Raw genomic sequence first — 53671 nt, forward strand, 5'->3', positions numbered from 1 at the left:
CAGGACTCAGCGCAACGCGTTGCGCTGAGTCCTGAGGCTGTTGCAATGAAAATGAGAATCAAGGTTTGGTATGCCTGCAATGTGCAGCGCATAAATTCGATGCCGCAGGGCGATGCTGATGCTATAGTTACTGCGGTTAATGAGGGTCAAGAGAAAGGTTACAGGTGAAATCCAAACCTCGACCATACAGTCGATGACCCCATGCAGGTGCTTTTTGCGCATGCACGGGGTGTAAGCGTCGAGCGGCGTGCCGCCCGCGCATGCGTATACATATCCAGAAGCCCCCGGACGTCGCACATGCGGCCGCGTCCGGAGGAATAATGATGGGGAGCACCATTGAATTATCTGAGTGAGATGCTCAAATTGCCGGTCTTGGACGTCGACGGCGAAAAGCTCGGCGTGGTGAACGATTTTGGTATTGCTACCGGCGAAGTTTTTCCGCACGTGACGTCGCTCGCGTTCCGCGGACCCGGCAAGACGCCGTTTATGATCAGCTGGCGCAAATGGGTCGACCGTATCGACGAGACGGGTGTACACCTTAAGACGTCGGCCACCGAAATCCGTTTTTCGTACCTGCAGCCGACCGAACTCTTGCTTGCCCGCGACGTGCTCAACAAGCAGATTGTCGACACGCAGGGCATGAAGGTCGTGCGCGTAAACGACATCAAGTTTTCCATGTCGGGCGAAAATCAGCTGCGCCTGCTGGGCGCCGAGGTCGGTGCCCGCGGTCTGCTACGCGCCATCAGCCCCGCGCTCGAGCATATCGTCGAAGGCTTTATGAAGCACCTGGGCAAGCCGCTCAGTGAGGACATCATCGCTTGGTCCTACATGGACCTGCTCGACCGCTCGACCAAGAACATTCAACTTTCGGTGTCGCACAAGACGCTCGGCGAGCTGCACCCTGCCGACATCGCCGATATTATCGAGCAGCTCGACCCGCGCCTACGTGCGCAGGTGTTTGCGCAGCTCGATACTGCCCAGGCCGCCGAGGCCATCTCGGAGTTCGATGACGACGAGCTTATGACCGAGATGCTCGAGGGCCTGTCCGACACGGACGCATCGTCGATGCTGGCCATGATGGACCCGGACGATGCAGCCGACCTGATCGACGAGCTCGATTACGAGAAGGCCGAGAAGCTCCTGCGCCTGATGGGCGTCAAGGAGGAGAAGGCGATTCGTAACCTGCTGGGGTATGAGGACAACACCGCCGGCCGCATCATGACCTCGGAGTTTGTCTCCCTGCCCGCCACGGCAACGGTCGGTGACGCCATCGAGGCGATTCGCGAGCTCGACGAGGACTTCGAGAGCGTCTACTACGTCTATACCGAGGATCCGAGCGGCATGCTGACCGGCGTGCTTTCGCTGCGCACGCTGATCGTAGCCGACCGCGACGCCACGCTGGGTCAGCTGGCCTATCGCGACCTGGTTTATGTGTCGCCCGACGAGGACCAGGAAGACGTGACGGACGAGATGACCAAGTACGACCTGGTTGCCATCCCTGTCTGCGACGAGAACCGTCATATCCTGGGTATCGTAACCTTCGATGACGCCATGGACGTTATCGCCGAGGAGCACCAGGAGGACCTGCAGATCGCCGGTGTCGGCTCGGGCGATAGCGCGTCGGACGACTCGACGAACGTGCTCAGCTGGTTCGCGCATCGTCAGTACTGGGTTGTTGTATGGGGCATCGCGTCGTGCATCATGGCGACCGTGCTGGGAACGGCGCTCGGCTCCGCGCATCTGGTGGTGTTCCCCATGTGCGCCATGCCGCTCGTGCTGCTGGCGGCCTCGCGCATGGTGTCGTTCGTCAAGAACTACTTCCTGGAGTATGACGGTCACGACGACGAGCCCAAGCCGTATCTGGGGTTCTTCTTCCAGAGCACGGGCATGGGCCTGATTCTGTCACTCGTGACCTACCTGTGCGCCCAGCTGGTGCGCACCGCTGCGTTCCCCGATGCGCCCATGTTTGAGGAGCAACTCTTTACCGGGTGCTTTAATATCGCTGCCATCATTTGCCTGGTTGGCAACATGAGCGCCGTGATTTACCTGATGGTGCTGTTCTGGCGTGACGAGCATGACCTCAACACGTCGGGCACCGCCATGAACGTTATTGCCGTCATGATCTCGTGCGTAGCGTACTGCGCCGCTGCGGTGCTGCTCACCATGTCGGTCATTGGTTAGGTGGTCGCGTGCAAAATACCAAGCAAAAGTCGGGCACCAAGCAAAAGTTGACCATCGCGGCCATCTTTGGCGCTATGGGTCCCGGTCTGTTGGCTGCGCTTTCGGGCAATGACGCCGGCGGCATTGCAACGTATTCCAGCGCGGGCGCCAGCTATGGCTATAAGATGCTCTGGATGCTTCCCGTCATGACTGTGCTGCTCATCGTGACGCAGGAGACCGCGGCGCGTTGTGGCTGCGTCACAGGCAAGGGCTTGGCCTCGCTCATCCGCGAGCGCTTTGGCGTGCGCAGGAGCGTGTTGGCCATGGCGGCGCTGTTGATCGCCAACACGGCTGTGACCATTTCGGAGTTTGCGGGCATCGCCAGCGGCCTTGCTCTCTTTGGCGTGCCGGCGAGCATCTCGGTGCCGTTGGTGGCGCTGCTGGTGTGGATGCTTACCATGTCGGGTAGTTTCCAGCGCATCGAGAAGATTTTGCTGCTGGTGAGCTGCGTGTTCGTGACCTATGTCGTCGCTGCATTTATGGCTGGCCCCAACTGGGGTGAGGTCGCGGTCGACTTGGTCGTGCCTAACATTCAAAATGACCCCAGCTACGTGTCGCTCGTGGTCGCAACGATCGGTACCACCATCGCGCCGTGGATGATCTTCTTGGCGCAGAACAACGTGGTCGATAAGAACGCGGGCGAGGACGATATCGTGCTGCAGCGCATCGATACCGTGAGCGGCTCGCTTGCCGCCGATGTCATTGCCGGCTTTATTATCATCACGACCGGTACGGTGTTGTTCCCGGCGGGTATTCAGATAAGCGATGCTGCCGATGCTGCCCGCGCGCTGGAGCCTATTGCGGGTCAGTGGTCCACGGTACTGTTTGCCTCGGGCCTGGTCGCGGCGAGCTTCTTGGCCGCCTGCGTGCTGCCGGGCGTTACGTCGAGCGCTATCTGCGAGGCATTTGGCTGGGAGCGCGGTGCCGACCGCAGCTGGGACGAGGCCCCGGTCTATCGCGGCATCATTACGGCCATCATCGGTATCTCTGCCGTGCTGGTGCTTATGCCCGGCGTCGATCTGTTCCAGATTATGATGACCTCGCAGGTCATCAATGGCGTGCTACTGCCCGTGGTTCTGGTGTTCCAGGTGGTTATTGCCGCTGACCGTCACATTATGGGCGCTAACCGCAACGGCCGCGTGTGGAACGTGCTTACTTGGGCGACTATCGCCGTGATTACGGTGCTGACAGTCGTTATGTTTGTGCTGCAAGCGATGGGCTACAGCGCTTAGCGCCTCTTTTGGACTCCAAACAGGCCGCCGCCATGGGCTGCGGCCTGTTTTTTGTCTGCTATAGGGTGTTAGTTATATAGCAATGGACAAAAAATGCCAAATATGAGTACTGTTGCTAAGTGAATAGCGTTTACATCTGAATAGATAATGAACATAACCATTAGTATGTTCACTAAAATTGGCTCCAATACGCCTTAAACCAGTCAGGTTGGCTGTCTTAGGGGGTTGTAGGGTTCGCTCGGACGTCATTTTGGGTGGTTTTGCCTGCTACTAAAATGGTAACAGTACTCATATTTGCCCTTTTTTGCCCACAGACCTTTGAGGGTGCGGCGAAAAGGGCTTGTTTTGATTGTTTGGGGCAGGCGCGAGGCGCGGAAACGATGTCTGGAGCGACGGAGCGGCCTGGAATTCATCCGTAGAGGTCTTCATTGGCTGCGCCAGGAGTGTCCCTAGGTACCGGCACATAAGGAACGTCCCTAACTGCCGGAGGGGGCGTCTGCCGTGGCAGACGCCCCCTCCGGATGTGGGAAGTTTGCGCTGCAGGTTACTTGTCGGTGCCCAGCTTGTGTGGCTTGATAGCGAGAGCATTGACGAGCGCGTCGGTGGCGGACTTGACGGCTGCCGGTTGCGGATCGTTGACGTGATCCTCGGGGTGTACGGGCAGGTCCTTCTTGACAGCATCGTGGATCAAGTTGAGGTACTCAGTCACGCCAGTGGTCGATAGGTGCGTGCCATCGCCATCGAACAGGTCGTTGCGGTTAGCACTGTATCCGTACCAATCGATAACGCGCACGTTCTTGTAGCGCGTAGCGGCGTTGGCGATGGCCTGGTTGGTAGAGCCAACCCACGGCTGCGGGCTGCGCGTGTTCACAAACACCACAATACGCCTATCTCCTGCATCGGCCATGATGGCGTCGATCTGGTCGTCGGTTACCAAGCCGTTGGTGCCCAGGGCAAAGACCACGATCTTGCCGGCAAGGTTCTGCTGGATATAGCCCTCAAATGTCGCGCGCCCCGCATCAAACTGGCGGCCCTTTTCGGCATCGATATGGCTGTGCGGGAACACGCCGTCAAAGGTGTCTACGGCACGCAGCGACATGGAGTCGCCGATCATAAGCAGATCGTAGGAGCCATCGGGGAAGCCGTCGTTGTCCTTGTCGGTGTCGTCGGCCGCCTGCTGGTCGGTGGGCGCGGTGTTTTTGGCTTCCTTGTTCAGAACTTCGGCGCCCTCGCCGCTCAGTGCGGAGGTCTCCGGCACAAAGATCAGACCGCCCAGCGCAACGACCAACACGACGGCGCAGGCTGCGCAGGCAGGGACGTGCGCGCGTGCCCAGTTGGCGGGCGTGGCGGTGCCGTCGCGGAACTCGGATACGGTGCGCCCAAAGGTGCCCTTCCTAAACGGCGTCTCGATAAAGCGATATGAGCATTCGGCCACGGCGACCACCAACAGCACCTGCAAAATGTACTGCCACCACGGTGTATCGTTGATGTTGGCGACCGGGTTCATGAGCAACAGCAGGGGATAGTGCCACAGGTAGATGCTGTACGAGCGCTTGCCAACCCACACGAGCGGTTCGGCGGCAAGGGCGCGCGCGACCATGCCCTGGGGCTGCACGCAGGCCGCGATGACCAAGAGCGTGAGGATCGAGCACAGCAGCGTGCCTCCGCGATACTGGAAGGCGGTGTAGCCGTTGGTGAGCGCGACCATGGCGGCAAGGCCAACCAGACCCACGACGCCCAACACATCGATGGATGCGGGCGAGGACCAAAAGCGCACGAGGGCGCTCGGCTGAACCGGGGTGGTCTCGGCTGCTTCGTCGGCCTTCTCGCCAGGCTTACCCTCGGCGTTCTTGCCGTGCTTGGCGGCGCCAGCCAGTCGATTGAGCCCCAAACGACGAGCGAGACGCACCGGCGCCAGGTCGCAATCGGGGATAAAGGCCATCCAGGCACCCAGCAGCAGCGAGAACACGCGGGTGTCGGTGCCGTAGTACACGCGGCTGGGGTCGGCGGCGGGGTTGTAAAGCACCATCATGGCTAGGGCAGATACCGCGGCAAGGCCCAGAACCACGCGGCGCGTGTTGGGCTTGCTCACATGCATGGATACCATGGCAAACAGCAGTGGCGGCCAAATCAGGTAGAACTGTTCCTCGATGGCAAGCGACCAAAAGTGCGTGAGCGGCGAGGGGTCGCCCAGAGCATTGAAGTACGAGACGTTTTGGGCAATCTGCCACCAGTTGTTGAAGAACAGCAGTGACGGCAGGATGTCGGGGCGCATCTTGGTGAGCATCACGTGGTTAAAGAGAGTGCACAGCGCGCAGGTTACCACCACGACGGTCACCACGGCGGGGACCAGGCGACGGATGCGGCGAATCCAGAAGCTCTTGAGGTCGATGCGTCCGGTCTTAGCGACTTCGTTGAGCAGCAAGCGCGTGATCAGATAGCCCGAAAGCACAAAGAAGATCGTTACGCCAAGCAGGCCGCCCTGAGCCCACGTGAGGTTAAGGTGATAGAGCACCACTGTGACGACGGCGAGCGTACGCAGACCGTCAAGGGCAGGGATGTAGCGGGATTTGGGGCGAGCAGGCGTCTGCTCCGCGGCGGGAGTGTTGGCGCGGCCCGCGTTGTTGGCAGAAGCACGATGGGGGCTCGCGGTGCGTCGCGGCTCGTTGGCACGGCGTTCGTCCTTCACGCGTTCGTGCGACGCCGGCTCGTTGCCCGTGCGGCGTCGACCGCGCGGGCCCGATTGCGAGAATTGTTCCATAAAACATCATCCAATGACGAGAATAATCAGCACGTATTCATTGTAGCTGCCTGCTCCTGTGAATGCTTGCTGCTGGCGCAAGCTCAAGCGCGCGTCCACATCAAAGTGAACTAAAGTTATAGGGGGCGCGAGAGTGCACGATCGACGGCCGACGGTGGGCATAAGGCCCGCAGATGAGGAGGTTTCCATGGCAGATCGCGGCATCGTTGCGGTGTTCGGCAGCATGAACATGGACCTTTCGGTGGCGTGCGAGCGCATACCACGTGCGGGCGAGACGGTCGGCGGCAGCGGGTTTATCACTAACGCCGGCGGCAAGGGCGCCAATCAGGCCGTAGCTGCCGCGCGTATGGGCGCGTGCACGCACATGATCGGCGCGGTCGGTCGCGACGCGTTCGGCGCGTCGCTCGTGGCGGGGCTCCAAGACGCCGGCGCGGACTGTGACTTTGTAGTGCATCGCGATGACGTGGAGACGGGAACGGCGACCATCATTCGCTGCGAGGGCGACAACCGCATCATACTGTCACCGGGCGCCAACCATGCGCTTGCGGGCGCGGACGTTGCCTGCGCGTTGAGGCGTCTGGTGGCCCATGAACTCGACGGCGACGCCAGCGAGATTGCCCCGGCTGCCGGAAGCGTCTTTATCGCCCAGGGCGAATGTGACCTTGCGGCGACGGCCGAGGCGCTTGTTTGCGCTCACGAGCTGGGGTTCTATACGGTCTTTAATCCAGCGCCCGCCTGCGAGCTGCCTGCGGAGGTCTGGTCTGCGGTCGACTTGGTCTGCCCCAACGAGACCGAGTGCCAGGTGCTGACGGGTATCCTGCCCAAGGACGATGAGAGCTGCGTCGCCGCGCTCAAAGCCCTGCTTGCCAAAGGCGCCGGCGCCGCGGTCATCACGTTGGGCGGTGCCGGCTCGGTTACGCTCGGCGATGACGGTGAGCTGCTGCGCATGCCGGCGCTTTCGAGCGCGGTAGTCGATACCACGGCCGCCGGCGATACGTTTATCGGCGCGTTGGCGGCGGCTCGCCTAGAGGGCTTGCCGCTCTTTGAGTGCATGGCCGCGGGTGCTCGCGCCTCGGCAGTGACGGTGTCGCGCCTGGGCGCTCAGCAATCGATTCCCACGCGCGCCGAAGTTGAACATTGGTTTGGTTAAACGATAAAGACGGAGAAGCGGAGTAGAACAATGGCAATCAAGAAGCTGATCCTTGATCTGGATATGGGTGTTGACGATGCGATGGCGCTGGCCTATGCCATCGCGAGCCCCGAGGTGGAGCTCGTGGGCATCACCACGTGCTTTGGTAACGTGCGCGTCGAGCAATCGGCGCACAATTGCCTGGCGGTGCTCGATCTGCTGGGTCGCCCCGAGGTTCCGGTGTACCTGGGTGCCGACCGTCCTCTGCAGGCGACTGAGCCCTATACGCCGCCGGCGTCCACCGTGCTCATTCACGGCAAGAACGGCATCGGCGGCGCAAGCGTGCCCGCCTCTCCGTACGAGCCGGTGGGCGCGACGTCGGCCGATGGCAATGCGGCGGTCGATTACCTGATTGATGCCGCGCGCACCTATGGTCCCGATCTGGTCTACGTAGCGACTGGCCCGCTCTCCAACCTGGCGCTCGCCCTGGAGCGCGATGCGGCGGCGATGATGTCCATCGGCCGCGTGGTCGTGATGGGCGGCGCCCTTACCGTGCCCGGCAACGTGAGTGCGGGTGCCGAGGCCAATATGGCGAGCGACCCCGAGGCAGCCGACGCGGTGCTGCGCTCGGGCCGTAAGCTCACCATGGTGGGTCTGGACGTGACGCATCGCGTGGTGCTCACACGCCGCGACATTGCCGGCTGGACGGGCTCGGGCACTATGGCGGGCTGCGCATTTGCGAGCATGGTCGAGCACTACATTGGCTCGTACGAGATGAACGCACCCTACCTGGGTGGTTGTGCACTGCACGATCCGCTGGCCGTTGCCGTGGCGATCGACCCCACGCTCGTAGGTGCGCTCGGCTGCAACCTGCGTGTTGATCTGCTGGGCGAGTACCGCGGTCGCACCATCTGCGATGAGCGTCGCCTGTCCGATCCGGACAAGAGCGCGCTTGTGGCACTGACCGTGGATGCTCCGCGCTTCCTGTCCGAGTTCAAGACACGTATGGCCCGTGTCCTTGGCTAAGTTGTCTTTTTGGGACGGGGCTTTTTTGACTGGTATGATTGGTGCGACCATTCGAACCAGCTAAAAGAGCCCGTCCCAAATTGACTACCGAGAGGATCTGCCATGGAGCGCATCGCGAGTTTTTCCGTTGACCATCTGCTGCTTGAGCCCGGCGTGTATGTGAGCCGCATCGACCGCGATCCGGCGACCGGTGCTGCCGTCACCACGTTTGACCTGCGCCTGACCACGCCCAACAAGGAGCCGGTCATGAACACCGCCGAGTGCCACACCATTGAGCACCTGGGCGCGACGTTCCTTCGCAATCATGCCGAGTGGTCGAGCCGCATTGTCTACTTTGGCCCCATGGGCTGCCGCACGGGCTTTTACCTCGTCGTATTTGGCGAGGTGACGAGCGAGGAGATCCTGCCGCTCGTGCGTGAGCTGTTCGAGTTTGTCGCCGACTTTGAGGGCGATGTCCCCGGTGCCGCACCTGAGGAGTGCGGCAACTACCTGGACCAGAACCTTCCCATGGCTAACTGGCTCGCGCGCCGCTATCTCGACCGTGACCTGGCCGATATCGATGAGAAGCACCTGCATTATCAGCAGGCGTAAGTCCCTCGCAGGAATAGCGTTTGTACTAGAAGCGCTCCCGCTCTTTGCGGAGCGCTTTTTTATGCCGAGTGCTCAAAACAGAACAAGATTGTTCTAGAATGTTCATACTGTCACACAAACGAACAGGAGCGAACATGCATATCTACTCTGTCTCTGATCCCGAGTTCAAGTCCTATGGCAACGTTTGGGATAACGTTCCGTCCGAGCTTACGTCGCCCGTGCTCGAGGCACTTGCCTCCACGCCCATCCCCGAGGGCAGCAAGTATGTGGCCTCTGCGCCCGAGCTCGAGGGCGTCAAGGATGCCGACAAGCTTGGCTTTCTCATGTTTGGTGGCCGTCCCTTCCAGCTCGGCTGGTGCAACGGCCACAACACGCGTCTCAACTGTCTGGAGTACCACCGCGCCAGTGAATTCAACCTGGGCGCTCGCGACTTTATCCTGCTTGTGGCGCATCGCTGGGAGATCGAGGACGGCAAGCTCGACACCGCGTGCGTCAAGGCGTTCCGCGTGCCGGCGGGCAAGGTTGTCGAGGTTTTCAACACCACGCTCCACTACACGCCGTGCATGGTCGACGACGGTGGCTTCCAGGTGATGGTGGCGCTTCCCGCCGGCACCAACGGCCCGCGCCCCGAGGCCGCAGCCGACATGCCTGCCACCGGTGACAGCTACTGCTACTGGAAGGCCGACAAGTGGGTCCTCTGCCACGCCGACAGCCCCAAGGCTGCCGAGGGCGGCTACGTAGGCCTCATCGGCAAAAACCTCGACATCGCCTGCGACTAGAATCTTCTGTCTCGATCTGTAACATCTAGCGGGCTAAATCGTCTCTACTTGTTACAGATTTAGACAAACCGTAGGGGACAGACCGAACAATCTCAATCTGTAACACCAGGCCCGGTTTTGGCGACCTACTTGTTACAGATCGAGACAAACGGGCCCAAACCACCACAAAGGTGCCTGTCCCCATTGCGGTGGCTGCCTAGAGTTGGCTGCGCAGATAGTCAGCCATATATGGAACGGCGAAACGCACGTAACCGCGGCGCGCCTGTTCGATTACGCCGGCGTCGATGAGGCGCCGGCGATACTTTTGCGCATAGTCGGGTGTGACTGACATACGTTTCGCTACATCGGAAATGCGCGAAACGGCGTCTTCGTCATCAGTCATTGCGTCGAGAAACGCGACGTCTTGGTCCGATAGCGCGGCGAGCGTCGTTTCACAAACATCGTTTTCGAAATCGGCTTTTGACGCTTCGATAGCTCCGTCGACTTGCTCTGGCGTTACGTGTTCTCCTGTCTTGCAGCGATTGCCGATGTTATAGCCGATGAGCTGCAGCATATAGGGCGAGCCTTGGGTTGCGCGAGCGGCACGGAGGCGAAGATCGCCTGGAATATCAAGGTCGAGCTCTTCGAAAGCACGCTGATAATAGGCATCGACATCTCCGACTGAAAGCGGTTCGAGCGTGACCTTGCGAGCGCGGTTGAGAAATGTCAGCACGCGGTCATTGAGCGTTGCACAGACGGCTCCCGGGAGACCTGCCATAACAAGCGCGACGTTGAGTCCCTCACCGACCAGCTCTTGATAGGCGGTGACGAGCTGTCTGATCTCAGGTGAATTAGCTTGGAGCTCATCGATAAGGATGAGGATGCCGTGCCCCTGCTCGGTCAGCTTGCGCGCCAGCTGCGTGAGTTTGAACTGGAAACTCTTGGTCTCCTGCACATCGCGTGTGAACTCGAGACCGGCTGAGAAGCCGAAGACGCTCAAGCTACCGCCAGAAAGTTTGGGGAGATGACGCTTGCTGACATAAGGCTCGCCTGCTTCTTGGATTTTTTCAACAATGCGCTCAAGCATATCTTCGGAGGCTACGGTGGGTGTGGCGACAACAAAACCGAGCTTGCGTGCGCGGTCGGCAAGTTCCCACAGAAGAACCGTCTTGCCGCCGCCTCGCTGGCCGAGCATGAGCATGGCTCGGTCTCGATTGCCCGGCTCCTGCTCAAGACCGGAGATGAATGTCGAAATCACGTTCCCGCGACCCACCAGATAGGACGGGCGATTTCCAAATGAGGGGGAGAAGATGGTTTCAGTCATAAGTCTCCTTTCCTTTTTTTCCTATTTTTTCCTTTCTTTCCTATTCAGTCAAATGAATTGCTGAGCGAAGGCGGTTACGTAGGCCTCGTCGGCAAAACCTCGACATCGCCTGCGACTAGAATCTTCTGTCTCGATCTGTAACATCTAGCGGGCTAAATCGTCTCTACTTGTTACAGATTTAGACAAACCGTAGGGGACAGACCGAACAATCTCAATCTGTAACACCAGGCCCGGTTTTGGCGACCTACTTGTTACAGATCGAGACAAACCGCCCCCAACCACCACAAAGGTGCCTGTCCCCTTTGTGGTGGATTGGGCGGGCGGGTATCAAAAAGTGTCAGATGGGGGCGGCTGTCGAGCGCCCGCGTGCGAAAAGAAGTGTCGACCTGCGCCGCTGTCGTTGAGCGAGGCCCTATTTGCGGGGATACTGAAACCACGACAAGCAGCGTGCGAAAGGATTGATGTATGGCTTTCCGTAATGACTTCCTGTGGGGCGGCGCGACGGCTGCCAACCAGTGCGAGGGTGCCTACGACGTGGACGGACGCGGCCTGGCCAACGTGGACGTGGCTCCGCACGGCCCCGAGCGCTATGCGGTGGTCTCTGGCAAGCGCAAGATGCTCGACTTCGAGGACGGCTATTACTATCCCGCGCAGACCGGCATCGATTTCTATCACCACTACAAGGAGGACATCGCCCTCTTTGCCGAGATGGGCTTTAAGACCTTCCGCATGAGTCTGGCGTGGACCCGCATCTTCCCCAACGGTGACGAAACCGAGCCCAACGAGGCTGGCCTGGCCTTCTACGAGGACGTATTCCGCGAGTGTCAGGCGCACGGCATCGAGCCACTCGTTACCATCACGCACTTCGACTGCCCGATTCACCTCATCAAGGAGTACGGCGGCTGGCGCAACCGCAAGCTCATCGACTTCTACAAGAACCTCGCGACCACGATCTTTACCCGCTACAAGGGCCTGGTGAAGTACTGGCTCACCTTTAACGAGATCAATATGATCTTGCACCTGCCGTTTATGGGTGCCGGTCTGGTCTTTGAGGAGGGCGAGAACAAGGAGGCCGTCGAGTACCTGGCCGCCCACAACGAGCTCGTCGCCAGCGCTTGGGCAACCAAGATTGCCCACGAGATCGACCCCGAGGTCAAGATCGGCTGCATGCTCGCCGCAGGTAGCTACTACCCCTACAGCTGCCGTCCGGGCGATGTGCGCCAGGCGCAGCTCGACAACCAGGACAACTACTTCTTCGTCGACGTCCAGAGCCGCGGCTACTACCCGGCCTATGCCGTCAAGAAGCTCGAGCGCCTGGGCATCGATGTGGGCATGACGGACGAGGACCGCGAGATCCTGGCCACCAACACCGTCGACTTCATCAGCTTTAGCTATTACAGCACCCGTTGCTCCGCCGGTGCCGACAACCCCGATGTCGAGCGCACCCAGGGCAACGCCTTCGCCGGCGCCAAGAACCCCTACCTGCAGGAGAGCCAGTGGGGCTGGGCCATCGATCCGCTGGGCTTCCGTATTACGCTCAACGATCTGTACGACCGTTATCAGAAGCCGCTGTTTGTGGTCGAGAACGGCCTGGGCGCCAAGGATGTTGTCGAGGAGGACGGCTCCATCAACGATGACTACCGCATCGACTACCTGCGCCAGCATATCGCCGCGATGCGTGATGCGGTGACCGAGGACGGCGTTGACCTGCTGGGCTACACCACCTGGGGCCCGATCGACCTGGTGTCTGCCGGCACAGGCGAGATGTCCAAGCGCTACGGCTTTATCTATGTCGACCGCGATGATGCGGGCAACGGCACCCTCAAGCGTTCCAAGAAGAAGAGCTTCGACTGGTACAAGAAGGTTATTGCTTCTAATGGTGAGGACCTGTCCTAAGGAAGTTGAGACACTCAACTTCAGAGTCTCCTAACCAAGGCGCCCGGCGAGTAGTTAATGCTCTCCGGGTGCGTTCGCATCGGGATGCCCATCAAGGAAGCGGCGTCGCGCGCGTCCCTTCTGGTCCATGCGGATCAAAACCGCGGCATGATGCGGACGGCTGGGGTCAAATTTGGAGCATTTCGAGCTTGGTTTCGGTATTAGGACTGGTTCTCTAATAGAATAGATTTGCAGACATTTGAGTGGCGGGGGGGGGTATCCATGAGGGGCATGGGAGACACAACCGCATATTTGCGTCGGGGCATTCGGGAGATTATATGCCTGGCGCTGTTCTTCTTCACGTTTTTGGCGTGCGAGTATCTCTTTGACGTGCGCATGGCCGAGTTCGTGTCTCCGAACGAGGTCGTTATTTATGAGAGCTTTGTTATCGGCGCGAGCGTGATTGGCTTTTTTGTACGTCCCATTCTGTACTATCGCCGTCCCCATGCCATTGACGCGACGAGCGACATCACGGGCGTATTGCTGGTGGCGTCATTGCTGCTGTTGATAATGGCGGTTCAGGTTGAGGTGGTAATTGCCGGCGGTTTGGTGGCGTGCTGCGCGCTGGGCTACTGCGGATCGACTGCCCATGCAAATTTTGCGAGGCGCTTTGCGCGAACGCCCTGCTTGGCGCGCGCCGCCGCACTTTCTTACGCTATGGGCGTTCTGGTGCAGGTTCTCAACCACATGGTGATGCCTGTCGGCATTCCTCAGCAGGCTGTTCTGGTCGTCTGTGCGATCGCGCAGGTGGCGTTGCTCCACGGTGCCCGACGCGCCAAGCTGCGCGACGAGTCCGATCCCAACTTTGAACCCAGTGCTGCCGGACTTTCGGTAGATGCTTTGGAATATGGCGCCAAGTGGCAAGACGATCCCAAGGCAAAGGCGGCATTCCGTCGCGCCGTAGTTCGCCTGACCGTGGCGACGGCGTATCTTTCCAGCGTATTCGCCGCTCTCAACGCGGGCTTCACGACCCTGCATGCTGTCGGAGCCGTCGATTTGGGCGATTGGCCGCGCCTGCTGCTTGTCGTGAGCTCGTTGGTCGCTGGCGCACTATTTGACCTGCACGGCCGCTCGTATATGAATATCGGCATGACATGTGCCGCCATACTGTCCACGCTTTCGTTCTTTGTACTTATCGTCGATGGCAATGGCGGCAACGAGCTTGCTGCCACGATCATCTTTTATCTGGGCTCGGGCTTTTTCGTGGTGTTCTTTACCACAAAATATGCCGCCGTCTCGCTCTATGCGCGCTGGTCATATTTTTGGCCGTGCATGGGTCGCGTCGTCAACAACGTGTGCTCGATGTTCGTGACGGCGCCGGCAGTGGCGATTATCTCGAGTCAAAATGTGCTGGCTGCGGTCGGTGCGGCGCTCGTGATGTTTGTGGGCATTGCGATTACGCTGCTGGGGCAGTTGGGGCAACGAGCCGATGATGCCGCGATGCGGGACGGACTGCCGCTTGCCACCGACGATCTTGGTGGGGATCTTGCGCCCACATGCTCCGACCCCGAGCCCGTGGAGGCGGCGGAGCTCACGTCCGATGAACGCCTCGATGCTTTCGTCGCCACCTTTGGACTTACAGAGCGCGAGCGCGATATTCTTGAGGCCTTGGTCGTTTCGGACCAGAGCGTTCAGGACATCGCCACAACGCTTTTCCTTTCGCGCTCCACGCTCTATCGCCACATTTCCTCAATCAACAAGAAGACCGGCACCGCCTCGCGCGTGGCCCTTATCAACTTCTTCTGGTCCTGGACGCCCAAGGACTAGCTAATCCTCCAATAAGTTGCGGTGGAATAGTCCCTAAATTAAAGTCACGGGACCTTAAACAGGAACTATTTCACCGCAACTGCTGAGGGGATAGACTGCGGCAGCGGCAGAGGCAACGGCAGCGGCGTTGGCAGCTGTGGTAGTGGCAACGGCAGCTGGCGGGGTGCTTTCCGTCTACTTGCTACAGCAGCTCGCCGTGGCGGGCAATGTGGCGGCGCTTTGCCAGCTGGGTGAGCGCGATATAGGCGGTAACGATGCCAATGAGCAGCCCAAAAAAGCTCGTGGGCAGCGGCATGAGGCCGAGCGCATCGGCGATGGGGCTTGCCGGCAGACAGGTGACGAGCGCCAGGCCCAGCACGGTAAGAACGCACAATGCGGGCGCGGCGTGGTCGCGCGGGCTCGGCAGATGCGGGGAGCGCAACATGTGGACCACGAGTGTCTGCGACCACATGGACTCGACAAACCAGCCGCTCTGGAAGAGCGCAGCAAAGGTCGCCATACCCGCGACGTCGCCCGCGGCGGCAAGCTCGGACCAGCTTGCGTCCACGGCGGCGGGGCACACGACAAAGAAGAGCGTGGCGAAGGTCACGATGTCAAACAGCGAGCTCACGGGGCCCAGCTCGAGCATAAAGCCCTTGATGGACGCGGCGTCCCAGGCACGCGGGCGGGCAGTCCAGGCGTCATCGACGGTGTCCCACGGCAGTGCGATGCACACGATCTCGTAGACCAGCGACAGCAGTACCAGCTGCAGGGCGCTCATGGGCAAAAACGGCAAGAACAGGCTCGCGACGGTCACGGACAGCACATTGCCAAAGTTGGAGCTCACCGTGGTCTTGAGGTACTTGAGCAGGTTGCCGTAAGTGCGGCGGCCTTCGATGATGCCGCGCTCGAGCACGCCCAGGTCCTTCTGAAGCAAGATGATATCGGCGGATTCCTTGGCAATATCGACGGCCGAATCGACCGAGATGCCGCAATCGCTCGCACGCATGGCGGCGGCGTCGTTGATGCCGTCGCCCATAAAGCCCACGGTGTGGCCGAGCATCTCGCGCATGACACGTACCAGGCGCGCCTTCTGCAGCGGCGAGAGCTTGGCGAAGAGGTGGGTTTTCTCGGCGCGCTCGGCAAGCTCGGCGTCGTCGAGCGCATCGATCTCGGAGCCGAGCAAGACGTTGCTCGCATCGATACCAATCTGTGCGCAGACGGTGGCGGCGACGCGGTCGTTATCGCCGGTCAGTACCTTGACCGCTACGCCCTTGGCCTCGAGGGTGGCGACGGCGCCCGCGGCACTTGCTTTGGGCGGATCGAGGAAGGCCAAAAAGCCCATCAGCACCATGTCGCACTCGTCGGCGATGCCAAACTCGCCCACGCAGAGCGGATCGGTCTTCTGCGCCACGGCAATCACGCGCAGGCCCTCGGCGTTAAGTCCGGCGACCTGCTTGCGAATCTGGGCGAGGTTCTCGTCGGTGAGCGGCTGGGCGATGCCATCGATCTCGACAAAGGAGCAGATCTCGAGCATTTCCTCGGCAGCTCCTTTGGTAACCATCTGGGTTTTGCCTTGGGAGTCGGCGACAACTACGCTCAGGCGACGGCGCGAGAAATCGAAGGGAACCTCGTCGACCTTGGTATAGCGGTCGCGCAGACTCTGGCCCAGCATAGAATCGGGCACTACGGTCGAGGGCGTCACATCGGCACGGTCGATTACGGCCAGGTCGATAAGGTTTTTGAGGCCGGTCTGGAAGAAGCTGTTCAAAAACGCATGGCGCAGCACACGTGCGTCTTCGTTGCCGTCGGTGCTGAGATAGCGCTCGAGCACGATGCGGTCTTCGGTGAGGGTGCCGGTTTTGTCGCAGCACAGGACGTCCATCGCGCCAAGGTTTTGAATCGCCGGCAGCTCCTTGACGATAACCTGGCGACGGGCGAGGTCCTTGGCGCCCTGCGACAGGCTCGTGGTCACGATGACGGGAAGCATCTGCGGCGTGATGCCCACGGCCACGCTCGTGGCGAACAGCAGCGCGTCGATGACGTTGCCCTTGGTGGTGGCGTTGATGGCAAAGACGGCCGGCGCCATAACGAGCATGAGGCGTACGAGCAACATGGAGACGCTCGAGACGCCGTGATCAAACGCGCTCTTTTCGCCGCGCCCGTTGAGCATCTTGGCGATGCCGCCCAGGTAGGTGTCCGAGCCGGTGGCAACGACAAGCGCCATGGCGGTGCCGTTTTGCACGGAGGTGCCGGTAAAGACGATATTCTTGCAGGCAGAGAGTGGCAGTGCGGAGCCGTCGGCGCCCTCGACGACGGTGACGGCGGTGGTCTTCTCGACGGCCTCGCTCTCGCCGGTGAGTGCGGACTCGATCACAAACAGGTCGCGCGCGGTGATGATGCGGGCATCTGCCGGCACCATATCGCCGGCAGAGAGGCGGATTACATCGCCGGGGACGAGCTCGTCGAAGGGGATCTCGATGCGCTCGCCGTCGCGCAGGGCGGTGCAAGTGTTGGAGACCAGGTCCTTGAGGGCCTCTGCCGCATTGCCGCTGCGGGCTTCCTGGATAAACTTCATGCCGCCCGATACCAGCAGCATGATGCCGATGACGATGACCGTGGAGGGGTCGCGCTGCGGTTCGGGCACGGCGAGCACGTCGATGTAGAGCGAGACCAGCGCGAGCGCGGCGAGGATGCCGGCGAAGGGATCGATGAAGGCGTCGGCGATGCGGCGGGCGAGCGTCTTGGTCGGTGCCTCGATGGTGTTGGGGCCGGAGGTGTCCAGGCGCTCGGTTGCCTGCTCGGCGGTGAGGCCGTTTGCCGTGGCTTCGAGCAGTACGAGGGCGTCCTCGGCGCTATGGGTGGCGGCGAATATGGTGTTCTTGGACAGGCCGGTGTGAGCGGCAGGGCGCGCCGTGCGGCGGCGCTTGGAGATAGCTTCGAGTACCGTGGCGGTTTTGAGCATCAGCATAGGGTCCTCCTTGTTGAAGGGAGTTAGCGTACGTGTCGTATTTGCTTCAAAAAACCTAGATGTCGCTCACGTCAAGCTCGCGAACCACCACAAAGGGGACAGGCACCTTTGTGGTGGTTTTGACGATCGGTTCGTGGTGCTTATGCGAATACGGAATCCTCACGGCGTGCCGAGGGCGACATGCAGGTTTTTCGACTAGGACTGCCTTCCATGGCACACCTCCTTAAGGCCGGGCGCAGCGCGCTTTGGGTATCTCGTACCCGTTTCAATCCGCCCGTATTCTTGATGAGGGGTTTTGACATGTCAACCCCCATTGTTCAGAAAACCATCGTCTCCGACAAAGCTCTTACAGAATGCCGTGGCCTCAAAGCGCGCCCGCATCGACGCCCTGCCTGCGCTAAACTGGAGAGCACGTACGCGATTACGAGAGGAGCCCGCATGGAGGCTTACAAGCAAGAGTTCATCAAGTTTATGGTCGAGTCCGACGTCCTTAAGTTCGGCAGCTTTACGCTCAAGAGCGGCCGTCAGTCCCCGTTCTTTATGAACGCCGGCGCTTACGTGACGGGCTATCAGCTCAAGAAGCTGGGCGAGTATTACGCCCAGGCTATCCACGATAACTTTGGCGACGACTTTGACGTGCTGTTTGGGCCGGCCTACAAGGGCATTCCCCTGGCCGTCGTGACCGCGATTGCCTACCACGAGCTGTACGGCAAGGAGGTCAAGTACTGCTGCGACCGCAAGGAGGCCAAGGACCACGGTGCCGATAAGGGCAACCTGCTGGGTTATGAGCCCCAGGACGGCGACCGCGTGGTCATGGTCGAGGACGTCACCACCAGCGGCAAGTCCATCGACGAGACCTATCCCAAGGTTAAGGCTGCTGCCGACGTCGAAATCAAGGGCCTCATCGTGTCCCTCAACCGCATGGAGGTCGGCAAGGGCGGCGTGACCACCGCGCAGAAGGAGATCGAGGCCAAGTACGGTTTCCCCGTCGCGAGCATCGTCTCCATGGCCGAGGTCGTCGAGACCCTCTACAACCACGAGATCGACGGCAAGGTCGTCATCGATGACGAGCTCAAGGCCGCCATCGACGCCTACTACGAGCAGTACGGAGCCCGAGAGTAGTTACGGCGTTTTACCAAACGCCGTAACCGGCCGACGCTGCGCGGGCCGCATTTGGACAATCTGACGTTCAACTTCAAGGGCGCGACCGGAAGGTCAGCGCCCTTTCGTTTCACGTCACCTTGTCACAAATGCGACCCGCTCGCTGGCGTTGCCAAAACATCGGCGTTGCCGTGGTAGTCATTGGTAGTCATTGGGGACGTTCATAAATGACTAGTCAGGAATGAACGTGGATAATCTCCCAGTTTTGGCCTGTGTGCGGGCTCAAAGTGGGAGATTATCCACGCTCGCTTTAATTTGCCTGGGCTGCGATGCCTATCTAATCGGCTCGGCGTCTTCCCTGAGAATCGAAAGATACTCTTCATACCCGTACTGCCGGTATCTCTGTCTTGACTCGTCGAGAGGACGGAGGATACCCAATTCTTCAAATGATTTGACGAGCGAGCTCGCGGTACTCCTGCCGATATCGAGTTGGGCAGCGATGAATGCGGTGTCGACGATGGGGTGCTCTTCAAGAATGCCCAACAGCCTTTGCCCGTTTGCAGCAGTCCTTCCGAGATTTTCGGTAATGGTTGCTGTGGAACGGTTATGGAGGTCAACAAGGTTTTTTAAAGACCCTACCGAGTCCTTCGCACTCTCGAGAAGACTGTTGCAGAAAAACTCTATCCATTCCTCGTAAGTGCCTCTCTCCCTTACGGATGTGAGTTGCCGGTAGTACTCGCTTCGATTTTTCTTGAACTGGAACGATGGATAGAACAAGCAAGAATGAAGAACGCCATCATTGATGAGCATAAGTGTAATGAGAAGCCTGCCCAGGCGACCGTTTCCGTCTAGGAATGGATGGGCAGTTTCAAATTGGTAATGGACGAGCGCCGCCCGCACAATCGGATCCATTTCGACTTGAGGCTCATTGATAAAGCGTTCGAGGTCCTGGAGCGTGTTACTCAAATCTTCAATGTTTGGAGGGACAAACGATGCGGTTGCAATGGTGCAGCCTGAGGGGCCAATCCAGTTTTGTGAGGAGCGCAGCTCGCCTGGATTCTTCTCCGTTCCGCGCACTCCGTCCAGCAGGACCGCATGAACTTGCCTAAGAAGTCTCGTGCACAAGGGCGTCTTTTTGAGCAGTTCTACGCCGCGGTCGACAGCACGGACGTAATTCACGACGTCTGCGACATCTTTATGATGGAGTTGTGTTTGCGATGGACTAAGTAGGTCGTCAAACGTGCACTGGGTTCCCTCAATTTGCGAAGAAAGGAGTGCTTCTTTGCGCACGTACATTGTCAGATACATGTCGGCGTTGGGAACAAAGTAGAGCATGCCTTCAAGCTCTCCAAGCTTTCGTGAGCATGCGGAAAGCGTGCGATAGGTTTCCTCGGTGAGGTTTAGCTGCCTCAATGATTGCAAGGGCGTTGGAAAAAACGAATAGTAAGCCAATTTCCCCGATAGATTATTGCGGAGCGTTCCCTGGCCGTTCTCCTCGATTTGCATCGCGCCCTCCATATCTTTAGTGCCGGAAACTCGTTATTAGGCTAATCATATCAATTCTAATAACGAGTTTAAGGATTAAATAGTTATTAGGATTGATGTAAACAATCTAATGATGAGAAGTCGTTATTACTTGACCATGGAGCTCGGCTTGGTACAAGGGGGTCATCCAAAATGAACGTGGATAATCTCCCGTTTTTGGCTCGGTGACGGCCTCAAAGTCAAAGTGGGAGATTATCCACGCTCGTTAGTTAAGCGTCCGAAAATCCACACTCGCCAAACCTACCAAAAAGGGACGGGTTTATTTTGGCACGTTTCGGTCGGTATCAGGAAGTGTCAGGGACGGGGCGGCGGCAGGACTCGAGAGCGAAAAGAAGTATCGGGTTTGGTGCGCCCGCTTCTGCCCGTCCCGTGCGCGGGCGATACTCGGCTTATCGATCCGCGATGCAAAGGAGACGCTCCATTCCACGAGCGCTACCGGGAAGGGCTCGCGATTCGAGTCCCCACCTTAGCATTTGAACCATTTGGCACTATAATTACCGTAGGCATGCGCACAACGTTGCGCTTAATCAAGAGGAGAAAACGTATGGGTCTGTTTGACATGTTCAAGAAGAAGGCTGAGCCCGCGGCTGCCGCTGCTCCGGCCTCCATCTCTGCTTCTGCTGGCGCCGACGTGCTGTGCTCGCCCGTCAAGGGCAAGGTCATCAAGATGGCCGACGTGCCCGATCCCGTCTTTGGTGGCGAGGTTCTGGGCAAGGGCTGTGCCGTGTGGCCCGAGGACGATCTGGTCTACGCTCCCTGCGACGGTAAGGTGACCGTCACCATGGGTCACGCCGTGGGTCTGCAGTCCGATAGCGGCATCGAGGTTCTGGTGCACGTTGGCGTCGATACCGTCAACATGAACGGCGATGGCTTCGAGGGCTTCGTCAAGGCCGACGACGTTGTGAAGGCTGGCCAGCCCATACTCAAGATCGACCGCGCCAAGATCGCCGCTGCCGGTTACAAGGACTGCGTCGTCGTGGCCGTGTCCAACACCGCCGAGTTTGCCGATGTCGAGCTCACCGTTGAGGCAGAGTCCGCCGTCGCCGCCGGTGACGCCATCGTCAAGGTCGTCCGCAAGTAAACTGCGGCGTCCAAAGGATGTGCAAGGGTGGTCGGGTTTTCCGGCCACCTTTTTTATTGCACCGTGGGGAAGCGTTTTATTGCACGTTGGGCGGGCTTGCAAACCGTTCGGACGCTAAAACGAACCGACCGCGCCTTCGCGTTGCCGAGGGTGTTCATAAGTGGATAGTATGGGCTTACTTATTACAACGTGTGCCGCGTCCGGGAAGCGCGGTGCCGCTCATTGGGAGGAACAACATGAAAAAGAAGCTGCTGCTTGCGCCCCTCATGGCCGTCTTGGTTGCATGCGTGGTCGTGCTTTCCGGCTGTGGAGGTCCTTCGGTTGAGGAGCTCATCACCGAGGATCTTACGACGCAGTTTGACGAGGTCAAGAACGGTGGCGACGACTTCCTCTCTGGTCTGGAGGAGGCTTCGGGCGACGAGTTCGAGCAGCTGGGTATCGATCCCAAGGAGTACGCCAAGACCTATCTCGAGGGCTTTGACTACAAGATCGGCGACGTGACGGTCGACGAGGACAAGGGTGTCGCGACCGCCGAGGTCTCTATCACCTGCAAGTCTATGAACAAGATTGTCGAGGACTTCTCCACCCAGTATCAGGAGAAGGTCGCCGCGCTTGATACGGTTCCTTCCGATGACGAGCTGTACAAGATGGCCGGTCAGGTTATGGTCGATGTGACCAAGGCCACCGAGCCCAGGAAGACCACGGTTATCTTCAAGTACACCTGCAACGACGACGGCGAGTGGTCTGCCGACGACTCCGTCAACTCCGAGATGATGGATGCAATGCTGAGCTAGGGGGTTACGCGGTTCTACGAACCGCGTAACCAGTTGACGCTGCGCGCCGCCCAGGACGACAATTTGTCATTCAAAAGGCGAGGCATGACCAGAAGGTCTATGCCTCGCCTTTTTCATGCCAACTTGTTCGTCCTGGACGTCGCTCGCTGTCCATCCTCTACCTGCGTCGTTGCCATGGTGCGGCACTTGTAGTCATTGGGGACGTTCTTAAATGACCAGGCGGCAGTTGGGGACATTCCTTGTGCTAGCGTTGCATCGAGTGCTTGGGAAACCGCGACCCGGTTTTTGGCCGAATAGTGGGTCGCATTTTCCGGATGGGGTGGGTTGCGGAAAGTGCGACCCGGATTATTGCTCTGAAACGGGATGCGGTTTCCCTGATGCGCCTCAAGTGGAAAGCGCATCCCATTCCGGAGCTCCAAAACGGGATGCGCTTTCCGCGCGGAAGAATTGTCGCAGCTGCGTTAGGCAGCGTCGCTCGTTACTCGCCCAGAATTAGCGCTGCGAGCTCGTCCTGGGTGTCCACCACGTAGTCGGCGCCGGCGGCTTCCAGCTCTGCGCGGCCGCGGAAGCCCCAGCTGACGCCCGCGCTCTTAAGGCCGGCGTTGTGACCGGTCAGAACATCGACATTGGAATCGCCCACATAGAGCGTGGTCGCCGGATCGGCGCCTAGCTCTTCCATCACATGCAGCGTAACAGGCGCCTCGGGCTTGGGGGGAAACGCATCGATGCGGCCCTGCACCAGCGCAAAGCGCTCGGAACCAAAATACTTTTCGATAAGCGGAGCCGCCGAGACGTGGTCCTTGTTAGTGAGCACGGCAAGCTGAACGCCCGCGGCGCGCAAGCGGTCGAGCATCTCGATCGTGCCGGCATAGGGAGCGGTGTGGTCTTCCTTGTGCTCGCCGTAGTAAGCCCTAAACTCGGCAAGCGTCTGCTCAAACATGCGGCCGTCGCCTGCGTACTCGGCGGGCATAAAGCGCTCAACCAGCTTGAGCATGCCGTTTCCCACCTTGTAGCGGTACTCGTCGACGGCAAACGTAGGCCAGCCGTGCGTCTCGCAGGTATGGTTGCCGGCGGCCGCCAGATCCTCGAGCGTGTTGAGAATGGTGCCGTCCAGGTCAAAGATCACATGGGAAAAAGCTGCTGCCATGGGTGCTCCTGCCGCTTGAGTTGTAAAACGCACCCCATGATACTGGGCATGCGTGCCGGGCATGTTTGGAATCTGAATATCTTTAATAGTCCTGAGCCTTTGTTGTTAGCAAATTCTCGGCAGCTGCTCTCCCACGAGCATGTCGAGGATGCGGGTCGAGCCCCAACCGGTACGTACGCGCACGGCGGGGCGGGCGCCCTCGGCAAGTGGCAGCACGCGACCGATGATGGCGGCGTTCTCGCCGTAGCGGGCGGCGCGCATGGCGCTCAGTGCGGCATCGGCTTGCTCGGCCGGTACGACGGCGACCATCTTACCCTCGTTTGCCACCTGCAACACATCGTAGCCGAGCATCTCGCAGGCGGCCTGCACGTCGGGACGCACGGGCACGGCATCCTCGTCGACCTCCATGGCAACATTGCTGGCCTGGGCAAACTCGTTGAGTGTGGACGCTAGGCCACCGCGCGTGGGGTCGCGAAAGCAACGCGTGCCGGGCGCTGCGGCCAGAACGTCGGCAATCAGGTGGTTGAGCGGCGCGGCATCGCTTTCGATCGTGCTCGAAAACGCCAGGCCCTCGCGTTGGCTCATGATGGCGATACCGTGGTCGCCCAGTGTGCCCGACACCAGAATGACGTCGCCGGGCTGGCAGTTTGCGCCGCTGAGCGCCACGCCCGCAGGCACCTCGCCCACGCCGGCGGTATTGATATAGACGCCGTCGGCCCCGCCGCGCTCGACCACCTTGGTGTCGCCCGTGATTATGGACACGCCCGCCTCGCGTGCCGTTTCGGCCATCGTCTGCACAATCTGGTGGAGCTTATCCATGGGATAGCCCTCTTCGAGGATGAAGCCGCACGATAGGTAGCGCACGTTGGCACCCGAGGTCGCGACGTCGTTGACGGTTCCGCACACGGCGAGGCGGCCGATGTTGCCACCGGGGAAGAACTGCGGCGAGACTACAAAGCTGTCGGTCGACATGGCGATGCGCCCGCTCGCGGGCAGCGCGGCGACGCCGGCATCGTTGCCTTCGAGCAGCTCGGGCGAACCAAAGGCATCTAAAAAGACCTCATCGATGATGCGCTTCATCATCTGTCCGCCGGAGCCGTGGCCCAACAGGACGGTGCTATCGGTAACGCTATGGGACATATCGAAAACTCCAATCGTGGGTGGAATTATATGGGTGAGGCGCAGCGTCGACTGGTCCGCCGTTCGTTAGAACGGCGGAACCTATTAGCCTCGGTAGCGGAAATATGCTGCGCAGCTGCCCTCGGAGCTCACCATGCAGGGGCCGACGGGATGCTCGGGCGTACAAGCGTGGCCGAACAGGGGGCAGTCGCTCGGCGTAATGGCCCCGCGCAGCACGTCGCCGCAGCGGCACCCGCGCGGCTCGACTGTCGCCTCAACGGGCACATCAAAGCGGGTGCGGGCATCAAAGCGCGAGAATTCGGGACGAATGGCGAGTCCCGAAGCCGCAATCGGCCCCAGCCCGCGCCACGTGGTGTCGCATGGCTCAAACACCTGCTCGACCAGCTGGCGCGCCACGGGGTTGCCGTCTGCGTTGACGCCACGGCGGTAGGCGTTGTCAATCGCCGGCCTGTCCTCGACAACCATCTGGACCAGCATGCAGATGCCCTGCAGGATATCGACCGGTTCAAATCCCGTGACCACGCCCGGGGTATTGAATTCGTCGACCAAAAAGCTAAAGGGCGCCAAGCCCGTGATGGTGGCGACGTGTCCCGGCAGGATAAAGCCGTCGATGGCGGTCTCGGGATCGTTAGCGATGGCGCGCAACGCCGGCGGCGTGGTCTTGTGGGCGCAATAGACCGAGAAGTTCAAAAGCCCGCGCGCTTCGGCCTCCAAGATGGCGGCGGCGATGGTGGGCGTTGTGGTCTCAAAGCCCACGCCCATAAAAATAACCGGGCGATCGGGGTTTTGCTCGGCAATGTCGAGTGCATCGAGCGGGGAGTACACAATGCGAATGTCACGCCCTGCCGCCTTTTGTGCAGCGAGCGAGGTGGACGATCCGGGCACGCGCATCATGTCGCCAAAGGTGGTGATGATGGCGCCGTCTATGTTGGCGAGCGCGATTGCGTGGTCGATGTCGCGGTTGGCGGTGACGCAGACGGGGCAGCCCGGGCCGCTCAGCAGCTTGAGCCCGGCCGGCATAATGGAGCGAAAGCCATAGCGCCCGATGCTCACGGTATGCGTGCCGCAGACTTCCATAAGGTTGATGGTGCGGTCGCCGACAAGCTCATGAATGCGCTCGATGAGCTCGCGAGCCAGCTTGGGATCGCGGAATGCCGAGAAATCGATACCGGAGCGCGCCGGCTGCTCGGGCGCCACTAGTAAGCCTCCGCCGGGTTGGTGGTCAGCTGGTCTTCTTCGACCAGCTCGGACATGGCATTAACAAGCTCGAGCGTTTCCTGTGCTTCCTGCTCGTCGACAATCTGGATGCCAAAGCCGGCGTGTACGAGAATATAGTCGCCAACCTGCGCCGTCGGCACGAGTCGCAGCGACACGGGGCGCTCGATGCCCATCATGTCGACGGTGGCCTTGAGGTCGTCGTCGCGTTTGACTACTTTACCGGGAACGGCAAGGCACATATTGTTCCCCTTTTATACGCTTTGCGCTGGACGGGCGCTCAATAATCCATCAGTTGATGGTAGCGCTCGCGGGCGCTGCGGGCAAACGCGCTACACCTGTGAGACGGCGGCTTGCGGGCTGGCCGAACAGCCTACTGCGATGCAACCTGCGCAAGACGAGCGCTTGCGACTGCCGCCTGACCGTAGGCGATGCAGCCGTCATTGACGGGTACGGTGTGGGGGACAAGGACAGTAAGGCCTGCGCTTTTGAGCTCGCGGGCGAGGAGCTGAAGCAGAAGTCGGTTCATGAAGACGCCGCCCGAGAGCGCGACGGTGTCGATGCCCTCGTGCACGCAGATATCGCTGGCGATGCGCGCCGAGGAGCGCGCGACGGAGACATGGAAATCGAGTGCGAGCCTGTCGGCGGGCGCTCCGGCTTCAATTCCTCCCAAAAGTGCCTCAAAGAGTGCTTTCTGGTCCAGAACATAGGGGCCGTCCAGCCACGATGGGCCAGATGCGAAATAGCCGGCGTTGTTGTCGGGAAAATGGGCGATTTCGTTGTCGAGCGCGCGCCAGGCGGCAGCCTCAAGCTCGATGGCGGGTTCGCCCTCGTAGGTTGCCTTGTCGCAGATGCCCAGAATTGCTGCCGCGGCATCAAAGAGACGCCCCATGCTGCTGGTACGCGGGCTGTTGATGCCGCGCTCGATCATGGTGGCTGTCACGCTGCGCGTTTGCTCGTCGAGGCTGTCCAAAAGCCGAGCGGCACCTGGGTGCTCGAGCAGACCGAGCTCACTGAGCAGGGCAAAGGCGTTGCGGCGGGCGTCGCGCACGGAGGCCGCCCCGCCGGGGAGCGCCCAGGTGCGCAAATGCGCGGCGCGTTCAAAGCCGCCAAGGCTGGCAACAAGAAACTCGCCGCCCCAAATGGTCCCATCGGTGCCGGCGCCGGTGCCGTCAAAGGCGATGCCAAGGACGCGCGCGTCGGTTGTAAGCTGGCCCGCGGCGATGGCCTCGGCCATTACGCTCGCGATATGCGCATGATGGTGCTGCACCTCGACGAGCGGCAGATTGCATTTTCGCGCCTGCTCGCGCGCCCACTGGCCCGATAGATAGCTGGGGTGTACATCGCAGGCCAAGGCGGCGGGCGCCAAATCAAAGAGATCTTCCAAGCGCGTGCGCGCGGCGTTCCAGGCATCGAAGGTCCCGCCGTTTTCAACATCGCCGATATGCTGCGACACAAAACAGGGCGCCTCGCCGTTCGTCCCTTCACGTGTGAGCGCAATCGTGGCCTTTTGTTGTGGCCCGCAGGCGAGCACGCAGGACGGAGCGCCGTCGAGCGCCGGCAACGGCAGCGGCTGGGGTGCATATCCCCGAGCGCGGCGCACGGGCATAACGGCGCCGTCGACCACGCGCACCACGGAATCGTCATAGCGCGAGAGAATCGCGCGGTCGTTACCGAGCAACGCGTCGGCGATGCCGGCGGCAACGAGGTGTTCCCAGGCAAGGTCGTCGTCGGTCTCGATGGGTTCTTCGCTCAGGTTTCCGCTGGTCATGACGAGCGCGTGCATACCGCAGACTTCTGCCGCGGCAAGCAACAGATGTTGAAGCGGCGTATAGGGGAGCATGACGCCGAGCTCGGGCAGGTCGTGCGCGACAGATGGCGCGAGGGCGAGGATGTCGGGGGAACCGTCGTTGTCCTCGCTAACAGTGCGCCGGCGCAGCAGCACGATGGGGCGGATACTGCCAGCGAGCAGATCGCGTTCAGCATCATCGATATGACACAGGCGCTCGGTATCAGCAAGACTACGTACCATGACGGCAAGTGGTTTGTTGCTGCGGCGTTTGCGACGGCGCAACTCGGCCACCGCCTGCTCGTTGGCAGCGTCACAGGCTAGATGGAATCCGCCCAGGCCCTTGATGGCGACGATGCCACCGCTGGCCAGCAGCTCAACGCAGCGCTCGATGATAGCGTCGCTGGCCTCGCGTGTGGTGCCGACGGCCGGTGTCGCGGACGAATTCCCGCACGCATTGCCGTTTACAGCCTCGCGCCACGTAATATGCGGCCCGCAATCAAAGCAGGCATCGGGCTGCGCGTGAAAACGCCGGTCGAGTGGGTCGACATACTCCGCAGCGCACTTGGGACACATGGGAAAACAATCCATCGACGTGGCCGCTCGGTCATAAGGCAGCGATCGGATGATGGTAAAGCGTGGGCCGCAGTTAGTGCAGTTGATAAAGGGGTAGTGATAGCGTCGGTCGGCGGGATCGAACAATTCGCGCAAGCAATCGTTGCAGGTGGCGATATCGGGCGAGACGAGCGTCGTGTGCGCGGTCTGGTCCTGCGATGCTACGATGCGAAAGCCCTGTTCGTTGGCGGCATCCCAACCGTTGGCTGCCAAGTCCACAACCTCGACATGCTCTACGCGGGCTGCCGCAGGCGCATGCTCAGAAAGCGCGGCAACAAAAGCATCGAGCGCATCGGCCGGAGCGTGCGCCTCGATATGCACGCCGTCGCCCGCATTGAGCACCCATCCACAAATGCCATGTGCCATGGCCTCGCGATACACAAACGGTCGCATGCCAACGCCCTGCACAATGCCCGTCACATGAATATGCGCATGCCGCATGCGACACCCCTCATCAAAACCGACCAAAAAGGGACAGGTTTATTTTGGTAGGTAAAACTTCTAAACCTGCCAAAACAAACCTGTCCCTTTTTGGCAGGTGCGCTGCGGGAAATCCCGCTATAGCCCCAGGCTCTGCTTGGTGGCGGCGCAGGTGAGCTCGCCGTGCTTAACGCCGCGCAGGCCCAGCAGGCGGTCGGCTAGTTCGTAGACGCGCTCGCCGCGACCCTTGAGCGCCAGAATCTCCAAACAGTTGTGGTGATCCAGATGCACGTGCATGGTCGATACGATCTCGTCGGTGTAGTCGTGCTGCACTTCGTCCAGGCGGCGCGTCAGATCGCCGGTGTGATGGTCGTAGATCATGGTGAGCGACCCGATAACGTGCTCATCGGGCGTGCGCATCTGCTCCTTGGCGATCGAGGCGCGAATCAGGTCGCGCACGGCCTCGGATCGGTTGGCCACGTCGCCGCGGCGTGCGATCTGCTCGTCAAAACGGCGCAGCAGGTCGTCGGGTGCGGTAACCGAAAAACGGACCAGCTCGGAGCCGGAACCACTACAGTGGCAGCCCGCGTCACCGTCCGCCCCGTGCGGATGCTCGTGCTCGTACCCGCAGCTGTGCTCGTGTTCGGCCACCTTACACCAGCTTCACGGAGCCGACGGAGTTGTGGTCGGCCTCGATGGCTTCCTCGTAGCCCTCGAGCGCGTCATGCGCCTCGTGCAGCGCGGCCATGGCGGCCTCGAGCTTGGCGCCGATGCGCTCCATGTCAAAATTCTCGGTCGCATGCAGCAACTGATGGCTCCACTCATGAGCGAGCTCGATGGTGTCGTCGACCTGTTTGACGCTCATGGCAAGCTGGCTCATGTTCATTCCAACATCATGCATGGGAAATCTCCTTTTGTATGGGGCAGTTCAGTGGTTCAGATTTTACTACGCCCGCTCTGCGCACAGCTGCATAAGAAAACGGGTACGAGTCTGTGCGACCCGCACCCGTTCACTGGGGGCTGTTTGTGACTACCATACTATCCGTGGTTGCACTCGGTGCATCCAGAAGTCCGGCGAGCGGTGCAAAAGCGCTCATAGACGGCGGGTAAGTAACAAGCGTATTACAGATGCTTTTCCAGCAGCGCCTGCAGCCTCGCCTTGGGCAGAGCGCCAACTGAGCGGTCAATCTCCTCGCCGTTCTTAAACACAATCAGCGTGGGGATGCTCATGACGCCATACTTCATGGCCAGGTCCTGGTTGTCGTCGACGTTGCATTTGGCAACGGCAAGCTTGCCCGCCAGCTCATCGGCAACCTCGTCAACGATGGGCGAGAGGGATCGACAGGGCCCGCACCACGGTGCCCAAAAATCGACCAGCACGGGCAGGCTGTCGTTAACGATGGAATCGAAGTTCTCGGGGGTAATCTGATTAATGTCAGCCATGGTGACCTCCATAATGCGACGCGGCTCGGCCGCGTAAAACTCAGTACGACCGTGCTTATACCCAGCCGCCCGCAAAGCAACCACTCGCGGGCGGCTCTTTTATATAATGGTGGGCACGCAAACGATTGGAGAGCGCATGCCCACGTCACAAAGCCAGAAAAAAGAAGCCATCGCCCAGGCGACCGAGCAGGAGCTCGCATCGCTCGCGGGTCGTGGCGTGCGTATCGCGGGCAACGCGTGCTCGCCGATCGTGCTGGTCAAAGGCGATCTGGACGAGGCCGAGCGTTCGGGTGGCGAGCTTGCCGCCGGCCCGGATGGCGCGGCGTTGCGCAAGGCGCTTGGGGCCATCGGCTACGCGCCCGAGGATTTTTGCGTGCTGGCAAGCGTCGCCGGCGTGGGTGATGGGACGGTCGCGGTGGGCGAGACTCTGCCGTGCGAGCTGTTCCGTGAGGCGCTTGAGGCTTTGGACCCCGAGGCGGTGCTGCTGCTCGACAACAACGCGGCTGACGCCATGCGCGAGACCTACGCCGATATGCTCGTGGCGATCGATGACTTCGACACCGCCATGCTCAAGCCCGGCCTGGTCGCCCATGTGCAGGGCCGCCGCGTGCTCGCGCTCGATGGCTTTGAGGCGGCGCTGACCGACAAAGCGGCCAAGCAGCGCATGTGGGCCTACATCAAGCAGCTGACCCCGGCGGCCGCTCCGCTGTAGCGGATTGGCGCCGGTGAGCGATTGCCTGGCGGGCAAGACACGCCGCGAGATCGGCGCCGCACTTCTACATCACAGCGCGCAGCTCAAACCGATCGCCGTTAATGCGGAACTGACAGTTGCCGTTCATGCGCTCCACGGCAAGTTTGATGCTCTTGGTGCCAAAGCCGTGGCCCGCATGCCGGGTCACGGGCATGCCGTCGACCATGCGCGGCGCGCGGTCAAACGTGTTGGAAACTAACAGCAGCAGCTGGCCGTCCTCTAATCGCAGGTCAAAGTCGACGAATCGCTTTCCCTGGGGCGCGGCGCTCGCGGCGGTGATAGCGTTTTCCAAGGCATTTGAGAGCACGCTAAACAGGTCGGCGTCACCTACGTGGATGGTTTCGGGTACGGCGGCGCGCAGGTTGGCGGTAATGCCGTTTCTATTGATATCCGAGTTAAATGACGAAAGCGCGATGTTTACGGTCTCGTTGGCGCAGAAGCGGCGTACGGCGGTGCGATCGCCGGCTTCGCAGAGTTCATCGATGCGTTTGAGCGCCTCGTCGGTGTGGCCCTCCTCAATTAAAGCGGCCAGGCCGCGTAGGAAGTGGCGCATATCGTGGCGAAGAATCGACAGCTCGCGCCCAGATTGACGCCAATCCTCGAGCTCTTTGATGGCGGCGCTGTCGCGGGTTTCGAGCATCCAGCGCTCTCGCTCGGCGGTTTCCTTTTCTTCGTATTCGCGCAGGTAAACGGCAAGAAACATAAGATAGAAGGCACAGAGCGCAAATGCCAAAAACTCAACCGTTACCACCGAGCCCGAGTGGAACAGCGTGGTGTAGACGTTGGTGGCATAGTCAAAGACGTAATAGACGAGCGGCAGGATTAAAAGGATGCCCAGCTCGGTGGTGCTTTTAATCGCCAAGCGTGGACCGATGTCGCCGGCCCAATGCAACAGGACGGCAAAGACGGCGAGTGTGGTCGCGATGCGCGCCAGATAGTACGCGATCTGCGAATCGGTTGCGGCAAAGGCGGCGATGCCCATCCAATTGCTGAACTGGCAGCTCAGATAAGCACTCGTAATGCCGAGCGCGGCAAGCAGCGGGCTCAGGCGGTAGCGCGCACACAGGTAGACGATAAGCGGCAGGTGCACGGCAAGTGGATAAACCTGTCGGGCAAATAGTTCGCCGCCAACGACATTGGCGATCGAAAAGGCAGCGCCGGTCACGATGCCGACCAACACCAGTTCAAGCGCATGACGCCGGTTGATCTCGACACCGCACAGCGCCGCCGAGGCAAAGACGCCAAAGAGCAGCGTCGTGGCGTGGTGGATTGCCCAAAGGACCATTTCGACCGAGGAGACCATCAGTGTCTCCCACCCTCAAAGCGCACCGCAAAGTAGGCGTCTTGGAATCCCTGCTTGCAACTGCGCGAAAGCGGGATGCACGCGCCCGAGCGCATGACGATGTCCGTGCGGTCAAAGTGATCGATATTGCGCAGGTTGACCTGGTAGCTGCGGTGGCATTTAAAGAAGACTGCGTTTTGCTCCAAGCGGTCCTCGACGCTGCGGAACGACTCGAGTGCCTCGATATCGCGTCCGTCGCGCAGGTGGAAGACCACGTGCTTGTTGCGCGCCTCGGCATATTCGATGTCGGACAGGCGCAGGGCGTGGTAGCCAAAGGAAGTTTTGATCACGAGCTCGTCGGTTGCCGCCGGGCGCATGCTCGAAAGCTCGTCGAGTAACTGCGCCAGGCGTTCGTAAGTCACGGGCTTGAGCAGATAGTCGAAGGCGCGGACCTCGTAGGATTCCAGTGCGAACTCGGGCGACGAGGTGAGGAACACCAGGCGCACGGCGGTGTCGGCCTGGCGCAGTTCGCGTGCGGTGTCCACGCCGTTGACGAGCGGCATGATCATGTCGAGCAGAATGATGTCGGCGCGCGATGCGGCATGGCGGGCCAGCAGGTCCTCGCCGCGTGTGACGAGCGCAACATCGACCGCCGTGCCCGTCTCGGTCGACCAACGGTCGATCATCCGGTGCAGTCTATCTAGAAAAGCGACATCATCGTCGCAGGCAATAATCTTGAGCATTCGGCCCCCTTAAGTAGTTCGATTTTGCCACATCGGGTACGCGCCGCTTGCGGGGGTGCGGACCGTTTGCGCCCCACGGCGTGCAACTCGCGCCAAGCGGTATTGCGGTGGCGAAAGATGCCTCCTGCGCCATCGAGAGCTCAGCTATCCTCAGCTTGCCAGTTCGAATATGGACCTGCCACATGATTGAATCTTTATTTCAACTTTACACCTAGGTTTACAGCTGTCTTGTCAGCTGTAAACCTAGGTGTCATACTAAAGCCCCAAGATTCGCCAAAAGAGAGGGGCCTTGATGGCACAGAGCGCGAACATGGATGCGTCGGAGCTTGCACGCGATATCGCGGCCGGCTTGGCATCGGCAACGACGGCAACGGAGCGTGCGGCACTGGTGCCCGCAGAGCTCGTCGAGGCCATTCAGCAACTAAAAACCCAACGTGACGCGGTGATCCTGGCGCACTATTACGTGGCGCCCGAGGTCCAAGCCGTTGCCGATTACGTCGGCGATAGCTTCTACCTGGCAAAGCTCGCCAAGAGCCTGCCGCAGCAGACCATCGTGTTGTGCGGCGTGGAGTTTATGGGCGAGAGCGCCAAGCTGCTCAATCCCACTAAGACCGTGCTGCTGCCCGAGCCGGGCGCAGACTGTCCCATGGCGCACATGGTCAAGCGCGAGACGGTTGACGCGGCGCGCGCCGAGTACGGTGACGACCTGGCCGTGGTGTGCTACGTCAACTCCACGGTCGAGATCAAGAGCTGGAGCGACGTGTGCGTCACCAGTTCCAACGCCGTTAAGATCGTGTCCGAGCTGCCGCAGCAGCATATCCTGTTCATTCCCGACCAAAACCTGGGACGCTTCGTAGCCGAGCAGGTGCCGCAAAAGCACGTCATCCTCAACAACGGCTACTGCCCACGCCATCACATCATCACCGTCGAGCAGATCGTCGACGCGACGGAGGCCCACCCCGACGCGCTCGTGCTGGCGCATCCTGAGTGCAAGGCCGACGTTCTGGCCGAGGCCGACTACATCGGCTCCACCGCCGGCATCATCAAGTATGCCGAGGAGTCCGACGCGAGCGAGTTCATTATCGTGACGGTCCGCGGCGTGCTCTACGAGCTCGAGCGCCGCTGCCAGGGCACCGGCAAGAAGTTCTATTTCCCCGCGGTGCAGCCCACCTGCGTCAACATGGACCTCATCACGCTCGAAAAGCTCGTGCGCTGCCTGGAGACGGGCGAGGGCGAGGTGCAGATTGGCGTGTCGGACGAGGCTGCCGACCAGGCCAAGCTCACGCTCGACCGTATGCTCGAGTACGCAGCACGCTAGAACAATGTGGCATGAGGGACGGCCCCTTATGCCACATTACAAGGGAGAGGATTCCTGTGGAAACCAAACAATACCCCGACATGGAGTGCGACGTCGTCGTTGCCGGCTGCGGCGTGGCGGGCCTGTATGCGGCCCTCAATCTGCCGACGAGCACGCGCGTGATTATGCTCTCCAAGGGCGCGGTCGACGAGTGCGATTCGATGCTCGCGCAGGGCGGCATTTGCGTGCTGCCCGAAGGCTCGGACTACGATGCCTTCTTTGAGGACACCATGCACGCCGGCCACTACGAGAACCGCCGCGAGAGCGTCGACATCATGATCCGCTCGAGCCGCTCGGTCATCAACGACCTGCTAGCGATGGGCGTGGATTTTGAGCGCAAGGCCGACGGCAGCCTCGACTTTACCCGCGAGGGCGCGCACAGCCGTCCGCGCATTGCCTTCCATGCCGACATTACGGGCAAGGAGATCACGACTAAGCTGCTCCAGGCCGTTCGCAAGCTGGATAACGTGCAGATTTTGGAGCACGTGGCCATGACCGACATCCTGACGGGCGAGCGTGACGGCGCCACGGTGTGCACCGGCGTCGTCGCCGTTCCCGTGGACGAGGACAACTCGGTTCGTCCCGCCGACGAGCTGGCAAACGCCGCCGAGGGCGTGCATGTCGGCGAGCCGTTTAAGATCCATGCCCGCCACACGCTGTGGGCGACGGGCGGTATCGGCGGCGTATACGACCATTCGACCAACTACCCGCAGCTCACGGGCGATGCCTGCTACATCGCTCAGGAGCATGGCATTAAGATGGAGCACCTGGACTACGTGCAGATCCATCCCACGGGTCTGTTCTCGCCGCAGCCGGGTCGCACGTTCCTGATCAGCGAGAGCTGCCGCGGCGAGGGCGCGATTTTGCTCAACGCCGCCGGCGAGCGCTTTACCGACGAGCTTCAGCCGCGCGATGTGGTCGCCGCCGCTATTCGCGAGCAGATGAAGCAGGACGGCACCGAGCACGAGTGGCTGAGCTTTGCCCCCGTCGAGCGCGACGTGGTGACCGGGCACTTTGCCAATATCCGCGCGCGCTGCCTGGAGGACGGCCGCGACATCTTGGACGAGCCCATCCCCGTTACGCCCACGCAGCACTACTTTATGGGCGGCGTGTGGGTCGACAAGGACGGCCGCACCTCGATGCCCGAGCTCTACGCCGCCGGCGAGACGGCCTGCAACGGCGTTCACGGCAAGAATCGCCTGGCTTCCAACAGCCTGCTCGAGGCGCTGGTCTGGGGTCGTCGCGCCGCGTGGTATATGCGTACCGGCGAGTCACTGGCCGTGGAGCAGGCAGGCGATCCCGCGCTCGATGGCCGTCATCGCGCCCTGAGTGCCGACACCCTGGCAATCGATGATTTGGCCCGTGCCGCCGGCACGCAGGCCGTGGAGGAGTAGACCATGAATCCCATTACCATGAAGCTCGTCGTCGATGATCTGATTCTGCAGGCTCTGCGCGAGGACATTACGTTTGAGGACGTGAGCACGGCGAGCGTGTGCCCCACGGCGCGTCCCGCCACGGTGGAGCTTATCGCCAAGGCCGATGGCATCATCGCGGGCCTGGATGTGTTCGCCCGCACCTTTGAGCTGCTGGATTCGCAGAGCTCGGTGCTGCTCGACGTTGCCGATGGCGACGAGGTGCACGCCGGCGACCATGTGGGTCAGGTGCGCGGCGATGCGCGCGTGTTGCTTTCGGGCGAGCGCGTGGCGCTCAACTACCTGCAGCGCATGAGCGGCATCGCTACCTACACGCACAGCATGGCCGCGGCGCTCGAGGGAACCAAGACCGTGCTCGTCGACACGCGCAAGACCACGCCGGGCATGCGCGTCTTCGAGAAGGCCGCGGTCGAGATCGGCGGCGGCAGCAACCACCGTTACAACCTGTCGACGGCCGTCATGCTCAAGGACAACCACATCGATGCCGCCGGTGGCGTGACGCGTGCGATCGAGATGGCGCGCGCCCATGCATCGTTTACCGCGACGGTCGAGATTGAGTGCGAGAACCTGGACATGGTACGCGAGGCCGTGGAGGCCGGCGCCGATATCATCATGTTCGACAACATGACCCATGACGACATGGCCGCCGCCATAGAGCTTATCGCCGGTCGCGCCAAGACCGAGTGCTCGGGCAACGTGGACGCCGACAATATTCGCTCCCTGGCTGATCTGGGCGTCGACTACATTAGCTCGGGGGCGTTGACGCACTCTGCGCCGATTCTCGACCTCTCGCTTAAGCACCTGCGTCTGCTGGACGGTAAATAATGGACGCCCGCGAGCGTCGCCGTGCCATCATGGGCGTGCTCGAGCGAGCCAAGGGCCCCGTCTCCGGCAGCGCACTTGCCCGCGAGGTGGGTGTGAGCCGCCAGGTCGTGGTGCAGGACATCGCCCTGCTGCGTGCCGATGGGCACGATATCGTGGCGACCAACCGTGGTTATGTGCTGCAGGAGGCCCCCAGCAGCCCCGCCGTGCCCACGCGTCTTGTTAAGGTGCGCCACAGCGTGGAGCAGGCGGGCGACGAACTTACGAGTATCGTCGACGCGGGTGGCGCCGTGCTTAACGTGATCGTCAACCATCGTGTGTACGGCAAGATCACGGCCGACCTGGACATCCGCAATCGTCGCGATGTTGAGCGCTACCTGCACGATATCGAGAGCGGCAAGAGTTTCCCGCTACTAACGGTGACGAGCGGCTATCACTTCCATCGCATCGCGGCGGAGGACGAGCAAACCCTCGACGAGATCGAGGCGATGCTCAAGGAGAAAGGCTACTTGGCGGACCTAATGCCCTACGAAGACGATCTGTCCTAGTAACGACGAATGCAAAAGGAGGCCTCCGCGGCGATGCGGAGGCCTCCTTTTTTGTGCACGGTGTACTTTTGAGTGTGCAAGTGGGGGAGTTGTTACTCCTCGACGATCTCGGTGATCGCGCCAGCGGGGCAAGCGTCCTGGCAAGCGCCACAGGCGACGCAGGAGTCCTCGTCAGCGACGGTAGCGACGTCCTGGAGCTCCAGAACGCCAGCGGGGCAGGAGTCGACGCAAACGCCACAAGCGATGCACTCGTCGGCATCAATTACGGGATGAGCCATGGTAGTTTCCTCTCTGTTGACCGACGCTACAGGCGATGCGCGCCGGTTTGATTCGGGCAAAAACATACCACGGGAGCGACCGTTTGCAATACCCTCTGACCGGCATCTTCATACCGTTCGCCGAGTATGCCAAGGTTTACTAAAAAATGCGCAGGTGGGGCCGTTGAGCTGCGCAAATGTTAGCTAAAGGTGACTTGAAATATTGAGCTATTGAGCGCGCCTGCGGAAAGGGCATCCCGTTATTTGGTCGAAAACCGGGTCGCAGTTTCCGGTTGGGCCCGCTAGCGGAAACTGCGACCCGGTATCAGCTCTCAAAACGGGATGCGGTTTCCGGTTGAGCCTTCAGACGGAAACCGCGGCCCGGAATCCACGCTCAAAACGGGACGAGCTTTCCGCAAGGCAGCCCCAGGCACCCTCGGACCCAAGCCTCAGCCATCTCTACATAGATCTCGATAGATTTGCCTAGAACTCAAACAGCGCATCTACCTGCGCATTTAAGAACCTAAACTCTTGGCAATAAGAAATCTTATATGAATTGACTTAGATTTTGTATATTCCGGCCCATAAGGGGATACACTACATCCTGAAAGACAAGCCGAAACACCGCGCGGCAGACCGCCGAGTCGGTGCAAACGCACAAGAGAGAGGGAATTTCTAATGGGCAAGATTCTTGGTATCGACCTTGGTACTACTAACTCCGCAATGGCCGTTCTCGAGGGCGGTTCTCCGACCATTATCGTGAACGCCGAGGGCGACCGCACCACCCCGTCCGTCGTGGGCTTCCGTGCCGACGGCGACCGCGTCGTGGGTAAGGCCGCTAAGAACCAGGCTGTCACCAACCCCAAGAACACCGTGTTCTCCATCAAGCGCTTCATGGGCCGCAAGTACTCCGAGTGCACCTCCGAGATCAAGACCGTGCCGTATGAGGTCAAGGAGGGTCAGGGTGGCCGTGCCGTCGTCGACATCGAGGGCAAGGATTACACCGCCGAGCAGGTGAGCGCCATGACGCTCGCAAAGATGAAGGCCGACGCCGAGAAGTATCTGGGCGAGACCGTCACCGACGCCGTCATCACCGTCCCGGCCTACTTCAACGACGCCCAGCGTCAGGCCACCAAAGACGCCGGTAAGATCGCCGGCCTCAACGTCAAGCGTATCGTCAACGAGCCGACCGCTGCTGCTCTGGCCTATGGCCTGGACAAGCAGGGCACCGACCAGCGCATCCTGGTCTTCGACCTGGGTGGCGGCACCTTTGACGTCTCCATCCTCGACCTCGCCGACGGCGTGTTTGAGGTTCTGTCCACCTCGGGCGACAACCACCTGGGCGGCGACGACTGGGATCAGCGCGTCATCGATTGGATGGCCGATAAGTTCCAGCAGGAGAACGGTGTCGACCTGCGTCAGGACCCCATGGCCCTGCAGCGTCTGAAGGAGGCCGCCGAGAACGCCAAGAAGGAGCTCTCCGCCGCCCAGCAGACCACCATCAACCTGCCGTTCATTACCATGAACCAGTCCGGCCCGCTGCACCTCAACTACACGCTGACCCGCGCCGAGTTCGAGAAGATCACCCGCGACCTGCTCGAGCGCTGCAAGCAGCCTGTCACCAACGCCCTGCGCGACGCCAAGCTTAAGCTCTCCGATCTGACCGAGGTCATCCTCGTCGGCGGCTCCACCCGTATGCCCGCTGTCCAGGAGCTCGTCAAGACCATGACCGGCAAGCAGCCCAACATGTCCGTGAACCCCGACGAGGTCGTTGCCGACGGCGCTGCCGTTCAGGGCGGCGTGCTCACCGGCGACGTCGAGGGCATCCTGCTGCTCGACGTTACCCCGCTGTCGCTGGGCGTCGAGACCATGGGCGGCATCATGACCAAGATGATTGACCGCAACACCACGATCCCGACCTCCAAGACCGAGGTCTACTCCACCGCTGCCGACAACCAGACCAGCGTCGAGATCAACGTGCTCCAGGGCGAGCGCGAGCTTGCCCGCGACAACAAGTCGCTCGGTAAGTTCCAGCTGACCGGCATCCCGGCTGCCCGCCGCGGCGTGCCGCAGATCGAGGTTACCTTCGACATCGACGCCAACGGCATCGTCAAGGTCTCCGCTAAGGACAAGGGCACCGGCAAGGAGCAGCAGATCACCATCTCCGGCTCCACCGCGCTTTCCGACGACGAAGTCGATCGCATGGTCAAGGACGCCGAGGCTCATGCCGAGGAGGACAAGAAGCAGAAGGAAGAGGTCGAGGTCCGCAACCAGACCGACAGCCTGTGCTACTCCACCGAGCAGACCCTCAACGAGCTGGGCGACAAGGTTTCCGCCGACGTGAAGTCCAAGGCCGAGGCCGCTATCGCCGACGCCAAGAAGGCGCTCGAGGGCTCTGACGTCGAGGCCATCAAGGCCGCCGGCGAGTCCCTGCAGTCTGTGGCCTACGAGCTGGCTCAGGTTGTCTACGCCGACGCTCAGCAGCAGACCGACGGTGCCGCCGGCGCCCAGCCTGCCGACGATGACGTCGTCGACGCCGACTACGAGGTTGTGGACGACGAGGACAAGTAATCATGTCCGCTCGTAAAGCTCGCACGGAGGCGGCTGCCGCTGGCGCCGCCCCCGTTGACTCTGAGGAGAAGGACGTGAAGATTCCCGTAGAGGCCGCAGACGATACCGAGGCCAACGAGGCCGAGGCCGCCGAGGCTGCCGAGAACCAGGTAGAGGATTCCAACAAGGAGGCGACGATGACCGAGGACGAGATGGTGGAAGCTGCTATCCGCGCCGGTGAGGAAGCCGCCGACAACGACTTTAAGCTCAAGTTCGAGCAGGCTCAGAAAGAGCTTGCCGACGTGCGCAATGAGCTCGATGCTGCGGCAGAGGCTCAGAAGGCCGCCGAGGACAAGGCAAAGGACGCCACCGAGCGCACCGCCCGTCTGCAGGCCGACTGGGAGAACTTCCGTCGCCGCACCGCCAACGAGCGCATCGCCGAGCGCGAGCGCGCGACCGAGAAGCTCGTCACCGCGCTGTTGCCGGTGATCGACGATATCGAGCGCGCAATCGACCATGCCCGCAGCCAAGAGCTTTCCGACGACTTTAAGCAGTTCGTCGATGGCGTTGACGCGGTACATGCCAAGCTGCTCGACGTGTTTGCGCATGAGGGCGTTGAGCCCATCGACCCCAAGGGCGAGGCGTTCGATCCGCTCGAGCACCAGGCTGTGGGTCGCGTCGAGGACGCGTCGCAGTACGATGAGACCGTCAACGACGTGTACCAGAAGGGCTACCGCATGGCGGATCGCATCCTGCGTTCCGCGATGGTGACGGTGACCTACGGCGGCGAGAAACGCCCCGCACCGGAGCCCGGAGCGGCGCCCGAGGATGCTGCGGCCGATACGGCCGAGAGCACCGAGGAGTAATTGAGAAGGGCCCCGGGGCAACACCCGGGGCCCTTTCTGGCCTAGTGCCATATGAAAGCATGAGCCGCCGCCCGCTGGGCGGCGGATGAAACAGGAGAGGAGCTACGATGGCTGCAGGCAAAACCTTCTATGACATCCTGGGCGTATCCAAGAGCGCCTCCGACAAAGAGATCAAGAGCGCGTTTCGCAAGCTCGCGCAAAAATATCACCCCGATGCCGGCGGCGACGAGGCCAAGTTCAAGGAGATCAGCGAGGCCTACGAGACGCTTTCGGACGAGAAGAAGCGCAAAGAGTACGACCAGATGCTCATGTTTGGCGGCATGCCGGGCGCGGGCGGCGCGTATGGCGGCGGCTACGGTGCCGGCGCGGGTGCCAGCGGCTGGGGCGACATCTTCGACAGCATCTTTAGCGGCAACGGCGCCTGGGGCAGCGATTGGGGCTCGGGCTTTGCCGGGGCTGCGGGCGCTGCCGGTGCCGGCGCGGGTCGCAGCCGTGCTCGCAAGGGCGGCGACCTGTCGCTGACCGTCGATGTGACGGCCGAGGACGCGTTTCGCGGCGTGACGCACAAGGTCACCTATCGCATTCCCTCGACAGGCGAGCAGCAGACCATTACGGTCTCGGTGCCCGCGGGCGCGGTCGACGGCGGCAAGCTACGCTACAAGCGTCGCGGCGAGTATGGCGTTGCCGGCGGCGAGCGCGGCGACCTGGTCGTGACCACGCATGTGGAGGAGCACCCGCTGTTTAAGCGCAAGGGTGCCGATGTGACCATGGAGGTGCCGATCTCGGTCTACGAGGCGGCGCTCGGCTGCACGGTGGACGTGCCGACGCCCGGCGGGGCGACGGTTCGTCTGAAGGTGCCCGCTGGCACCCAGACGGGCAAGAAGTTCCGCTTTAAGGAGATGGGTGCGCCCGACGTTAAGCACCGTGGCCGCACAGGCGCGCTGCTCGTCGAAATCAAGGTACAGGTCCCCACGAACCTGTCCGATGACGAGCGCGATGCTATGACCAAGCTGCGCGAGGCCGACACGCGCGATTATCGCGAGAAGGTCAACCGTTACAAGGCGACGTACTAGGGCGGTCGTGGCGCACACCCGCGCCCGCGGGCTTATGATGGACGATAACGAGACGGAAAGGGGTCAGGTAGCATGGCCGAGGACAATAGGAACAAACCGCTGTACATGATCAGCGTGGCGGCCGAGCTGACCGGCATGCATCCGCAGACTCTGCGCGTCTACGAATCCAAGGGCCTGGTGAACCCCCAGCGCTCGGGCGGCAACACGCGCCTGTATTCGCATGCCGATATCGAGCGCCTGGAGCTCATCAACCAGCTGACCGACGAGGGCATCAACCTTGCCGGCGTGGTGCGCATCCTCGATATGAAGGAGCGTGCCGAGGAGCGCGAGCGCGAGAACGAAAAGCTCCGCGCCCGCGTGCGCCAGCTCGAGGACGAGCTGCACGAGTACAAGATGCAGAAGAAGATCACCGCCCTGGCCCCGCGCGACGGCTCAGTTAACCCCGAGCAAGTCATGCGCAAGCTTTTGGGCGCCGGAGGGGATCTCTAGGTTACGCCGTTCTGCCGAACGGCGTAACGGCTCGACGCTGCGCGACGTCCAGAGCGACAATTTGTCATTCAAAAGGCGAGGCATGACCAGAAGGTCAATGCCTCGCCTTTTTCATGCCAACTTGTTCGCTCTGGACGTCGCTCGCTGTCCGTCCTCTACCTGCGGCGTTGCCGGAGTAGGGTAGTTTGGCACTTGGGGACGTTCCTTTTGTGCCGGCACTTTGGGACACTCCTTGTCAGAAGAGTGATGCAAGGTGCTCGTCCTTTACTTTACTGAGATAAAGTGAACGTGTAGATTCGTAACCCACTCGCAACCGTTCTGTGGCACGATATTGAACGAATGTATGCTATGCGCCCAAATCTTTTGGGCAGAGTGGGAGACAGTATGGTCAAGCTGTACGAGGACGGCATCTACCTGCGCGGCGGCAGCGAGGTTGTGCCTGCGGCCGAGGCCGCCGAGCGCGGTATTACGCAGACGCCCGAGGATGCCAAGCGTGGCACCATCGCGTATTCGATCCTCCAGGCACACAACACGTCCGGCGACCCCGAGGCGCTCAAGATTCGCTTCGATGCCATGGCGAGCCATGACATCACCTTTGTCGGCATCATCCAGACGGCGCGCGCCTCGGGCATGGAGCAGTTCCCGCTGCCTTACGTGCTCACCAACTGCCATAACTCGCTGTGCGCCGTGGGCGGCACCATCAACGAGGACGACCACGTCTTTGGCCTTTCCGCGGCCAAGAAGTACGGCGGCATTTTCGTCCCGCCGCACATCGCCGTCATCCACTCCTTTATGCGTGAGAACTTCGCCGGTTGCGGCAAGATGATCTTGGGTTCCGACTCGCACACCCGCTACGGCGCCCTGGGCACCATGGCCGTGGGCGAGGGCGGCGGCGAGTTGGCCAAACAGCTGCTGCGCGACACCTACGACGTTGCCTATCCCGGCGTCGTCGCCATCTACCTCACGGGCGCCCCACGCCCCGGCGTCGGTCCGCACGATGTGGCGCTCGCCATCATCCGCGCCGTCTTTGCCAAGGGCTACGTCAAGAACAAGGTCATGGAGTTTGTGGGCCCCGGCATCGCGAGTATGACGACCGACTACCGCAACGGCGTCGACGTCATGACTACCGAGACCACCTGCCTTTCCTCCATTTGGGCAACTGACGAGGACACACACGCGTTTTTGACCATGCACGGCCGCGGCGACGACTACCGCGAGCTCAAGCCCGCCGATGTTGCCTACTACGACGGTTGCGTCGAGGTCGACCTGTCGAGCATTAAGCCCATGATCGCGCTGCCGTTCCATCCTTCCAATGGCTTTGAGATCGACGAGCTCAACGAGAACCTCGAGGACATCCTGCACGAGGTGGAGCTCGAGGCCGCCAAGATCGGCGAGGGCAAGACACACTTTAGCCTGCTCGACAAGATCGTCGACGGCAAGCTGCACGTGCAGCAGGGCGTTATCGCCGGCTGCTCGGGCGGCAACTACGACTCCGTGGTCCAGGCTGCCCGCGTGCTCAAGGGCGCCAACACCGGCTGCGGCGAGTTTTCGCTGTCGGTCTATCCCACAAGCCAGCCCGTGGCGCTCGAGCTCACGCGCCGTGGCTACATCTACGACCTTATGGAGGCCGGTGCGATCGTGCGCACGGCGTTCTGCGGCCCGTGCTTCGGTGCCGGCGACACGCCCGCCAACAACGGCCTTTCGATCCGCCACACCACGCGCAACTTCCCCAACCGCGAGGGTTCCAAGCCGGGTAATGGCCAGCTGAGCGCCGTGGCCCTGATGGACGCCCGCTCCATTGCGGCGACGGCTGCCAACGGCGGCATCCTGACGCCGGCGACCGACCTGCCCGAGGAGACTTGGGACGAGGCCTGCGAGTACACCTTTGACGATGCGCCGTACAAGAAGCGCGTGTACTGGGGCTTTGGCAAGGCGGAGCCTGCCGACGAGCTGGTCGAGGGTCCCAACATCAAGCCGTGGCCCGCGATGGAGCCCCTCGGCGACGACATCCTGCTTAAGGTGTGCTCCAAGATCATGGACCCGGTCACCACGACCGACGAGCTTATTCCTTCGGGCGAGACGAGTTCCTTCCGCTCCAACCCGCTGGGTCTGGCCGAGTTTACGCTCAGCCGTCGCGATCCGGCCTACGTGGGTCGTTCCAAGGAGGTCGACGCCGTGGAGAAGCGCCGCGTGGCCGGTGAGGCCGCAGGCGACCTGGCGGCAATCGATGCCGAGCTTGCCAGCGTGTTTGAGGCGCTGGCCGGTGCGGGCGTCGCGGCAGACGCCAAGGCGACCGAGTACGGCTCCATGCTCTATGCCAAAAAGCCCGGTGACGGTTCTGCCCGCGAGCAGGCCGCGAGCTGCCAGCGCGTGATTGGCGGTCTGGCCAACATCGTCCACGAGTACGCCACTAAGCGCTATCGCTCCAACGTGATGAATTGGGGCATGGTGCCCTTCCAGATGGAGGCCGAGCCCAACTTTGAGGTGGGCGACTACGTCTTTGTGCCGGGTATACGCGACGCGCTCGATGGCGACCTAAAGGACATCGCCGCCTACGTGGTGCGCGCCGACGGCACGGTCGAGCAGATTGAGCTCTACATTGCCGATATGACGGCAGAGGAGCGTGCCATCGTCAAGGCCGGCTGCCTGATCAACTACAACAAGTTTAAGGCCGCTGCCGAGTAACGCACTTAATTGTCCGCCCGGGGCCACACCTTTCCCTCGTGCTCACGCGCTTCGCGAGGGTCGCCCGAGGGAAAGGTGTGGCCGGGGCTACCGCGACGTTCTCGTTGGGTCTTGAGGGGCGCTAATAATTGACCGGGACCACCACAAAGTTGCCTGCCCGGCGGGACCTTATTTCGATGGGGTCCAGGTTATTTCATCGTCAAATAGCCAAGTGCGTGACGAGCCACTGTTGCGCGCTGTCTGCGGATCGGGCTCGCAAGTTTGTTCGTAGGCATCTTCGGTACACCGATCCATAAAATCGACGACTGCCGTCTGGTCGCCCTCCATGACGTAGATTACGTCGCCATCCGAGATATAGACCCCCGGTCCTTCATTGTCCACGTAGCCGGGGTCGTATGAGACGTTGCACAATCTGCTCCCGTTTGCCGCATCGAGCTCAAGGGTCGAATAATACCCGCCAACCATTTGGCCATTCTTGGCTCGATATATTGCGGCGCCGTACCATCGCTTAAACGTCTTGCCTTTGAGTAAACTGGTTGCCTTGCCGATAAGCTGCTCATCTTGGGTATAGCGCGTGGCTCCAAGTTCGATTCGGGGATAGTTACTGACCCCAAGCGCTGCGGGCGTACCGTCGAAATCGACGGTGATTGAATCGGGTTTGATGATATCGGTGAGGATTTCGATGGGGTAGCTTACGGTTTCAACCGCCGCCTGCGTTGCCGAGGCAGGGAGAAATGCGAGATAGATAATGCCCACGCCGACTGCGGTAATTGCAAACGCTAAGACGAGCAGGCCGATATAGGTGGAGCGTTTCACGGCGGGTACCTCGCAAACAGTATGCATTCATAAAGATAAGTGATACCAGCTTACGACAATATTCAAAAGAAAGCGATCGGTCGAAATGACGGGGCGAAAATGCCCTATTGGGCTTCGATTTGACCTCTAATAGGAATATTTGTCCCACTCATTCTGGGCGAGAGGTCAATAATTGAGTCCACGAGTCTTGAGCGATACTATTCTCACTAAACTCACTATTATCACAGTAAGCACTATAAATACGATAGGGAGGACAACGAGAACGTTGTGACGTGCGATAGCTAAGCCGTTTAAGCCGGACTCTGACCTTGAATCTCCGCCTCTATCTGTGCGAACGGGCTATTGTCGGTTCTCGATTCCATCGCTGCGTTCTCGTTGGGTCTTGGGATCGCCAAACGTAGACTGGGCTTGATGCCTCCTCTTTTAATCGGGGCTGATTCTTCTCTGGACCACCACAAAGGGGACAGGCGCCTTTGTGGTGGTCCTTGGTTTGTCTCGACTTGTAACATCTTGGCCGCTAAAAGTGGGCCTGGTGTTACAGATTTAGATTTTCGACTCAGGTGTCTTCGTTCGTCTCGATTTGTAACAGATAGAGCCCTATTTGCCGACTAGATGTTACAGATTGAGACAAACGGGCGCCGCTGAACAATTCGTCTCGATCTATAACATCTGGAGCCGGAAACGGTCGATAGATGTTACAGATCGAGATAGTTAGGGGACGAGGCCGCAGTGGGTGAGCGTGCCTGCCCCTATCTCTTAATCACTCAGAAAATCTTATATATAGAGACTTAGATTTGTGTATAAGATCGTACAAAGCTGGCAACAATACTTCTCGAACAACGTGAAGCCGCCCCGTAGGGCGGCCACCCCAAGAGAGGTGATTCCATGAGAATCGATAAGCTAGCAATGACGTCGCGCGAGGCGCTGCAGACCGCCATGAGCACGGCTGCCGATGCGCAGGCCGGCGCGGTGGAGCCGATTCATCTGCTGTCTGCCCTGCTCGGTGCCGGCGAGCGCAATATCTCCGTGATCATCGAGCGCATCGGTGCCGACCCGGCTCAGCTCGCACGCTCCACACAGGATGCCATCGACCACGCGCCCAAGGTTTCGGGCGAGGGCCAGCAGATGGGCCTGTCCAACGAGCTCGTCCGCGTCATCGAAAAGGCCGAGAAGAAGGCCACCAAGATGGGCGACAGCTTTGTGGTGACTGAGCATCTGCTGATGGCGCTTGCCGAGGACAAGGGCGAGGCGGGCCGCGTGCTGCGCGACGCCGGCGTCACCAAGGAGCGCATCGAGCAAGTCTACGAGGAGCTGCGTGGCGATGACCGCGTGACGTCTGCCGAGGACAAGACTCAGTTTGAGGCACTGGAGCAGTACGGTCGCAACATCTGCGATCTGGCCCGCGCCGGCAAGCTCGACCCGGTCATCGGCCGTACCGATGAGATTCGCCGCACCATCCAGGTCCTGTCCCGTCGCACCAAGAACAACCCCGTGCTCATCGGTGAGCCGGGCGTCGGCAAGACGGCCATCGTCGAGGGCATCGCCCAGCGTATCGTGGCCGGCGACGTGCCGAGCACCCTGCGCGACCGCGACCTTATCGAGCTCGACATGAGCGCGCTGGTCGCCGGCGCCAAGTACCGCGGCGAGTTCGAGGACCGCTTGAAGGCCGTGCTCAAGGAAGTGCAAAAGTCCGAGGGCAAGGTCATCCTGTTCATCGATGAGCTCCACACCATCGTGGGCGCGGGTGCCACCGAGGGCTCCATGGACGCCGGCAACATCCTCAAGCCGGCGCTCGCCCGTGGCGACCTGCACGCGATCGGCGCGACCACGCTCGACGAATACCGCAAGTACATCGAGAAGGACGCGGCGCTCGCCCGTCGTTTCCAGACCGTTATGGTGAGCGAGCCTACCGTCGAGGACACCATTTCGATCCTGCGTGGTCTGAAGGAGAAGTACGAGATCTTCCACGGTGTGCATATCACCGATAGCGCGCTCGTGGCAGCTGCCGACCTCTCCGATCGCTACATCGCCGACCGCTTCCTGCCCGACAAGGCCATCGATTTGGTCGATGAGGCGGCAAGCCGCCTGCGCATGGAACTCGACAGCATGCCGGTCGAGATCGACGCCACCACGCGTCAGCTCACCCAGCTGCAGATCGAGGAGCAGGCGCTCATGAAGGAGACCGACGACGCCTCCAAGGAGCGCCTGGAAGCCCTGCGCCAGGAAATCGCCGAGGTCCAGGAAAAACTCAACGTGCAAAAGGCCGGCTGGCTCAACCAAAAGAACGCCATCGACCACGTGCAGGAGCTCAAGGGACAGCTCGACGAGGCCAAGAGCGAAGAGGAGCGCGCGACGCGCAACGGCGATTTGGGCCGTGCGTCCGAGCTGCGCTACTCCGTGATTCCGGGTCTGCAGCAGCAGATTCAGGATTCCGAGGCTGCGCTCGAGGCACAAAAGCAGCAGGACGGCGAGGGCCTCAACGAACAGGTGACCTCTGATGAGATCGCCGAGGTCGTGAGTGCCTGGACCGGCGTGCCCGTGTCCAAGATGATGCAGGGCGAGCTCGACAAGCTGAAGGGCTTGGAGGGCGAGCTGCACAAGCGCGTCATCGGCCAGGACGAGGCGGTCTCCGCTGTCGCCGCGGCCGTGCGTCGCAGCCGTGCGGGCCTCTCCGATCCGGACAAGCCCATCGGCAGCTTCTTCTTCCTGGGCCCCACCGGCGTGGGCAAGACCGAGCTCGCCAAGGCGCTGGCCGAGTGCCTGTTCGATGACGAGCGTGCGCTCGTGCGTATCGACATGTCCGAGTACATGGAGAAGTTCAGCGTCCAGCGTCTGATCGGTGCGCCCCCGGGATACGTGGGCTACGACGAGGGCGGCCAGCTCACCGAGGCCGTGCGCCGTCGTCCGTACTCCGTGATCTTGCTCGACGAGATGGAGAAGGCTCATCCGGATGTCTTTAACGTGCTGCTGCAGGTGCTCGACGACGGCCGCCTGACCGATGGCCAGGGTCGCCAGGTGTCCTTCAAGAACACGATCATCATCATGACGTCTAACGTGGGCTCCAAGGCTATCGCTGAGCTTTCCGGCAAGGACGAGGAGGAGATGCGCCATCAGGTCGACGCGGCCATGGCTCAGACCTTCCGCCCCGAGTTTCTCAACCGTATCGACGATATCGTGGTGTTCCATCCGCTCGGCATGGCGCAGATCGAGAAGATCGTCGACATCCAGCTCGCCGACGTCCGCGCGCGTCTGGCCAAGGAGCGCATGACGCTTGCCATCACCCCGGCGGCCAAGCAGATGCTCGCCGTGGGCGGCTTGGACCCGGTCTTTGGCGCCCGTCCGCTCAAGCGTCTGGTTCAGCGCGAGGTCGTGGATGCCATCGCCGCCGCTATCATCGATGGCACGGTGCGTGAGGGCGATCAGGTGACGGTCGATGTCGACAAGGACGGCGGCTTTACCGTCGTGTGCGACAACACGCCGGCGGCCACCTACGAGGTCCCCGACGCCGAGTAGGTTTTGGGCCATGCCTTAAAATCTGCCTTTTGAGCCGAACGCCAAGGGCGGCGGATCCGATTGGGTCCGCCGCCCTTTTTCGTGCGACAATCGATAATGTTGAACGGATGCGATGCAAGGAGCTATGCAGATGAAAGACGAGATTAAGACAAGTGCGCCGGCGACCGATGCCGCACCCGCCGCACCCAAGCCTGTGCCTAAGCCGGCACCCAAGCCGCGCGACCCCTACATCCGTGCCGAGAACGAGGACGACGACGGCTACGATCCCTACAGCGATCGCCGCCCCGAGCGCGAGCCAATGTTCGAAGCCGACCCCTGGCGCTGAGTGCCACCAAAAAGGCCACCAAAAAGTTGCGGTGAAATAGGGACTGTTTTGCGGTTTGACCGGCAAAAACAATCCCTATTTCACCGCAACTGCGTTGGGCGGCTGTCTTCGGGCCGGCTAGTCCTGGGCTTTGATACTCGGCAGGAGAATCTGGGCGAGGTAGTCGGTCTCGAGTTTGGTCGCGGCGTCGGCCTTGCCGTCTTTACCCACCAGGTCGTTCTTGATCTGGCTATACGTATAGCGGTTGCCGGTCGTAAGCTCGACAAGCTCAATGGCCGTGTCCATGGGGTAAGTTGACACGGGGTTCTGCGTCCGTCCGTTGATGGTCTGGGGCACCACGTACGGATAGACGGGGCCGCTGGCGTAGACGGTATAACCGTTGCCTAGATTGGCCGCACCCAAAACCGTATCGCCTTCATCGGGCGTAAAGCTCTCGCCCTCGCGCACCGCGACGAGCGTCACGAGCGGCGTATTGGCGTCGTCGCCCAGATAGATGCATAGCGTGCTTCCGTTTTGCCAAGTTGCGACCTTGCCGTACCACTCGACGGGAATATCGAGCTGGTAGAGGTCGGTTGCCTTGTGGCGAGCGTCAGCATCACGGGACGCCTGTGCCTTTTGCGCGCTCACGGCATTGACGGCGGCGTCGCGCCGCGCGGTTGCTGCCTGCTGGAGCACTTTGGCAGCCGCGGCGGAGCTCGCACCGCCCTCCTCGGCATACTTGGCGGCGGCATCGATCTGGTCGTCAGTCACCGTGTCGGCCGAAGGCACCTTGAGCTTAAAGGTGGCCTGGGCACTTAAATCCTGTCCATCGCTCTTAACGGTGACCTGCGTCTTGGTGGTCGGGACGGTATAGATGGTGCCGTCGGCCGCGATGGGGGAGGCAGCGATGGAGAGCGTGTAATCGCCGGGCAGTAGTTTGATGCCGCGGCCGTGCTCGTCAACATAGAGCGTTTCGCTCACAGAAGAGCCGTCGGAGTCCTGGCCACTCACCTGCACGGGGATCTTTGAGCCAGTGGAACAGTCGAGGCCCGTGGCATGCACGCCAATCTGCACTGACATCATCGTGTGGGCATTGGCGGCGACAGTGGCAGCCTGCTCTTGCTGATATCCGTTCCAGGCAGCATAGCCTGCGCCGCCGGCGACGAGCGCGACGGCCACAACGCCGGCAACCATCAGGTTGCGGCGCTTGGGCGACATCTTGCGATGACGAACCTCGGCCTCGCGTGCCGAAGGAACGGACGGTAGGGGAATATCGCCCATGGCGATGGTCTCGTCCACGGCAGGAGCGGAGCCCAGGCCGGGAAGCTCGCGGGTCAGCGAATCTTCGGCCGGCAAGCTGCCGAGCAAGATGGTTTCCTCGCTCGTGTCGGATTCGGGCTGGTCGTCGGCCTCGCATTCGGATTCCTCGTGCCCCGCCTCGTCTTCGGTGGGCGCGGCGCCATCGTCTTTTGCATCCTGATCATCGGGCTGCGCCTCGATTTCCGGCTCATCCCGCACATCAACGCTCGAATCGTCAAACGCAATCTCGGTCAGCGCGATCTGGTCTAGGCTCTCCAGGGCCTCGGCACACGCTTCTGCATCTTGGGCCGCATCCTCTTGGCCCATCGTCTCATCTTTCATATATCCCCCAAGCTCAATATCGGGACAACACTGTACCCAAAAATGGAGCCATATAAAGCGCGTGCGAAATATAAGATCCGATTTAACTCGAGCGCATCGTTCGGCCGCATCCTCGCGGCAGCAAAAGGCCCCCGGAAAGCGGACGAATCGCTTTCCGGGGGCATGCAATACGTTGCATTGCGCGGAGTCGGCCAGGCGGCTTCACGTTCAAGCGGCGTTTGCACCGGGTATGTTACTCGGCGTGCGCGTAATCAACCCTGGCGCGGCGAGCAGTAGCCTTCTCCCAATCGCTGGTGCCCTCAAAGACATCCTGCTTGTAGGGATTGCGGCCGAGCTTCTTGGCGCGGTAGGCGATGTAGATGATCGCGGCGACGTTGGCGACCAGTGCGGCGACCGAGACCGCGGTGGCGGCGCCGGGGTCGAGCGTGGAGTGGGTCACAAAGATGGACTCCTCCTGGAAGTACGGGAACACCTGGGCAAACATGCACCAAATGGCCAGCGTGAAGGCACGGTTCTGGATCCAGCCGCCCTTGTTCCAGATAAAGGCGGCGACGGTGGGCGCCAGCAGCAGCGCAAAGCCGCAGAACCAGGAGTGGGTGGGCAGGCAGTTGTAGGTGTAGCAGAAGTTCCAGATATCGTAGGCGATGATGTAGACCCAGGTCATGTCGGGCCACAGCATGTCGGTTTGATCCTCGGAGGCGTAGACGCTCCACCAACCGGTCATGCAGAAGATGTTGATGATACCGGCGATGCCGTTGAACACGTTGTTCCAGCCGGCCAGCTGCGTAGCACCTTCGGAGGTGACCCAGGTGGACTCGCCCAGGACAAAGAAGTGGTAGGCGCTCTCGAAGTCGGACACGACGGCGATCATGATGTTGATGGCGACGATCACAAACGGCCACGCACGGAACCAATGCGCCTTGCCGATCTTTCCCCACTGGTACTTAATGGCAATGAAGCCCCAGCAACCGGCCAGCGCAGCGTATACCTTGGCGTAGTGGAACCAGCTGTTCTGGTACACATGGGTGGGGTTGGTGAGCGCCCACTCGGCACCCTGCGAAACGCCGATGGCGATGGCGACGCAGTAGATGGTCATGGCCAGCGGAGCCACGCCAAAGATGATGGCCGCGCCCAGCTTAGTGCGGCGGCCGACCTCGTTGAGCACGATGAGGCCAATAAAGACCATGGCCCAGCCGGCCCAGTGGATAAGGGTATCGCTACCCCAAACATCGAACAGCATGCTGCTCTCCTTTCACACGCCCGCGGCCCCTCTTCCGATCGCGGGCAGTTTGGCCAAATGTCGTCAGTTCTGGGGCTTGCGCTCCGGATACTTGGCGGTATAGCCCTCGATGTGGAGTGTTGAGGCGATGATTTCCTTGACCGTCTCGTCGGGCACATCGGGGTGCGTGCGGATATACATCAATAGCCCCATGATGAGGGTGTAGAACGTCTCGTAGACATGGTCGATGCGTAGCTCATGATGGGCGACAAAATCCACCACGGTGGTGTCGCAAATGTATTGCGCCACGCGCTGAACCACGTTGTGCAGAAAGCCGCCATAGAGCGCGCCGCTGCTCGAGGTGAGCGTGCTCGGCAGCTCATGGCCGCTGGCGACCAGGCGCTTAAAGAGCGGGGCGACGGTGTCGAGTGCGCCCTCGATATCACCGACGGTGCGGTCGGCGTTCCACCGCTCGAGTTCGGAGATAAAGCCGTCGATCGCCTCGTCCATAACAGAGGTGACGGCGGCGTCCATGTCGGCGAAGTAATGGTAGAACAATGAACGCGTGCAGCCGGCTCGCTTGGTCACGGCCGATACCGATAGGTGGGACACGCCCAGCTCGGAGCTTACGGTGCGCACGGCATCGAGGATCTCGCGACGGCGTTCGTCGCCCGTCAGGCGCTTTGCCGCGCTATCGGATGCGGGGACGGCATCGACCACAGAGGTACCTGCTGTGTTGTTGCCCATGTTTTGCCGCCTTTCATCCTCTTTTGCCTGACCGTTCGCCTAACAGTCTTGAATATTGTTGACGGTTCGTCAATACTATTTTTGACACAATGTCAACAATGGCGGGTGAACGGCATGGGGCATGCCCGGCCTGCAAAAAAAAGAGGGGCGCTGCGGCCTCGTCGGGCTGTGGCAAGAGAAGGGACAACCATGATTCTCAACGGACCGGGGATTAGCTACACCGAGCCCGACATCGGTTCGGAGTTCGTGCCGCCGCTGCCGGAGCATCCGCGCGAGGCCATCGTCAAGCTGTGCGAGCACTGCACCAACCGTCTGCTGCATCGCGACGAGCTGTTGGGCTACGAGTACTGGTCGTTTGCCGAGGCCGCGACCGACGAGCAGGCCGAAGTGCTCTGCAAGATGAAGATGCGCCGTCCCTATACGCTGCCCGAGATGGCCAAGCTCACCGGCATGCCCGAGACCCAGATCGAGAAGATGCTCGACGACATGAGCTACACGGGTCTGCTCGAGTACAACTGGGAAAACCCCGAGCGCGCCATGAACTGCCTCCCATTTCTTGGACATGAGAAATGGGAGGCTTTTTATGCGTGTC

The 53671-nt window shown here is 60.9% G+C and carries 42 protein-coding genes and 1 pseudogene; 24 read left to right on the plus strand and 19 right to left on the minus strand.

Translation table 11 applies throughout. The features are described 5' to 3' along the window. Positions 1-336 precede the first annotated feature (336 nt). Complete coding sequence (locus JMJ97_RS06955) at positions 337-2181, plus strand: magnesium transporter (protein ID WP_260699671.1); 1845 nt, start codon at positions 337-339, stop codon at positions 2179-2181. Between the two features lie 74 nt (positions 2182-2255). After that, positions 2256-3452: an Nramp family divalent metal transporter gene (locus JMJ97_RS06960; protein ID WP_260699703.1), complete on the plus strand. Its 1197-nt coding sequence runs from the start codon at positions 2256-2258 to the stop codon at positions 3450-3452. Between the two features lie 544 nt (positions 3453-3996). On the opposite strand, the gene JMJ97_RS06965 is transcribed toward JMJ97_RS06960, so the two are convergent. Beyond that, positions 3997-6213 carry an acyltransferase family protein gene (locus tag JMJ97_RS06965; protein WP_260699672.1) on the minus strand — a complete coding sequence of 739 codons (2217 nt, stop codon included), beginning with the start codon at positions 6211-6213 and terminating at the stop codon, positions 3997-3999. Positions 6214-6400: 187 nt separating this feature from the next. Here JMJ97_RS06965 and JMJ97_RS06970 point away from each other — a divergent pair, with 187 nt between their 5' ends. From JMJ97_RS06970 to JMJ97_RS06985, 4 genes are all read left to right on the plus strand, one after another. Continuing rightward, the gene (locus JMJ97_RS06970) at positions 6401-7363 is read left to right on the plus strand and encodes a ribokinase (protein ID WP_260699673.1); all 963 of its coding nucleotides are present in this window, start codon (positions 6401-6403) and stop codon (positions 7361-7363) included. A gap of 30 nt (positions 7364-7393) precedes the next feature. Beyond that, on the plus strand, positions 7394-8368 hold the full coding sequence (locus tag JMJ97_RS06975) for a nucleoside hydrolase (protein WP_260699674.1): 975 nt from the start codon (positions 7394-7396) through the stop codon (positions 8366-8368). A 102-nt stretch (positions 8369-8470) separates the two neighbouring features. After that, positions 8471-8959 carry an S-ribosylhomocysteine lyase gene (locus JMJ97_RS06980; RefSeq protein ID WP_117798872.1) on the plus strand — a complete coding sequence of 163 codons (489 nt, stop codon included), beginning with the start codon at positions 8471-8473 and terminating at the stop codon, positions 8957-8959. A 134-nt stretch (positions 8960-9093) separates the two neighbouring features. Continuing rightward, a complete protein-coding gene (locus JMJ97_RS06985) occupies positions 9094-9738 on the plus strand; it encodes a DUF4867 family protein (RefSeq protein ID WP_260699675.1) in 645 nt (214 codons plus the stop codon). 196 nt (positions 9739-9934) lie between these two features. Here the strand turns inward: JMJ97_RS06985 and JMJ97_RS06990 are convergent, their stop codons facing one another. Then, positions 9935-11041, minus strand: a complete 1107-nt coding sequence (locus JMJ97_RS06990) for an ATP-binding protein (RefSeq protein ID WP_260699677.1) — start codon at positions 11039-11041, stop codon at positions 9935-9937. 465 nt (positions 11042-11506) lie between these two features. Here JMJ97_RS06990 and JMJ97_RS06995 point away from each other — a divergent pair, with 465 nt between their 5' ends. Both JMJ97_RS06995 and JMJ97_RS07000 read left to right on the plus strand, forming a co-directional pair. Then, the gene (locus JMJ97_RS06995) at positions 11507-12937 is read left to right on the plus strand and encodes a 6-phospho-beta-glucosidase (RefSeq protein ID WP_260699678.1); all 1431 of its coding nucleotides are present in this window, start codon (positions 11507-11509) and stop codon (positions 12935-12937) included. Positions 12938-13198: 261 nt separating this feature from the next. Continuing rightward, positions 13199-14743, plus strand: coding sequence for a helix-turn-helix transcriptional regulator (locus JMJ97_RS07000; RefSeq protein ID WP_260699679.1), 1545 nt, complete (start codon positions 13199-13201; stop codon positions 14741-14743). Positions 14744-14924: 181 nt separating this feature from the next. On the opposite strand, the gene mgtA is transcribed toward JMJ97_RS07000, so the two are convergent. Next, a complete protein-coding gene (mgtA, locus tag JMJ97_RS07005) occupies positions 14925-17693 on the minus strand; it encodes a magnesium-translocating P-type ATPase (protein ID WP_260699680.1) in 2769 nt (922 codons plus the stop codon). A gap of 438 nt (positions 17694-18131) precedes the next feature. On the opposite strand from mgtA, the gene pyrE reads away from it, so the two are divergent. Continuing rightward, positions 18132-18815, plus strand: coding sequence for an orotate phosphoribosyltransferase (pyrE, locus tag JMJ97_RS07010; RefSeq protein WP_117630014.1), 684 nt, complete (start codon positions 18132-18134; stop codon positions 18813-18815). Positions 18816-19127: 312 nt separating this feature from the next. On the opposite strand, the gene JMJ97_RS07015 is transcribed toward pyrE, so the two are convergent. Further along, complete coding sequence (locus tag JMJ97_RS07015) at positions 19128-20300, minus strand: Fic family protein (RefSeq protein WP_260699681.1); 1173 nt, start codon at positions 20298-20300, stop codon at positions 19128-19130. A 583-nt stretch (positions 20301-20883) separates the two neighbouring features. On the opposite strand from JMJ97_RS07015, the gene JMJ97_RS07020 reads away from it, so the two are divergent. Further along, entirely contained in the window at positions 20884-21420 is a 537-nt protein-coding gene (locus JMJ97_RS07020; protein ID WP_035136613.1) for a PTS sugar transporter subunit IIA, read from the plus strand. 236 nt (positions 21421-21656) lie between these two features. Continuing rightward, positions 21657-22214 carry a hypothetical protein gene (locus tag JMJ97_RS07025; RefSeq protein WP_035136614.1) on the plus strand — a complete coding sequence of 186 codons (558 nt, stop codon included), beginning with the start codon at positions 21657-21659 and terminating at the stop codon, positions 22212-22214. A gap of 478 nt (positions 22215-22692) precedes the next feature. On the opposite strand, the gene JMJ97_RS07030 is transcribed toward JMJ97_RS07025, so the two are convergent. The 8 genes from JMJ97_RS07030 to trxA all read right to left on the minus strand — a co-directional run bounded on the left by JMJ97_RS07030 (position 22693) and on the right by trxA (position 29983). Continuing rightward, entirely contained in the window at positions 22693-23361 is a 669-nt protein-coding gene (locus JMJ97_RS07030; RefSeq protein ID WP_260699683.1) for an HAD family hydrolase, read from the minus strand. Positions 23362-23466: 105 nt separating this feature from the next. Further along, on the minus strand, positions 23467-24501 hold the full coding sequence (hypE, locus tag JMJ97_RS07035; protein ID WP_260699684.1) for a hydrogenase expression/formation protein HypE: 1035 nt from the start codon (positions 24499-24501) through the stop codon (positions 23467-23469). A gap of 84 nt (positions 24502-24585) precedes the next feature. After that, on the minus strand, positions 24586-25698 hold the full coding sequence (gene hypD, locus JMJ97_RS07040; protein WP_260699686.1) for a hydrogenase formation protein HypD: 1113 nt from the start codon (positions 25696-25698) through the stop codon (positions 24586-24588). Next, positions 25698-25958 (minus strand): HypC/HybG/HupF family hydrogenase formation chaperone, encoded by a 261-nt coding sequence (locus tag JMJ97_RS07045; protein WP_055310039.1) that lies wholly within the window; start codon positions 25956-25958, stop codon positions 25698-25700. The genes hypD and JMJ97_RS07045 overlap by 1 nt, the downstream gene beginning before the upstream one ends. A gap of 131 nt (positions 25959-26089) precedes the next feature. Further along, entirely contained in the window at positions 26090-28561 is a 2472-nt protein-coding gene (hypF, locus tag JMJ97_RS07050) for a carbamoyltransferase HypF (RefSeq protein WP_260699687.1), read from the minus strand. 117 nt (positions 28562-28678) lie between these two features. Next, positions 28679-29191: a nickel-responsive transcriptional regulator NikR gene (gene nikR, locus JMJ97_RS07055; RefSeq protein WP_022094795.1), complete on the minus strand. Its 513-nt coding sequence runs from the start codon at positions 29189-29191 to the stop codon at positions 28679-28681. A 1-nt stretch (position 29192) separates the two neighbouring features. Next, a complete protein-coding gene (locus JMJ97_RS07060; RefSeq protein ID WP_006235225.1) occupies positions 29193-29441 on the minus strand; it encodes a hypothetical protein in 249 nt (82 codons plus the stop codon). A 221-nt stretch (positions 29442-29662) separates the two neighbouring features. After that, positions 29663-29983: a thioredoxin gene (trxA, locus tag JMJ97_RS07065; protein WP_022093990.1), complete on the minus strand. Its 321-nt coding sequence runs from the start codon at positions 29981-29983 to the stop codon at positions 29663-29665. A 136-nt stretch (positions 29984-30119) separates the two neighbouring features. On the opposite strand from trxA, the gene JMJ97_RS07070 reads away from it, so the two are divergent. Continuing rightward, complete coding sequence (locus JMJ97_RS07070; protein ID WP_260699689.1) at positions 30120-30695, plus strand: hypothetical protein; 576 nt, start codon at positions 30120-30122, stop codon at positions 30693-30695. 64 nt (positions 30696-30759) lie between these two features. Here the strand turns inward: JMJ97_RS07070 and JMJ97_RS07075 are convergent, their stop codons facing one another. Both JMJ97_RS07075 and JMJ97_RS07080 read right to left on the minus strand, forming a co-directional pair. Next, positions 30760-32037, minus strand: coding sequence for a sensor histidine kinase (locus JMJ97_RS07075; RefSeq protein WP_260699690.1), 1278 nt, complete (start codon positions 32035-32037; stop codon positions 30760-30762). Beyond that, on the minus strand, positions 32037-32759 hold the full coding sequence (locus JMJ97_RS07080; RefSeq protein WP_260699691.1) for a LytR/AlgR family response regulator transcription factor: 723 nt from the start codon (positions 32757-32759) through the stop codon (positions 32037-32039). The genes JMJ97_RS07075 and JMJ97_RS07080 overlap by 1 nt, the downstream gene beginning before the upstream one ends. A gap of 292 nt (positions 32760-33051) precedes the next feature. Here JMJ97_RS07080 and nadA point away from each other — a divergent pair, with 292 nt between their 5' ends. The 4 genes from nadA to JMJ97_RS07100 are packed head-to-tail and all read left to right on the plus strand — an operon-like array spanning position 33052 to position 36919. Continuing rightward, positions 33052-34077, plus strand: coding sequence for a quinolinate synthase NadA (gene nadA / locus JMJ97_RS07085; protein WP_117583639.1), 1026 nt, complete (start codon positions 33052-33054; stop codon positions 34075-34077). 56 nt (positions 34078-34133) lie between these two features. Then, positions 34134-35510, plus strand: a complete 1377-nt coding sequence (locus JMJ97_RS07090) for an L-aspartate oxidase (RefSeq protein ID WP_260699692.1) — start codon at positions 34134-34136, stop codon at positions 35508-35510. A gap of 3 nt (positions 35511-35513) precedes the next feature. After that, positions 35514-36374 carry a carboxylating nicotinate-nucleotide diphosphorylase gene (gene nadC / locus JMJ97_RS07095; RefSeq protein ID WP_260699693.1) on the plus strand — a complete coding sequence of 287 codons (861 nt, stop codon included), beginning with the start codon at positions 35514-35516 and terminating at the stop codon, positions 36372-36374. Then, on the plus strand, positions 36374-36919 hold the full coding sequence (locus JMJ97_RS07100; protein ID WP_260699694.1) for a transcription repressor NadR: 546 nt from the start codon (positions 36374-36376) through the stop codon (positions 36917-36919). The genes nadC and JMJ97_RS07100 overlap by 1 nt, the downstream gene beginning before the upstream one ends. Before the next feature lie 92 nt (positions 36920-37011). On the opposite strand, the gene JMJ97_RS07105 is transcribed toward JMJ97_RS07100, so the two are convergent. Then, positions 37012-37263, minus strand: a complete 252-nt coding sequence (locus tag JMJ97_RS07105) for an indolepyruvate ferredoxin oxidoreductase subunit alpha (RefSeq protein ID WP_158564522.1) — start codon at positions 37261-37263, stop codon at positions 37012-37014. A 591-nt stretch (positions 37264-37854) separates the two neighbouring features. Here JMJ97_RS07105 and dnaK point away from each other — a divergent pair. The 5 genes from dnaK to JMJ97_RS07130 all read left to right on the plus strand — a co-directional run bounded on the left by dnaK (position 37855) and on the right by JMJ97_RS07130 (position 44839). Continuing rightward, positions 37855-39747 (plus strand): molecular chaperone DnaK, encoded by a 1893-nt coding sequence (dnaK, locus tag JMJ97_RS07110; protein WP_006235214.1) that lies wholly within the window; start codon positions 37855-37857, stop codon positions 39745-39747. Positions 39748-39749: 2 nt separating this feature from the next. Continuing rightward, on the plus strand, positions 39750-40592 hold the full coding sequence (locus JMJ97_RS07115) for a nucleotide exchange factor GrpE (protein ID WP_260699696.1): 843 nt from the start codon (positions 39750-39752) through the stop codon (positions 40590-40592). 107 nt (positions 40593-40699) lie between these two features. Continuing rightward, positions 40700-41665: a DnaJ C-terminal domain-containing protein gene (locus tag JMJ97_RS07120; protein ID WP_035136622.1), complete on the plus strand. Its 966-nt coding sequence runs from the start codon at positions 40700-40702 to the stop codon at positions 41663-41665. A 72-nt stretch (positions 41666-41737) separates the two neighbouring features. Next, on the plus strand, positions 41738-42154 hold the full coding sequence (locus JMJ97_RS07125; protein ID WP_260699697.1) for a heat shock protein transcriptional repressor HspR: 417 nt from the start codon (positions 41738-41740) through the stop codon (positions 42152-42154). 384 nt (positions 42155-42538) lie between these two features. Next, the gene (locus tag JMJ97_RS07130) at positions 42539-44839 is read left to right on the plus strand and encodes a hydratase (RefSeq protein ID WP_260699698.1); all 2301 of its coding nucleotides are present in this window, start codon (positions 42539-42541) and stop codon (positions 44837-44839) included. Between the two features lie 168 nt (positions 44840-45007). Here JMJ97_RS07130 and JMJ97_RS07135 read toward each other — a convergent pair whose 3' ends face one another. Beyond that, positions 45008-45655: a hypothetical protein gene (locus JMJ97_RS07135; protein WP_260699699.1), complete on the minus strand. Its 648-nt coding sequence runs from the start codon at positions 45653-45655 to the stop codon at positions 45008-45010. An 885-nt stretch (positions 45656-46540) separates the two neighbouring features. Between JMJ97_RS07135 and clpB the strand changes: the two genes are divergently transcribed. Next, positions 46541-49168: an ATP-dependent chaperone ClpB gene (gene clpB / locus JMJ97_RS07140; protein ID WP_138375308.1), complete on the plus strand. Its 2628-nt coding sequence runs from the start codon at positions 46541-46543 to the stop codon at positions 49166-49168. A gap of 130 nt (positions 49169-49298) precedes the next feature. Next, positions 49299-49493: a hypothetical protein gene (locus JMJ97_RS07145; RefSeq protein ID WP_226812464.1), complete on the plus strand. Its 195-nt coding sequence runs from the start codon at positions 49299-49301 to the stop codon at positions 49491-49493. A gap of 117 nt (positions 49494-49610) precedes the next feature. Here JMJ97_RS07145 and JMJ97_RS07150 read toward each other — a convergent pair whose 3' ends face one another. The 3 genes from JMJ97_RS07150 to JMJ97_RS07160 all read right to left on the minus strand — a co-directional run bounded on the left by JMJ97_RS07150 (position 49611) and on the right by JMJ97_RS07160 (position 53079). Further along, positions 49611-51113, minus strand: coding sequence for a hypothetical protein (locus tag JMJ97_RS07150; RefSeq protein WP_260699700.1), 1503 nt, complete (start codon positions 51111-51113; stop codon positions 49611-49613). Between the two features lie 232 nt (positions 51114-51345). Next, positions 51346-52353 (minus strand): DUF5692 family protein, encoded by a 1008-nt coding sequence (locus JMJ97_RS07155; protein WP_260699701.1) that lies wholly within the window; start codon positions 52351-52353, stop codon positions 51346-51348. A gap of 63 nt (positions 52354-52416) precedes the next feature. Beyond that, positions 52417-53079, minus strand: coding sequence for a TetR/AcrR family transcriptional regulator (locus JMJ97_RS07160; RefSeq protein ID WP_260699702.1), 663 nt, complete (start codon positions 53077-53079; stop codon positions 52417-52419). A 189-nt stretch (positions 53080-53268) separates the two neighbouring features. Here JMJ97_RS07160 and JMJ97_RS07165 point away from each other — a divergent pair. Continuing rightward, positions 53269-53671 (plus strand): annotated as a pseudogene (locus JMJ97_RS07165) (FAD-dependent oxidoreductase); the annotation flags it as partial.

The sequence above is a fragment of the Collinsella aerofaciens genome, assembly GCF_025289055.1.
Lineage (GTDB): Bacteria > Actinomycetota > Coriobacteriia > Coriobacteriales > Coriobacteriaceae > Collinsella.

Excerpts from the sequence above, each read along its gene's own strand:
- JMJ97_RS06965 (WP_260699672.1), bottom strand. The coding sequence starts at position 6,213 with ATGGAACAATTCTCGCAATCGGGCCCGCGCGGTCGACGCCGCACGGGC.
- JMJ97_RS07000 (WP_260699679.1), top strand. The coding sequence starts at position 13,199 with ATGAGGGGCATGGGAGACACAACCGCATATTTGCGTCGGGGCATTCGG.
- trxA (WP_022093990.1), bottom strand. The coding sequence starts at position 29,983 with ATGGCTGACATTAATCAGATTACCCCCGAGAACTTCGATTCCATCGTT.
- JMJ97_RS07145 (WP_226812464.1), top strand. The coding sequence starts at position 49,299 with ATGAAAGACGAGATTAAGACAAGTGCGCCGGCGACCGATGCCGCACCC.
- JMJ97_RS06985 (WP_260699675.1), top strand. The coding sequence starts at position 9,094 with ATGCATATCTACTCTGTCTCTGATCCCGAGTTCAAGTCCTATGGCAAC.
- JMJ97_RS06980 (WP_117798872.1), top strand. The coding sequence starts at position 8,471 with ATGGAGCGCATCGCGAGTTTTTCCGTTGACCATCTGCTGCTTGAGCCC.
- JMJ97_RS07130 (WP_260699698.1), top strand. The coding sequence starts at position 42,539 with ATGGTCAAGCTGTACGAGGACGGCATCTACCTGCGCGGCGGCAGCGAG.
- mgtA (WP_260699680.1), bottom strand. The coding sequence starts at position 17,693 with ATGCTGATGCTCAAAACCGCCACGGTACTCGAAGCTATCTCCAAGCGC.
- hypF (WP_260699687.1), bottom strand. The coding sequence starts at position 28,561 with ATGCGGCATGCGCATATTCATGTGACGGGCATTGTGCAGGGCGTTGGC.
- pyrE (WP_117630014.1), top strand. The coding sequence starts at position 18,132 with ATGGAGGCTTACAAGCAAGAGTTCATCAAGTTTATGGTCGAGTCCGAC.
- JMJ97_RS07120 (WP_035136622.1), top strand. The coding sequence starts at position 40,700 with ATGGCTGCAGGCAAAACCTTCTATGACATCCTGGGCGTATCCAAGAGC.
- dnaK (WP_006235214.1), top strand. The coding sequence starts at position 37,855 with ATGGGCAAGATTCTTGGTATCGACCTTGGTACTACTAACTCCGCAATG.
- JMJ97_RS07100 (WP_260699694.1), top strand. The coding sequence starts at position 36,374 with ATGGACGCCCGCGAGCGTCGCCGTGCCATCATGGGCGTGCTCGAGCGA.
- nadA (WP_117583639.1), top strand. The coding sequence starts at position 33,052 with ATGGCACAGAGCGCGAACATGGATGCGTCGGAGCTTGCACGCGATATC.
- JMJ97_RS07030 (WP_260699683.1), bottom strand. The coding sequence starts at position 23,361 with ATGGCAGCAGCTTTTTCCCATGTGATCTTTGACCTGGACGGCACCATT.
- JMJ97_RS07045 (WP_055310039.1), bottom strand. The coding sequence starts at position 25,958 with ATGTGCCTTGCCGTTCCCGGTAAAGTAGTCAAACGCGACGACGACCTC.
- JMJ97_RS07075 (WP_260699690.1), bottom strand. The coding sequence starts at position 32,037 with ATGGTCTCCTCGGTCGAAATGGTCCTTTGGGCAATCCACCACGCCACG.
- nadC (WP_260699693.1), top strand. The coding sequence starts at position 35,514 with ATGAATCCCATTACCATGAAGCTCGTCGTCGATGATCTGATTCTGCAG.
- JMJ97_RS06960 (WP_260699703.1), top strand. The coding sequence starts at position 2,256 with ATGGGTCCCGGTCTGTTGGCTGCGCTTTCGGGCAATGACGCCGGCGGC.
- JMJ97_RS07070 (WP_260699689.1), top strand. The coding sequence starts at position 30,120 with ATGCCCACGTCACAAAGCCAGAAAAAAGAAGCCATCGCCCAGGCGACC.
- JMJ97_RS07025 (WP_035136614.1), top strand. The coding sequence starts at position 21,657 with ATGAAAAAGAAGCTGCTGCTTGCGCCCCTCATGGCCGTCTTGGTTGCA.
- JMJ97_RS07160 (WP_260699702.1), bottom strand. The coding sequence starts at position 53,079 with ATGGGCAACAACACAGCAGGTACCTCTGTGGTCGATGCCGTCCCCGCA.
- JMJ97_RS07150 (WP_260699700.1), bottom strand. The coding sequence starts at position 51,113 with ATGAAAGATGAGACGATGGGCCAAGAGGATGCGGCCCAAGATGCAGAA.
- JMJ97_RS07060 (WP_006235225.1), bottom strand. The coding sequence starts at position 29,441 with ATGCATGATGTTGGAATGAACATGAGCCAGCTTGCCATGAGCGTCAAA.
- JMJ97_RS06970 (WP_260699673.1), top strand. The coding sequence starts at position 6,401 with ATGGCAGATCGCGGCATCGTTGCGGTGTTCGGCAGCATGAACATGGAC.
- clpB (WP_138375308.1), top strand. The coding sequence starts at position 46,541 with ATGAGAATCGATAAGCTAGCAATGACGTCGCGCGAGGCGCTGCAGACC.
- JMJ97_RS07020 (WP_035136613.1), top strand. The coding sequence starts at position 20,884 with ATGGGTCTGTTTGACATGTTCAAGAAGAAGGCTGAGCCCGCGGCTGCC.
- JMJ97_RS07125 (WP_260699697.1), top strand. The coding sequence starts at position 41,738 with ATGGCCGAGGACAATAGGAACAAACCGCTGTACATGATCAGCGTGGCG.
- JMJ97_RS06975 (WP_260699674.1), top strand. The coding sequence starts at position 7,394 with ATGGCAATCAAGAAGCTGATCCTTGATCTGGATATGGGTGTTGACGAT.
- JMJ97_RS06995 (WP_260699678.1), top strand. The coding sequence starts at position 11,507 with ATGGCTTTCCGTAATGACTTCCTGTGGGGCGGCGCGACGGCTGCCAAC.
- JMJ97_RS07155 (WP_260699701.1), bottom strand. The coding sequence starts at position 52,353 with ATGCTGTTCGATGTTTGGGGTAGCGATACCCTTATCCACTGGGCCGGC.
- hypE (WP_260699684.1), bottom strand. The coding sequence starts at position 24,501 with ATGTCCCATAGCGTTACCGATAGCACCGTCCTGTTGGGCCACGGCTCC.
- JMJ97_RS07080 (WP_260699691.1), bottom strand. The coding sequence starts at position 32,759 with ATGCTCAAGATTATTGCCTGCGACGATGATGTCGCTTTTCTAGATAGA.
- JMJ97_RS07015 (WP_260699681.1), bottom strand. The coding sequence starts at position 20,300 with ATGCAAATCGAGGAGAACGGCCAGGGAACGCTCCGCAATAATCTATCG.
- JMJ97_RS07105 (WP_158564522.1), bottom strand. The coding sequence starts at position 37,263 with ATGTTTTTGCCCGAATCAAACCGGCGCGCATCGCCTGTAGCGTCGGTC.
- JMJ97_RS07115 (WP_260699696.1), top strand. The coding sequence starts at position 39,750 with ATGTCCGCTCGTAAAGCTCGCACGGAGGCGGCTGCCGCTGGCGCCGCC.
- JMJ97_RS06990 (WP_260699677.1), bottom strand. The coding sequence starts at position 11,041 with ATGACTGAAACCATCTTCTCCCCCTCATTTGGAAATCGCCCGTCCTAT.